Genomic DNA, 43,549 nt, shown 5'->3' with positions numbered 1-43,549 from the left:
GCGCACGAGGACGTTGCCGCGACCGGCGTCGACAAGGACCGTGCCGGCGAGCAAGACGCCCGTCTGAAAGAGCGCAGCGGCGAAACCGGAGAGCCACAACGTCTTCCGGAGGCGAGGTCGCATGCGCCGGATCCTATGCCCTCTCCACGTGGATCTTCTCGGCGGCGCGCAGGCCGAGGCTCGCACGACGGGAGCGGATTCCCGAGTCGAGCTCCACCTCGAGCGTGTCGGCCGCGGGGTCGACCGCGAGAAGGCGGAGTTTCTTGCCGGGCCGCAGCCCCAGCTTCTCGACGACGCGCAGGAAGTCGGGAGACTGATCGGCGATGCGCGCCACGCGATAGCGCGCGCCGATCCTGCCGGCGGCGAGCGTCGGGAGGTCGGAGGCGTCGGTGGGCAGGGCGAGGGCCGCCGAGGGGATCGGGTCGCCGTGCGGATCGACCGAGGGGTGACCGAGCATCTCGTCCATTCTCTCGATCAGGCGCTCGGAGACAGCGTGCTCCAGTCGCTCGGCCTCGGCATGGACCTCGCTCCAGTCGATGCCCATGACCCGAACCAGGAAGAGCTCGATGAGCCGGTGGCGCCGGACGACGTGAAGCGCGAGTCGCCGGCCCGCCGCCGTGAGTCGAACGCCGCCGTAGGCCTCGTAGTCGACGAGATCGCCGTCGGCGAGCGTCTTCAGCATCGAGGTCACGGTGCCCGGCGTCACCGCGAGAGCCTGCGCGATCCGCCCGGTGGACACACGCCCTCCTCCCCCCACGAGCTCTTCGAGCAGGATCTGCTTCAGGTAGTCCTCGACCGTCGACGTCGCCATCGCGGGGAGGCTATCCCGAAAGAGAGTGGGGGGAAGGAAATGCGGCACCAACTTGACTTCTTGTCATGTCGAGAGCATACTTTTGATATGTCCAAATTACAACTTCGGGCTTCGGCCTTCATGGTCGTCGCCCTGGTCGCGCAGGGTTGCGCGCCGCCGGAGGCCGGGCGTGACACCACTTCCGGTCCGCTGCGCGTCGTCGCGACCACAGGAATGATCGGCGATGCGGCGCGGCGGCTCGGCGGCGAGCACGTCGCCGTCACAGCGCTGATGGGCCCGGGAGTCGACCCGCACCTCTACAAGGCGAGCGAGGGCGACGTCCGCCTCCTCGCCGACGCCGACCTGATCCTCTACAACGGGCTCCATCTCGAGGGCAAGATGGGCGACGTGCTGGTGAAGATGGCGCGCACCCGGCCGGTGGTCGCGGTGAGCGAGGATCTGCCGCGCGACGAGCTGCGCGAGCCGCCGGAGATGGCCGGTCAGTACGACCCGCACGTCTGGTTCGACGTCGCTCTCTGGGCGAAGACGTTGGCGCCGATCGAGCGCGAGCTCGCCCGCCTCGCACCGGCCCATGCTGCGACCTTCGCCGCCAACCGACAGGCGTACGAGGCTGAGCTCGCGGAGCTCGACGCCTGGGTCAAAGAGCTCATTGCGACCATCCCGGTCGAGCAGCGCGTGCTCATCACCGCCCACGACGCCTTCGGCTACTTCGGCCGCCGGTACGGTATTCGGGTCGTCGGCCTGCAGGGGATCTCGACGCTCGCCGAGGCGGGCTTGAAGGACGTCGACCGAGTCGTCGACGAGATCGTCGCCAAGCGAATTCCGGCGATCTTCGTCGAATCGAGCGTGCCGCGACGGGCGATCGAGGCGGTCGAGTCGGCGGTGCGCTCGCGCGGCCACGAGGTCGTGATCGGTGGCCAGCTGTTCTCCGACGCGCTCGGCGCGGCCGACTCCCCGGCCGGGAACTACCCCGGCATGGTGCGCGCCAACGTCGAGACGATCGTGCGCTCGCTGGGGGGAACGTTGTGAGCTCCCTGGCCGCCGGCGCACAAGCCGCGCCGCCTCTGCCGGCGATCGAAGTTCACGATCTGACCGTCGCCTACCGCACGCAGCCGGTGCTCTGGGATGTCGATCTCGCCCTGCCCGAAGGCAAGCTGATCGCGGTCGTCGGCCCGAACGGCGCCGGGAAGTCGACTCTGCTCAAGAGCGTTCTCGGCCTGGTGAAGCCGGTTGCGGGATGGGTGCGCATCTTCGGCGAGCCGGCCGAGAGCCGGCGCTCCTGGGTGGGCTACGTGCCGCAGCGCGAGAGCGTCGACTGGGACTTTCCCACCAGCGCGCTCGACGTGGTCACGATGGGAACCTACGGCCGACTCGGCTGGTTCCGCCGCCCCGGAGCGAAAGACCGTGCCCGCGCGCTCGACTGCCTGCACAAGGTCGGCATCCGTGATCTCGCCGGGCGGCAGATCTCGCAGCTCTCCGGCGGCCAGCAGCAGCGCGTCTTCCTCGCCCGCGCGCTGGCGCAGGAGGCGCGCCTCTATCTCATGGACGAGCCGTTCGCCGGCGTCGATGCGACGACCGAGCGCGCCATCGTGTCGCTGCTCAAGGACCTGCGGGCCGCCGGACGAACGGTCGTCGCTGTGCACCACGATCTGCAGACGGTGCCCGAGTACTTCGACTGGGTGGTGCTGCTCAACCTTCGCCTCGTCGCCGCCGGTCCGGTCGAGACGACCTTCACACCGGAGAACCTCCACGGTACCTACGGTGGCCGGCTGACGCTCCTTCAGCAGGCCGCGACGGCCTACCTCGAGCAGCGCCCGCGCGCCGCGGCCGGAAGCGTCGAACGCCCCGGTCCGGGACGCTGAGGCGGCACGCATGTCGCTCTCCTTCTCCGCACAGAACGTCGTCGCCGGCTCCGTCCTCCTGGGGGCGATCGGCGGCACCCTCGGCGCCTTCGCGCTCCTCCGGCGGCAGAGCCTGCTCGGCGACGCGCTAGCTCACGCGGCGCTCCCCGGCGTCGGGCTCGCCTTCCTGCTCACGCTGTCGAAGAGCCCACTGGTACTCCTTGGCGGAGCGCTCGTGTCGGGCATCGTGGGCGCCCTCGCGGTGCTCGGGATCGCGCGCTACTCGCGCATCAAGGAGGATGCCGCGATCGGAATCGTCCTCTCGGTCTTCTTCGGCTTCGGAATCGTGCTGCTCACCCACATCCAGAAGCTCCCGGCCGGCAACCAGAGCGGCCTCGACAAGTTCCTGTTCGGGCAGGCCGCCGCGCTCATGCGCAAGGACATCGTCCTCATGGCGATCGTCGGCACCGTGGTGATCGCCACCATCGCCCTGTTCTGGAAAGAGCTCAAGCTGGTGACGTTCGACCGCGGCTTCGCCGGCTCGATCGGCCTGCCGACCGGGCCGCTCGAGATCGTGCTCACGGCGGCCCTGGTCGTGACGGTGGTCGTCGGCCTCCAGACCGTCGGCGTGGTGCTGATGATCGCGACGCTCGTGACGCCGGCCGCCGCCGCGCGGCAATGGACCGATCGTTTCGGGACGATGGTGGTGCTCTCGGCCGGCATCGGCGCGCTCGCGGCCGCGGCCGGTGCGCTCGCCAGCGCCAGCGTCGATGCGCTGCCCACCGGCCCGGCGATCGTCCTCGCTTCGAGCGCCCTGTTGCTCGTCTCGCTCTTCTTCGCGCCGCAGCGCGGCCTGCTGCGCGCCTTCGGGCGGGAGCGCAGCCTGCGCCGCCGCATCCGCGCCGAGAACCTGCTGAAGGACCTCTGGCTCGAAGCCGAGCGCGAGGGCAAGCCCGGCGCCCTCGTACCGGTGCCGATCCTGATGGGCAAGCGCGGCAGCCGCGCCGCCGAGCTCGCGCACACCGCGCGCGGCCTCGCCCGTCGCGGCTTCGTGGCCCGCGACGGCGGCGATCTCGACCTGACCGCCGCCGGGCGGATCGAGGCCGAGCGCGTGGTGCGGAAGCATCGCCTCTGGGAGACCTATCTCGCGGAGCGCCTGCGCCTCCCGGCCGACCACCTCCACCGCGACGCCGAGACCATGGAGCACGCCCTGTCGGACGAGACCCTCGAGGAGCTCGACGCCAAGCTCGGCTATCCGTCGCACGATCCCCACGGTCGGGCGATCCCGCGCACCCACGCCCCGGCTCGCGCGCTCGCCGGGAGCGGCCAATGAACCCGACGGTCGTCATCCTCCTCGTCGGTTCGCTCGTCGCGGCTTCGACGGCGATTCTGGGCTGCTTCCTCGTGCTGCGGAAGATGGCGCTCCTCGGCGACGCGATCAGCCACGCCGTGCTGCCCGGCATCGTCCTCGCCTTCCTGCTCACCGGCAGCCGGTCGCCGCTGCCGATGTTGATCGGCGCCGGCGCGCTCGGGCTGTTCACCGTTTTCGCCGTCGAGCTGCTCGCGCGCTCGCGCCGGCTCGCCGAGGATGCCTCGATCGGCGTCGTCTTCCCGGCGCTGTTCTCGGTCGGCGTGATCCTGATCAGCCGCTACGCCGGGCAGGTCGATCTCGATCTCGACTGCGTGCTCTACGGCGAGATCGCCTATGCCCCCTGGGATCTCTGGCTGGTGGGCGAGCGTTCGATGGGACCGCGCGCGCTGTGGATGAACGGCGCGCTTCTCGCTGCGATCGTCCTGTTCGTGGCGCTCCTGTGGAAAGAGCTCAAGCTCTCGACCTTCGACCCGGAGCTCGCCGCGACGCTCGGATTCTCCCCCGTCCTCCTGCACTACCTCCTCATGGGCGCGGTTTCGTTCACCGTCGTCGGAGCCTTCGAATCGGTGGGCGCGATTCTGGTCGTGGCGCTCCTCGTCGTGCCGCCTTCGACGGCGTATCTTCTGACCGATCGACTCGGCCGGATGATCGCGATCGCGGTCGCCTGCGGTGTCGCCTCGACCCTGGGCGGCTACGCCCTGGCGCGGTCGCTCGACGCCTCCATCGCCGGCTCGATGGCGACGGTGGCCGGTCTGCTGTTCGCGCTCGCCTTCTTCTTCTCTCCGGCTCACGGGCTCGTGCCGCGCGCCGTCCGCCGGCGGCGGCTCGCCGGCGAGCCGCCGCCGCTCGCGACCTGACGGAGGCTCCGCCGCCCTAGCTTTGGCTCGCGGCGAGCGCGTCGAGCTCGGCGCCCAGGAGGCGGCCGCGAAAGCCGCCCACGCGCTCGGCGAGCGAACCTCCTCCGCCAGCGCGCCAGGAGTCGATGGCGCGGTCGCGCTGACGCCGCGAGAGGAGGAGCTCGGGGGAGAGCCCGACCTCGCCGCTGCGTCGAGCGACGAGCGCGGAGATCGCATCCTCGAACGCTCGGCGGCGCTCACGTTCCGCAGCGGGGAGACGAGCCGGTTCCGCGGGCGCCGTGCCGGCGTGGGCCGCGATGTTGGCCTCCGCGATCGCCTCCACCCAGCGCCCGGCATGCTGCGCATGGCGACGCGCCTCGTAGCCCGGGAGCTTGGCGATCTCCTGTGGTGTGAGGGCTGTGGGTCCGCTGTGGCCGCCGCTCCCGTCGAGGCGGGCGAGCGCCAGCAACGTCTCGTCGCGCATCAGGAAGGAGCGCGCGAGGTCGAGCCGGTCGGCCTCGCGGTCGCGCCAGGCGGCGAGGGCACGCGCCACGGCGCGGCCGCGCGGCGGCAGGCGATCGAGCCCCTTCACCCGCCGCCAGGCATCGGCCGGCAGGGCGGCGTCCGCTTCGAGATCGGCGAGCGCCGCCGAATCCTCGAGCGCCCACTCCAGTCTCCCGAGGGCGAGCAGGCGGCGTTCGAGCTCGGCCGCGGCGGCGCCCAGGTGCAGGACGTCTTCCCCGGCGTAGCGCAGCTGCGCGGGCGACAGCGGCCGGCGCAGCCAGTCGGTCCGGGTCTCGTGCTTGGGCAGCTCGACCGCGAAGAGCTCGCGGATCAGCGCGGCGTAGGAGAGCGACGGGCCCAGGCCGGCGAAAGCCGCGGCGATCTGGGTGTCGAAGAGGGGTCGCGGCGCAGCGCCGGTCGCGCGCCGCAGGATCGGCACGTCGCCCGAGCCCGAGTGCAGGACCTTGCGCGTGTCGGGCGCCTCGAGGAGCGCCGCGAGCGGCTGTAGGTCGGCGATCCGGACAGCGTCGACCAGCGCGATCTCGCCGCCGGCGGCGATCTGGATCAAGCCGAGGCGGGGCCGAAAGGTGCGCTCGAAGACGAACTCGGTGTCGAGCGCGATGTCGCCAGCGCCTCCCGCGGTGCCGGCAGCGCGCCAACGCTCGACACCCGCGGCGAGCTCGTCGGCCCGGTCGATCCAGAGCGGTTCGGTCAAGTGCAGGGCTCGCGGCGGGGCGTTCGCATCGGCACAGCCTATCCGCGACCGGGCTTTCCCTCGCCCACGACCGCCTGCTTCGACTCTTCCACCACGACCCGGCCCCGGCTGGATGCGATTCGTCTGGGCGCCCGGGAAGGGGCGAGCGCTCCGGCGACGGGCCCAGGGGGTCGCTGGTACGCTCCCCGGAACGAGTCACGGCCACTGCCCGAACGGTGCATCCTCGGGGCTCGCGTCGGTCTTGCCTGAGGCTGCGTGATCGGCCTCGAAGGAGTCGTGGAATGTCGAACCCAAGGCGCACCCTCTCGGTGTTGGCGCTCGCCTCGGCGCTCGTGGCGGTGTCGGCAACCCCGGCGTTGTCGCGGGCCCGGGAGTTGGTGCCTGCTACGGTCGTCTCGCCGCCGGCGCCGCCGCACGCGCTGTTCGTCTGGGCGGGTGACAAGGAAAAGAAGGGCAACGATTTCCTGCTCGTGATCGACGCCGACCCGCGCTCGCCGCAATACGGGCGGATGCTCGCGGCGCTCGAAACCGATCAGCGCACGGTGCGGCCGCATCACACCGAGTACACCATGCCTGCGAGCGGCATGCTGTTCGTCAACGATCACGACGCCGGGCGCACCTTCATCCTGGACGTGCGCGATCCGCTGCATCCGGCGGTCGCCGGGTCCTTCGGCGACATGGCCGGCTTCGCGCATCCGCATTCGTACGTCCGGTTGCCCAACGGCCATGTGCTGGTCTCCTTCCAGCACGATGCGATGCCGTCGATGCCCGCCATGGCCTCCGGGCCGCAGGCGGCGCAGACGGCGACGAAGGCGCGGACGCCACCGTTCGCGAATGCCGCGATGGGGAAGAGTGGCGGCCTGGTCGAGATCGACGATTCCGGCCGGGTCGTGCGCTCGTCGGGCAACGCCGATCTCGCCTTTGCCGACAACCTCCTGATGCCTTACAGCCTGGTCGTCCTGCCGCAGATCGATCGCGTGGTGTCGACCAACTCCTCGATGCACGATCCCGATCTGTTCAGTGGTACGACCTACCAGGTCTGGCGGCTGTCCGATCTGCGGCTGCTGCGGACGGCGTACTTCGACCCCGGCGAGCGGCTCTATGCCCACATCAGCCCGGAGGAGCCTCGCGTCGGCCCCGACGGCTCGGTCTTCGTGCAGACGCTGGCCTGCGGCGTCGAGCGGATCACCGGCATCGAGACCGACGCGCCCACGGCCCGGCTGGTGCACACCTTTCCGGGCAACTTCTGCGGTGTGCCGACGATCGTCGGCCAGTACTTCGTTCAGAGCGTGCCGGAGGTGAACGGCTTCATCGTGCTCGACCTCGCCGATCCCGCGCGCCCGGTCGAAGTGTCGCGGCTCACGATCAGCGATGCCTTCCGCCCGCACTGGACGGGATGGGATCCGGTAACCGGCCGCATCGTGGTGACGCCGGGCGGGGGCGAAGACAATCGCATGTACCTGCTGCAGCTCGACCCGAAGACCGGCGCGCTCTCCGTGGACGAGGCCTTCCGCGATACCGACGGCAAGACCGGTTTCAGTTTCGCGAAACGGCAGTGGCCCCACGGCTGGGAAGGCACCGGTCTGCCGCACGGCGCGGTCTTCTCCCGCTAGTCGCGTCCCGTCTGCGCCGGTCGAGTGGAACCCGGCACTCAGGCCTTGCCGTCGTCGGCGGCGCCGTGACCCGGAGCTCGCCGCCCTCGCCGTGCGTGGTCGCCGCTACCGGGGTGACCGCGTCGTTGTGGAGTCGCAGGCAGGGAACGCCCGGCGAGCTGGAGGGCTGCGAGCGGAAGATGTGCGATCCACGTCGCGTCGTGCGATGCTCGAACGAAACCGCGGCGGCAGCCCGGCGTACTTCCTCTAGCTGCCGCATCGCGCCAGCGCTGAGGGAGACGCCATGAACCCATTGCCACGATCCGCTTCCGCCGTGGGCGCGTTCCTGCTGGTCGCGTCTGCGGCAGCGTTCGCTTCCGGCACGGCCAGAGGGGCGCTCGCCGCCACGGACGCGGTCGCGAGCCCGCCAGTCGCCGAGCGCCTCGCGATCCCGCGCGACGCGCAGGCGCTGATCGATCTTCATGTCGTTTGGCTCGGTGGGTGGGCGGCAGTCGATGGGCTGCAGGACTTCGCACTCTCGGGGACGCTCGCGGTCTCCGGACTCTCCGGGAGCCTCACGATGCGCTCCCGCCGCGCCGGACAGTCGCTGCTCGAGTACGACCTCGGAGTGATCGCGGGCGCCGAAGCGGTGATCGGTGAGGGCGGTGCGAGCGGTGGTGGCGCCGCCGGTGGGTGGGAGCGCAACGCCAGCGGTCAGATCGAGCCGCTCGCGGTGGACAAGGTCTCCCGGCTCCTGCGGGAGAACGACCGGGCGTTCCTGGCTCACCTGCGTGGGAAGGGCGTCGCCGTAAGTCTCGCCGGGCCGATCGAGAAGGAGGGGAGCGCCGGGACACTCCTGCGCTTCGACTACCCCGACGGCGACCGGTTCGAGCTCCTCGTCGATCCGCGGAGCGGCGAGTCCATCTGGTCGCGCACCGTCACCGACGGACGCGAGACGTGGACCCGGCTCGGCGATTTCCGCGTGCTCCAGGGTGTGCGCTTCGCCGCCCGGCAGGAGAGCTTCGCCGAGCACGCCGCCGAGAATCAGGTCGTCGAGTGGCGGGAGATGAGCGCCAACGTCGGCCTCGCCGCCAAACTGTTCGCACGGCCGGCCGCGGGTGAGCGCCTGGCGCGGATTACCGGCGGGGTCGCTGGCTCCCCTGGCTCCCCTGGCTCCCCTGGCTCCGATACCCCGGCGGTCACCGAGTGGATGCCGCTCGATCTCTTCAAAGAGCGCTGGATCTACCTCCGCGGGCGAGTCAACGGCCGCGAGACCGACCTGCTTCTCGACTCTGGCGCCGGCATGAGCGTGCTCGACCGGGCTTTCGCCCAGAGCGCCGGGCTCGAAGCTGCGGGCGCCGTGGCGGCGCGCGGTACCGGCGGCGTCACCGAGGCGGGAATGGTCGAAGGCGTCACGCTCGACCTCGGGGGGCTCCGGATGGGGCCGATGGCCGCGGCCGTGATCGATCTTTCCGAAATCGCGCAGAAGAGCGGCCGGACGATGCCGATGATCCTCGGCAAGGAGCTGTTCCACGCCGTCGTCGTCGACGTCGACTATCCGGGGAAGAGGATCCGATTTCACGATCCGGCGCGGTTTCGCTATGCCGGCCCCGGGCGCTCCACCGAGCTCCTTCCCGGCGAGGACGGGCACAAGAGTGTGCGTCTCCAGATGGAAGGCGGTGAGCCGGTCGTGGTCGGCCTCGACACCGGCCAGGGCGGCGCGCTCACGGTCTTCGGACATTATGCGGAAGAGCGCGGCTTCCTCGCCGGGCGTCCGCTCTCCGAGGCGAAGAGCGGCGGCGTCGGCGGCTTCCGGATCTCGAAGACGGGCACCCTCCGTTCCGTGACTCTCGCCGGCTTCGAGATCCCGAACGTGCCGGTCACGTTCCACACCGAGAACCTGAAAGGGGCGTTCGACACCCGGCGCCAGGCAGGCAATCTCGGCGCCGGCCTCCTCAACCGGTTCCGCGTGCTGTTCGACTACGAGAACGCCCGGCTCTGGCTCGAGCCCGGCCCGGCCTCCGTCTTCACCGAGCCCTTGCCGCGCGACCGCACCGGGCTGCAGTTCGAGATCGACGGCACCGAGCTCGTGGTCGTCTTCGTCGCGCCCGGCAGCCCGGCGCAGGAGACGGGGTGGGTCGAAGGCGAGCGCGTCCGGGCCCTCGACGGCGAGCCGGTGGGACCCGACTGGTGGCGCATCGTCGCCGGCTGGATGCACGCCGCCGACGGCACACTGGCGCGCCTCACGCTCGCCGACGGCCGCGAGCGCACCCTGCGCCTGCGCGCCTACTATTAGCCCGCTGCCGCGGCATTGCCGACCTCGGGGCTGGGCGAACCGGCCGCTCGCCGCCCGCCCGGGTTCGAACCCGCTGCTCAGGCCTTGCCGTCGCCGGCGATGGCGCGGTAGAGCACGGCGCCGAGAGCGCCGCCGACGATCGGCGCGACCCAGAACAGCCAGAGCTGACCGACGGCCCAGTCGGCGGCGAAGAACGCCACGCCCGTGCTGCGCGCCGGGTTCACCGACGTGCCCGTGACCGGGATGCTGATCAGGTGGATCAGGGTCAGCGCGAGGCCGATGGCGAGCGGCGCGAGACCAGCCGGCGCGCGCTTGTCGGTGGCCCCCATGATGATGAACAGGAAGAACATCGTCATCACCACCTCGGTGACGAGGGCCGCCGTCAGCGAGTAGCCACCCAGCGAGTGCTCGCCATAGCCGTTGGCGCCAAAGCCGGCCGTGGCGTCGAAGCCCGCCTTGCCGGAGGCGATCACGTAGAGCACCGCTCCGGCGGCGAGGCCCCCCAGCACCTGCGCAACGATGTACGGCAGGAGCTGCCCGGCCGGGAACCGGCCGCCTGCGTACAGGCCGATCGAAACGGCGGGATTCAGGTGACAGCCGGAGACGTGGCCGATCGCATAGGCCATGGTCACCACCGTCAGTCCGAATGCGAACGCTACGCCCAGCATTCCGATTCCGATGTCGGGAAACTTCGCAGCCAGGACAGCGCTGCCGCATCCACCCAGCACGAGCCAGAATGTTCCGAGGAATTCAGCTCCCAGTTTGTGCATCACCACTCCCTTGGTCATGAAATTGTCAACGTCTTGTCCGACCGGATGGCACGGGAGTATAGACCCGGCCGCGGACCTTCCGGCTGGGCCACCCGGCCGCGTGCGGTTATCTCGGCGGTCTCGTCGCGGCGCTGGTTGCTCGCGCGGCTACCGGCCCCGCGGTGAGCCGCTCGCGCTAAGAGTCCGCAGCCGCCGCCACCGGGGTGACGGCGTCGATGTCGGTCTCGCCGGTGCGGATGCGGACGACGCGTTCGACGGGCAGGACGAAGATCTTGCCGTCGCCGACCTCGCCGGTGCGCGCGGCGGTGAGGATGGCGTCGACGGTGACATCGACAAAGGAGTCCGAGACGCCGATCTCCAGGCGCACCTTCTCGACCAGCTCCATCTTCACCGTCGTGCCGCGGTAGGTCTCGACCGCCTCGGTCTCGCCGCCGTGCCCCTGCACGCGCGAGATCGAGAGGCCGGTGACTTCGGCGCGGAAGAGCGCCTCGAGGACGTCGGAGAGCCTCTCCGGGCGAACGATCGCGGTGACCAGTTTCATCGCATCAGGCTCCCGCCGCAGCACCGGCTGGGCGCGCCCCAGAAGTGAGATCGCTGGAGATCTCGCCGGCGGGAGTTGAGGGTGCCCGCCGCGGCGGGTCGAGCACCAGAATCGCCCCTTCGCCGCTGCCGTAGGCCTCTTCGCCGTGGAGCTCGACGTCCAGCCCGCGCCCCTGCAGCCGGCTGTCGGCGGAGAGCGGCAGGACGACCGCGAGGAGCCGCAGCAGCCCCCAGGTGGCGGCGCCCGAGTAGAGGAAGGTGGCGACGACCGCGATCGCCTGCTTGCCGACGAGCGCCGCGTTGCCTTCGAGGAGTCCCGCTGTTCCCCCCCAGGCGGCGCTCGCGAAGACGCCGGTCAGGAGCGCGCCGGTCAAGCCTCCGAGACCGTGCGCCGCGACCACGTCGAGCGAGTCGTCGAGGCGTGTGCGCGAGCGGTAGAGGATGCCGAAGTAGGAGGGGAAGGCGGCGAGCGCTCCGAGCACGAGCGCCGCGAGGGGCGAGACGAAGCCGGCCGCCGGAGTGATCGCGACCAGCCCCACCACCACGCCGGTGGCGGCGCCGACCGCGGTGACCCTCCGGGTCCGCAGGCGATCGAGCGTCATCCAGACCGCGAGCGTCGCGATGGGGGCGAGCAGCGTGTTGGTGAAGGCGACGACCGCCGAGGCGTTGGCGGCAAGGGCGCTCCCGGCGTTGAAGCCGAACCAGCCGAACCAGAGGAGGGCGGCGCCCAGCAGCACGAAGGGGACGTTGTGCGGCAGGAGCGCCTGGCGCCCGTAGTCGCGACGCGGGCCGAGGACCCGGGCCGCGACGAGGGCCGCGGCGCCGGCGTTGACGTGCACCACCGTGCCGCCGGCGAAGTCGAGCGCTCCGAGGGTTCCGAGCCAGCCGCCTCCCCAGACCCAATGGCAGATCGGGGCATAGACCACCAGAGTCCAGAGGACGGAGAAGGCGACGAACGCCCCGAAGCGCATGCGCTCGACCACCGCGCCGGAGACCAGCGCCACGGTGATGATCGCGAAGGTCCCTTGATAGGCGAAGAAGAGGAGATGGGGGATCGTCCCCCTGGCTTCGACGCCGATGCCGGCGAGCAGCGCGAAGTCGAAGCCGCCGAGAACGCTCGAACCCGGGGCGAAGGCGAGCGAGTAGCCGGCGAGTGCCCACGCCAACCCCGCCCCGGCGAGCGCCGCGAAGCTCATCATCATGGTGTTGAGCGCGTTCTTGGATCGCACCAGCCCGCCGTAGAAGAAGGCGAGCCCGGGGGTCATGAGCAGCACCAGGGCGGTCGCCACGAGCATCCAGGCGGTGTCGGCGGGGGCCATCGGGACAACTTCGGGAGTCATCGGTGAGCTCCTTGGGCAGAGAGGAATTATCCACGGTTTAGTGTACTTGTCAACACAATTACTCTAAAGCGCGCTCTTTTTAGACTAACCCAACAAGAAATTAACTTATGTATGCGCCTCGGTCCGCGAGGCCATCTCCTTCGGCGGGTCGGGTAGGCTCCCGTGCGGGAGGTGGGCCGATGACGCAGGGACCGCGCAAGACCGCGCACGACTACGACCAGGAGCTGCTGGCCCTCTTCGATGCCTACGTTCACGGCGACATCGATCGCCGGAAGTTCCTCGAGCGCGCCGCGAAGTTCGCCGTCGGCAGCGTCACCGCCGCGATGCTCCTCGACCAGCTCTCCCCCGATTTCGCGCACGGGCTGGTCCTGCCGCCCGACGACGCGCGCCTCGTGACCGAACGGGTCGAGATCGCTTCGCCCTCCGGGCACGGCCCCGTGCGCGCCTACTTCGTGCGTCCGGCCGCGGCGAAGGACAGACTCCCCGGGGTTCTGGTCATCCACGAGAATCGCGGCCTGAATCCCCATATCGAGGATGTCGCGCGGCGTCTCGCGCTCGCCGGTTTCGCGGCGTTGGCCCCCGACGCGCTGACCTCGCTCGGCGGCTATCCGGGGAACGAGGACGCCGCCCGTACCCTCTTCCAGAAGCTCGACCCGGAGAAGTCGCGCGCCGATTTCGTCGCCGCGTTCGAGTGGCTGCACAAGAGTGCATCGACGACCGGACGCACGGGCGCGGTCGGCTTCTGCTGGGGGGGCGGAATGGTCAACTGGCTGGCCACGCGGCGCGTCGACCTGCTGGCTGGCGTCGCGTTCTACGGCAGCTCGGCCGACCCAACGGAGGTCGCGAAGATCCGCGCGCCGCTGCTCATCCAGTCCGCCGAGGTCGATCCACGCATCAACGAGAGCTGGCCGGCGTTCGAGGCGGCCCTCCAGGCCGCCGGGGTGCGCTACGAGCGCCATCTCTATCCCGGCACCCAGCACGGCTTTCACAACGACACCACCCCGCGCTACGACGCGGCCGCGGCGAAGCTCGCCTGGGAGCGCACGATCGCCTTTTTCGAGCGTCATCTCGCCCCGGCGACCGCAGGATCTGCAGCGCCGCCGCCTCTGCCCGCTCCCTGAGCGAGCGCTCGGTCGGCCGGGAGGTGCCGAGCGCCCCGAACGCCTCGATCGCCTGTCGCCTCCCGCTGCAGATTTTCGATCCATCTCACTGTCGGGCCGGTCAGGGGCGCGAGCGCTCCCGGCGGGGGCACGGCTTGCAGGAGGGCGTCCGCAGCGGGCAACCCGCCCGGTGCCGGAGCGACCTCCGGAAGAGGTGAGATGCGACCCACTTCGGAGAGAGCTGCAGTACTGTGCTGTCTGGGATGGATTGCGATGCTGGGCGGCCTTCAGGCTGCCGGAGTCGGCCTTTCGCCCGTCCGCTCCCGGTTCCTCGAGAACCCGACGATCGGCAACACGGGTCCGCAGGAGGGCGACGGCTTCGCCCATGCCCTCGCCGCCGGCGACTTCAACGGCGACGGTCGCGACGACCTCGCCGTCGGGATTCCCTACGACTCGGGGCTCCTGGCCGCGCCGGTCTTTCAGAGCGGCGCTGTCATCGTCTACTTCGGTGACGCCGAGGGAACCTTCGCAACGGCCGCGCCGCGCCGGCTGGCTCAGTTCGGCGGTGGTCTCGAGTCGGTCGACCACCACGGGCTTGCCCTCTGCGCCGGCGACTTCGATGGCGACGGCTTCGACGACCTCGCGGTCGGCGCGCCGAGCGAAGCGATCGGAGCGCTGGACGACGCCGGGGCCGTGTTCGTCTATCCCGGGTCCGCGGCCGGCCCGTTCCACGACGACTTTCTGCTCTTCACGCAGGAGACGGTCGGCATCCCGGAGGGCGCCGAAGCGGGCGACCGGTTCGGATTCGCGATCACGAGCGGCGACTTCGACCACGACGGCTTCGACGACCTCGTGATCGGCGCGCCCGGCGAGACGCTGAACGGTCAGCAGGCTGCGGGGTGGGTGGTGGCGATTCCCGGCTCGGCCTCCGGACCGGAGGCCGCCGCCGCCTTCGGTTTGAGCCAGTTCGAGCTCCCCGGCGAGCCCGAGACCACCGACGGCTTCGGTCTCGCGCTCGCCGCCGGCGACTGGAACGGCGATGGCTTCGACGAGCTGGCGGTGGGCGCGCCGGGCGAAGACCTCGGGGCCGGCGTTCTGCACGTGCTGTTCGGCGGCGCCAGCGGCCTCACCCCGTCGGGCTCCGCGGTGCTCGACGACTTCCTGCTCGGTGGCTTCACGGAGCCCGGCGACCGGTTCGGCGCCGCAGTCGCATTCGGCAACCTGAACGGCGACGCGTTCGACGAGCTCCTCGTCGGGGTCCCGTCCGAAGACCTCCCGGTGCTGGGCGGCGGCACGCTCGCGGAAGCCGGTCAGATCGTCATCGCCTATGGCCATGCCGGAGTTCCCGCGATCGGCCTCGTCCAGCACCTGCGGGAGGACAATCTCCAGGGCGCGAGCGAGGCGAGTGACTTCTTCGGAGCGACCCTCGCGGCAGGGGACTTCGACGGCGACGCCTTCGACGAGCTCGTGATCGGCCATCCCGGCGAAAATGCGGTCTCCGGGGCGTTCACCGTGGTCGGCGGCTCGGGGGATGGAGTCGACATCTCCCGCCGGCGGCGCTTCGCCTCCGCCTTCGACGGAGTCCCTGGCAGCCCGCCGAACGGCTTCGCACTCTCCCTGGCCGCGGGCGACTTCGACGGCGACGGTTTCGTCGATCTCGGCGTCGGCGCTCCCTATGCGACCGTCGACGGTGTCGAATTTGCCGGATCGGCGGTGGTCCTCCCGGGCGCGCTGTTCGCCGACGGTTTCGAGTCCGAGGACTCGGGGTACTGGCAGGACTCGCGCTGAGGGCCGGCGCGCCGGCAGGGGCCGGGTTCGCCGTGGTTCCGCGGGTCGGTTAGCATCGGTCGCGGTGAGCCCGGAAAACGACTCGTCGCTGCGGCAGATCTTCGAGCGCGCCGAAGGCGGCGACGCAGCGGCGCGCGAGTCGCTCTTCACGCTGCTCTACGACGAGCTCCATCGCCTCGCCCATGCCAACGTCGCACGAGCGCGCGGCGCGATGACCTGGAACACGACGACGCTCGTGCACGAGGCCTATCTCGGCATTTCGCGTCGCGAGGGGCTGGCCTTCGTCGACGAGAACCGCTTCCTGGGCTACGCGGCGCGCGCCATGCGCGGGTTGGTGATCGACGAGATTCGGGCCCGCCGCACGCGCCGGCATGGTGGCGACGTCGCCTTCGTCCCGCTCGCCGAGGCGGCGATCGCCGCCGCCGGCTCGCCGGATGAGGTGGAGCGCCTGGGCGACGCACTTGCCGACCTGGCGAATCTCGAGCCGGCGCTCGCCGAGCTCGTCGACCTCTCCTTCTTCTGCGGTTTCACTCTCGCCGAGATCGCGGACCTGCGCGGCGTCTCCGAACGCACCGTGCAGCGCGACTGGGCGAAAGCGCGGCTGCTGCTCCACACCGCCCTCGAGCGCACCTGAGCGGGCGCGGGCGGCTGGCCCTGTCGTGTTTCCGGGCGCGCCCTCGATCCAACTCCGAGACGGTCGCCCGCCCGGGTCGCCATGGCCCGAGGCGCAGCGCAGCCGAGAAGGAGCCACGACGATGCATCGAAACTTCCGAGGCCAGCCCTCGTCGCGGGGCCCGCGAACGCACGGCGCGCGGCATCGAGGGGTCCGCACGGCCGGCCGCTGCCTTGTCCTGGGCGCTACGTTGCTCGCCGTCGAACTCTCCGGCCAAGACCTGAACGTCGGCCTCTCGCCGGTGCGTTCTCACCGACTGGCGAACGTGACGATCGGCGATCTGGGTCCGCAGACGAACGACCGATTCGCGCAGGCACTCGCTGCGGGAGATCTCGACGGCGACGGTTTCGACGACCTGGCGGTCGGAATCCCGCAGGATGACGGTCCCTTGGCGGCGCCGGTGGCCAACAGCGGCGGCGTGTCGGTCTACTTCGGGGCCGGCGACACCGGAATCGCAGGAGCGCCGCCGCGTCGGATCGCCCAGTCGGGCTCCGGATACGAGGTCAACGATCGGCACGGCCACGCGCTGGCGATCTGTGACTTCGACGGCGACGGGTTCGCCGACCTCGCCGTCGGCGCGCCCGGCGAGGGCCTCGGAGCGATCGACGCGGCGGGCGCCGTCTTCGTCTACCCGGGTGACGCCGGTGGGCCCGTGGTGGGGGCCTTTGCGCTGTTCACGCAGGCCACCGTCGGCATCGCCGATACCGCGGAGGCGGGCGACGCCTTCGGCGCTGCGCTCGCCTGCGGCGACTTCGACAACGACGGCTTCGCCGACCTGGCGATCGGCGCGCCGTCCGAGGACGTCGGGGCCGCCGTGAACGCCGGCTGGGTGGCCGTCCTTCGTGGGTCGGCCGCTGGTCTCTCGGCGACGGGAACTCACACCTTCACCCAGGGCGGACCGGACGTCGCTGACGATCCGGAGCCGAACGACCAGTTCGGAGCGAGCCTCGCGGCCGGTGACTTCGACGGCGACGGGTTCGCCGACCTTGCGATCGGGGTGCCGGGCGAGGAGCTCTCCGCGGGAGCGGTCCACGTGCTCTTCGGCGCGTTGGCCGGCCTCACCGGATTCGAATCGCTGGATTTCACCGACGCGACTCTCGGCGGACTGACGGAGGCGGGAGACAACTTCGGGCTCACGCTGGCGTTCGGCGATCTCGACGGCGATGGGTTCCACGATCTGGTGGTGGGCATTCCGCTCGAGACGTTCGCTTCGAGCGGTGGCCCGATCGTCGAGACCGGGCAGGTCGCGGTCGTCCGTGGATCGGTCACGCCCCCCGGACCGGTCTCCTACTGGGCCGAGAACAACATCCACTTTCCGGGGGCGAGCGAGGGGAACGACCGGTTCGGACTGGCGCTCGCGGTGGCCGACTTCAACGGCGACGGCCGCGCAGACTTCGCCGCCGGCCACTCCGGAGAGGCGATCGGTTTCGCGCAGGACGGCGCCGTTACGGTGATGGTCGGCACCGCCGACGGACCCGCGCCCACGGCGGGCCGTCGACTCTTCGCCGCCGGGGCTGACGGCTTCCCGGGACCGCCGCCGCCGGGTTCGCCGGGGCGGGAGCTCGGCCGCGCGCTGGCCGCCGGGGATTTCGACGGCGACGGTTACGCCGACCTGGCGATCGGCGCTCCGCACGAGACGATCGAGGGCGTTACCGGAGCGGGTACGGTGACCGTACTTCCCGGCGCCCAGTTCGCCGACGGCTTCGAGCACGAGGTGCCCCTCGCCCCCTGGGCGATCGATCCGTAGGCGCGGCGCTAGCCCGGCGCGGTGAGCGCTGCATGGAGCGCCAGCGCCCGCCGCGTCTCCGGGGCGTCGTCCCCCATCGAGGCTCGCAAGTGATCGAGGGCCCGTGCGATCGCCGCGCGGGCCCGGACCGGATCTCCGGAACCGGCCGCCGCCCGGGCCAGCTCGAGCTCGGCGAGACCGACGCCGCGCGAGTGCGAGAAGTCTCCCAGCCGCTCACGAGCCGCGGCCAGGGCCGGTTCGGCCTGGGCTTGCGCCTCCTCGAATCGACCGAGATCGTTGAAAGCGCGCGCCAGCAGCAGCCGCGTCGGCGGGATCTCGCGCGGCCGTTTCGCTGCCTCGAAGGTCGCGAGCGCGCGGGCCGCGAGCTCGACCGCTCGCGCCGGACTCCCGCGCTCGACCTCGGCCGCGGCGCCGTACCACTCTCGCCAGCCAGTGAACCAGGCGGGAAGTGCGGGGCTCGCAGCGGTGAGCCGATCGAGCTCCGCGAAGCGCTCGTCGGCTGCCCCCGGCATTCCGGCTTCCGCGTACAACCGGCCGGCATAGACGAGCGCCCAGAACGAGATTGCCGCTCCCTCCGAGCTGCGGGCCCGCTCGACGGCCTCGTCGATGGCGGCGAGCGCTTCGGCGTGGCGCCCGGCCAGAGAGAGCGCACTTCCCAGGACCCAGAGCTGATTCGGAGACGGCCCCGTCCCGGGGTCGACCTCGCGCGCCAGGGCCACGCCGCGCTCCGACTCGAGAAGCGCGCGACGGATCTGACCCGCGCTCTGCAGAGCGACGGCCCAGTTGTGGTGGAGGGTGGCCGCGGTTCGGGTCCGTTCTCGCCGCTGCGACCGGAAGAGCTCGAAGAGTTGCTCGTAGGTTCGGCTCGCCGCGTCGTAGCGGCCGAGCTCCGTCTGGATGAGCGCGAGCGCATTCAAGGCGTTGGCGCCCCGGCCCGGCGGCCCGGGGCGTGCGCGCTCGAGGGCGAGCGCAGCCTCTGCGGCCGCGACCGCCCGGTCGAGCTCGCCGAGCCGGCGCGCGACGATCGCCTCGGCGAGCCGGCAACGGGCAAGCTCTGCCGCCGGCTCGCTGGCGCCTTGGAGCTCCCGCAGGGACTCCTCGAGCAGCTGCCGGGAAAGGTCCATGTCGCGGTCCACCAGCGAGACGGCGAGCTCGCACCCGGCGACCGCGCGCAGGCGCGGGTCGCTCGTCTCCCGGGAGCGCTCGTAGGCGCGTTCGAGAGTTCGGCGCCAGCTCGCGAACTCCGAAGTCTCGTAATAGCGCTCGGAGAGGACGAGGAGCATGTGCGCCTGCAGGTCGGGCGCTCCGGCAAAGCGCCCCTCGATCATCTCTTCGCCGCGGCGCAGCACCTCGCTCTTGCGGATGGGCTCGGCTCCAGGGGTCGCCTCGGAGAGGAGAAAGGCGGAGAGGTCGTTGGTGATCTCGGCCCGATAGAGCTCCTCGAGCGCGCGATCCCGCTGGTGTTCGGAGCGGCGCGCCTGCCGCACGGCGATGGCGGTCGAGGCCACGAGCGACGCAGTCACGACCACGGCGGCGGCGACCTCGAGACGGTGGCGCGCGACGAGCTTGCGCACCCGATAGCCGAAGCTGTCGCGGCGCGCCCGCACCGGCTGGTCGTGAAGGTGGCGCCGCAGGTCGTCGGCGAAAGCCGCGACGGTGAGGTAGCGCGCCGCCGGGTCTCTCTTGAGGGCCTTGGTGACGATGGTGTCGAGGTCGCCCGCCAGGGTGCGAGCCAGCTGTTCGCGGGTGGGTGCGCGCAGCGTGAAGCGGTCGGCTTCGCCGCCTCGATTCCCGGCGCGGCGGATGCGCTCGCTCATCCGCGGCGGATCGGCTGTCGTGATCGCGCGAACGAGCTCCGCTGTCGAGGCCCGTGCCCGAGTCGTCGGATGCTCGCCGGTCAGCAACTCGTAGAGCAATACGCCGAGGGCGTAGACGTCGACGGCGGTGGTGATCGGCCCCCCCTCGAGCTGCTCGGGGGCCGCATACTGCGGCGTGAGCGCGCGCGCCGCCGTCTGCGTGCGGAGGCTGGCCTCGCCGGAGGCGGCGTCGAGCAGCGTTGCGATGCCGAAGTCGAGCAGCTTCACCCGTCCGTCACGGTCGACCAGAATGTTCGACGGCTTGAGGTCGCGATGCACCACGAGGCTCGAGTGGGCGGAAGCCACCGCCTCGGCGACCTGCAGGAAGAGGACCAGGCGCGCGCCGACGTCGAGCCGGCGCGCGTCGGCGTAGCGGTCGATGGGTTCGCCGTCGACCAACTCGAGGACGAGGTACGGCTGCCCGGCCTCCGACACGCCGGCGTCGTAAAGCCGCGCGATTCCGGGGTGGGTCAGGCGGGAGAGGATCGTTCCCTCACGGCGGAAGCGCTCGGCCCCCTCGCCCTCGATCAGGGACGGATGGAGGAGCTTCACCGCGACCTCACCTTCGAAGCGGCCATCGGCCCGCGTTGCGCGCCAGACGCTGCCCATACCCCCGGCGCCGATGCGCTCGATCAGTTGGTAGGAGCCGAGGTTCTGACCGGCGAGCGATCGCGCCGGCGTGCGTGCCGCAGACGCGAGGAAGCCGGAGGCGGCCGCCCGCTCGTGGACTGCCAGCGCCTCTTCCAGGGCGGCCGCGAGGTCGGGCTCCGAGTCGAGCAACGTCGCGACCAGCGCCGAGCGCTCCTGCGAGGAGAGCTCGAGGGCACGGTCGAGCAGCGGCGAGAGCCGCCGCCAGAGCGCGTCGTCGAGAAGGCCCATACGAAGGGTGGATCGTAATCCAAACCCGAAACCCGCCGCGGCCCCCCCTCCCCCGAAGGGGCGCCTGCGGTCCATCACCTTCGTCGGACCCGCCCGGAGCGCTCGCGACAGTCTCCACTGGCGGCTCGCCCACCCCGATCTCGATACATCTCGATGAGCCGGCGGATCCGACCTCCGGCCGCGTCGGTTCGCGCCGTGCGCGCGTCGTTCACGCTTCGATCCAGGAGGAGAGAGTCATGACCCGAGTCTTCGCCCTCGTCTATGGCGCAGTGAGCTATCTGATCTTCCTCGGCACCTTTCTCTATGCCATCGGCTTCGTCGGCGACGTCCTGGTGCCGAAGTCGGTGAACGACGGAGCGGCCGGACCCCTCGGCCGGGCGCTCGCGATCGACGCCCTCCTGCTCGCGGTGTTCGCGCTCCAGCACAGCGTCATGGCGCGGCCGGGATTCAAGCGCCGGTGGACGCGGCTGGTGCCGAAGTCGATCGAGCGCAGCACCTACGTGCTGCTCGCGAGCCTCGCCCTCATCCTGCTCTTCTGGCAGTGGGAGCCGATCCCGGGGACGATCTGGAGCGTCGAGAGCGCCGCCGGGCAGGCCGTTCTCTGGGCCATCTTCGTCCTCGGCTGGGCGATGGTCCTCGTCGGCACCTTCCTGATTCAGCACTTCGATCTCTTCGGACTGCGACAGGTCTACCTCCACCTGCGGCAGCGCCCCTACACCGAGGTCGGTTTCCGCACCCCGTTCCTCTACCGAATGGTCCGGCATCCGATCATGCTGGGATTCCTCCTCGCCTTCTGGGCCACGCCGCGGATGACGGCCGGACACCTTCTGTTCAGTGTCGCGACGACGCTCTACATCCTCGTCGGCATCCGCTTCGAGGAGCGCGACACGCTCGCGGCACACGGTCGCGCCTACGCCGACTACCGCGAGCGTGTGCCGATGCTGCTGCCGTTCGGGAAGGGGCCCGGCCGCGGCGCGCGCGCGCGCCGGATCGCCGAGAGCGAGCCGGGATGACCGGGCGCATCCCGAGGCGCCGTGGCGGGAGATCCGTCACGGCGCTGCGCGACACAGTCCCGATCGCAGCGCTCGCGCTTCTGCTCGTTACCGCTCTCGCGTTCGCCGACGCCGAGAGTGTCGGGCTCTCCACCGTTGGGGCGATCTACCTTCCCGATCCGGCGATCGGCGCCACGGGCGTCCAGGCAGACGACGCCTTCGGACACGCCTTCGCGACCGGAGACTTCGACGGCGACGGCCGCGAGGATCTCGCGGTCGGCGTGCCCGGAGATTCCGGGCCGATCGGCGCGCCGGTGCCGGGCAGCGGTAGCGTCATCGTCTTCTTCGGCCACGCGACGGGGCTTCTCGCCGGGTCGACTCCGCGCCTCCTGTCCCAGACCGGCAGCGGCTTCGAGCCGTTCGATTCCCACGGCTACGCCCTCGCCGCCTGCGATTTCGACGGTGACGGCTTCGACGACCTCGCGGTCGGTGCTCCGGGCGAGTCGGTCGGCGCGACGTCGGCCGCGGGCGCCGTCTTCACCTACAGCGGTCGGCCCGGTGGGCCGGTCACGAGCGGCGCCGGCCTCTACACCCAGGACACGATCGGTATCCCGGATGGCGCCGAGGTCGAGGATCGCTTCGGCGGGGCGCTCGCCTGTGGCGACTTCGACGCCGACGGCTTCGCCGACCTGGCGATCGGCGCCCCCGGCGAGGCCCTGAACGGCGCAGCGAAGGCGGGCTGGGCGGTGGCGATCCCCGGTTCGGCCACGGGGCTTGCCCCCGCCGCGTCGCAGGCCTTCGACCAGCTCGGAACCGGCCTGCCGGGCGAGCCCGACGGTTTCGATCAGTTCGCCTACGCTCTGGCGGCGGGAGATCTCGACGGCGATGGCTTCGACGATCTCGCGATCGGCGTCCCCGGCGAGGCCATCGCGGCCGGAATCGCGCACGTCGTTTTCGGTGGGCCCGCCGGACTCGTCGCGGCGGGTTCGATGCTCCTTACCGATGGGGCGCTGGGAGGCGACCCCGATCTCGCCGATCGCTTCGCGCTCGCTCTAGCCTTCGGCGACTTCGATGACGACGGCTTCGACGACCTGGTCATCGGCATCCCCTTCGACACGTTCGATGCTCCGACCGGCGTCGTCGATGCGGCGGGCCAGGTGGTCGTCGTCTACGGCGGGCCGACGATCCCGACCCCGGGCCACGTCTCCCACTTCGCCGAGGACATGATTCTCGACCCTCCAGCGAGCGAGACCGGCGACCGCTTCGGCCAAGCGTTGGCGACCGGCGATTTCGACGGCGACGGCTTCGACGACCTCGCGATTGGGCATCCGGGAGAGAACCCGTCGGCCGTGCCGGAGCACTTCGACCACGGTGCCACGACCGTGATCGCCGGCAACGCCGGGGGGCTCGGCGGCGGCGTCCGGCGCTTCGCCCCGGTCGCAGAGGGGCTGCCCGGCCAGCCGCCGCAGACTTCGCGCGGCGGCTTCGGTTCGGCTCTCGTCGCCGGCGACTTCGACGGCGACGGTTTCGACGACCTCGCCAGCGGGCTGCCTCTCGAGGTCGTCTCCGGAATCGACGCCGCAGGCGCGGCGATCGTCCTGCCGGGCGCTGCCTTCGCCGACGGCTTCGAGTCCGCCAACGCGGACTACTGGACCCCCGCGCCGTGAACCGCGACCGCGGGACGACCGCCGCCTCACGACGCTCCCGCCCCCCGCCAACACCTGAGCGGACGGAGCCGATAACATCCCGGGCATGTCCCAGCGTACGGGGCTTCGCCGCAGGTCTTTCGCGTACCCTGAGCCTCGAGAGCGCGACTCCTCCCGGCATCGCACCGCCCGCGGCCGGCTCGAACCCATCTGCAAACCCATCCCTATCGGAGACCACCATGGACCTGGGAGCTTTTTCGATCAGCCTGGCAGTCAAGGACCTCGAGGCTTCGCGGAAGTTCTACGAGCAGCTCGGCTTCGTGAAGTTCCACGGCGATGCCGCGCAGAACTGGTTGATCCTGAAGAACGGCGACCATGTCATCGGGCTCTTCCAGGGGATGTTCGAGAAGAACATCCTGACCTTCAATCCGGGCTGGGACCAGAACGCGCAGCCGCTGGCGGCGTTCACCGACGTCCGCGAGCTGCAGCGCCGGCTGAAGGCGGCCGGGGTGCCGCTCGTGCAGGAGGCGGACGAGACGACCAGCGGCCCGGCGAGCTTCGTCGTCGCCGACCCCGACGGCAACCCGATCCTGGTCGATCAGCACCGCTGAGCGAACTCTCCTCGCAGGCGAGTGCGAACCCGGCGTGGCCTCGAGCCGTAGCCTGAGCCGGGTGCGGCGAGCCGGGCGCCGGGCGCCCCGCGGAGTGCCGGGAGGGCAGGCTCTGCCGAAGGGTCTCTGCCCCGGCGGCCGGCACAGAAGGGGTCGCGGACGTGCAGTCGGGCTCGTGACCGTTCAGGGCGCCACTTCGGACCAGAAGAGGAGGCTGCCGTCCCAGTCGAGGCTGTCGGCGAAGAGCGCCCCTCGCAGCACCACCGCGGCGCCGACTTCGGTGCCGACGCTCGCGACATCGTGAAATGGGACTCCCACGACGAGGTCGTCGTGAAGGTTGCCGTCGAAGTCGCCCGTCGCGAGAGACCAGCCGAAGTTGTCCCAATCGGCCCACGGGATCGGCATGCCGGCATAGCCGGCGCCGAAGAGGCGAAAGGTGCGGCCAGGCCCCCGAGGGTTCGCGCCACTCCCGGTGAGAATCGTGAAGGCGCCGAGGTTGCTGCCGCCGGGGACCACGTCCTCGCCGATATGCCCGACCGCGAGGTCATCGACGCCGTCGCGATCGAAGTCGCCGCTGGCGAGGCTCCAGCCGAATTGATCGCTGGCGGCGTTCGCGCCCGCGCCGTAGAACGTCGTCTGCGTCAGCCAGCGGGTGGCGGCGACGTCGAACCAGGAGCCGTTGATGGCGATCACGCTGCCGAAGAGGGTGGTGACCTGCCCTGCGGCCGCTGCCCCACTCACCGACTTGAACGGCGCGCCGACCGCCAGATCGTCGGCCAGATCGCCGTCGAAGTCGCCGGTCGCGAGCGTGCGTCCGAACTGCCCCGGGCCAGCGGTTCCGCCGAGCTCCCCTTCGCCGAACCAGTGCGCGCTGCCGGCGAGCAGACTCCACTCGCTGCCGAAGAGCACGAGGACTTTGCCCTGTCCATCCTCTCCCGGAACCCCGATGGCGAGATCGTCGTAGTTGGCGCAGGCCGGCGAGCAGATGCCGTCGCGGTTGAAGTTGCCCACGGCGAGGGAGAAGCCGAAGAGATCGTTCGCTTCGAAAATGTCGGGGATCTCGTCCATGTACTGCGAGAAGCGGTACCACTGCGTGGAGATGAGATCCGGGCCGTGCTGGACGTAGACAACTCCGCCGGGGACGGTCGTGCCGTCGATCGCCCAGTTCGCCTGCGGCGCTCCGACCGCGAGGTCGTCGAGGAAGTCGCCGTTGAAGTCGCCGACCGCGAGGCTCTGACCGAAGTGCTGTTGCGCTCCGCCGTAGCCGCGCGAATCCAGCGTCTCGGGGCTGATCTCCTCGAGCCCGGTGGCGCTGCCGCGGTGAATCCTGACCATCCCGTAGTTTGCGGTGTCTTGATTGCCGGTGGTGAAGTCGAAGCCTGGCGCCCCTACCGCGAGGTCGTCGAAGCCGTCGCCATCGAAGTCGCCGGCGGCGAGCGCAGCGCCGAAGCGGGCGTTCTCCTGCGGGATCGCAATCCGCAGGACGTTCCAGACCACTGATTGCAGTCCTTCTCCGGGAGTGCCATACCAGACGACGACGAGTCCGCTGTTGGCGGTCGCGCCGTGCAGGCCGTTGTCGTTGGGGATGCCCACCGCGAGGTCGTCGGCGCCATCACCGTTGAAGTCGCCGGTGGCGAGCACGTCGGCGAAGGAGTCGCCGGCTTCGGCCGTCCACTGGGCGATCGAGGGGTTGGCGAGGAGGCGGCTCTGCACGGTCGAGAGCCCGACCGAGGCCGCGGCGTTGGCGCGCCCGGCGCTCCAGAGGCAGGCGAGCAGGGCCAGCATCCCGGCCAGGGCGAAACGGGATGCGGGACGTTGGGGAGATTTGCGCATATCCCACTACGCGCAGGAGGGCGGGCTGGAGGATCATCGGCGGCACCGACCCCGGCCAGGCCGGAGCCCGGCAGTCCGGTGAGACCCGGACGGACCGAAATGGGCACGCCCCGAAGGGAGTCCGGGCGTCGCCCTGCGGCGCAGCGGCCCTTCGGCTGGCCCCCTGCCCGGGGGTACGACGTTCTTCGATGGGAGGGCCCGCGATGGCCCCGGAGGAGACCGTCATGCGCCGATTCGTTCCGCTCGTCCTGCTCGCCCTGCTCGCGATGTTCTCCGCGCCGTCGGCGGCGCCGGGCGCGAACTACCGCCTGTCGGAGGGACACCCGGCGAGCGACGTCTGGAACCTCGCTCCGGACTCGGTCTCGCACGACGGCCGCTGGATCTTCTACGTCCACGACGCCGAAGTCGATCAGGCGCACGAGCTCTGGCGAGTTGCGACCGCGGGCGGGACTCCCGAGCGGATCTCGGGGCTGCTGCCGGCCAATGCTGCGGTCGAGGATCATGCGGTGACTCCCGACGGCGCGCGGATCCTGTTCCGCTCGCCCCAGGACGAGCTCGGCCAGGTCGAGCTCTTTTCGGCGGAGGTCGGTGGCGCTCCGGGGAGCTTCGTGCAGGTCAATGCCCCCCTTCCGACCGGCCTGTCGGTCCAAGGACCGCTGGCCTTCTCGCCCGACTCCCTGCGCCTCGTCTACCAGACCAACGCGAGCCCGCCGAGCGACACGGTCGCCTCGGAGCTCTGGATCGCGGACGTCGACGGCGGCGAGCGCAACCTGCTCGTGTCGCTGCCGCTCGAGGGGCACTTCGGCTTCGATCCCGGCGGACGGGCGACGCATGATTTCTCGCGCTTGATCTACCGCGCCGACGCTGCGGTCGACGGTCGGCTCGACCTCTGGTCGGTTCCCGTCGCGGGCGGTGCACCGACCAAGCTCAACGGGGCGTTGGTCGCCGGCGGCGACGTTCAGGGCTTCGTACCGTCGCCGATCGACGATGCGGTCGCCTACCTCGCCGACCAGCAGGTCGAAGGGCGCATCGAGCTCTATATCGTGCCCGCCGCCGGGGGAAACGTCGTCAAGCTGAGTCACGCCCTGAGCGGCAACTGGGACATTCTGGAGCCGCGTTTCTTGCCGGACGGCACGCGGATCCTCTACAGCGAGTTCGACGTCGACACGCGACAGATCTGGTCGGTACGGCCCGACGCTACGGACCGGGTCGCGCTCGTCGGCCCGATGGTGAGCGATGGAGCCGTGAAGCGCTATGCCTTCGATTCCGACCGCCTGGTCTTCCTCGCGGACAAGGAGGTCTGGAACCGCTTCGAGCTCTACTCCGTTCCGATCGCGGGCGGCACGCCGGTGAAGCTCCATCCGCCACTCGTCGCTGGCGGGGACGTCGCCATCGATTGGGAGGTGGCGCCGCGGATCACCTCCGACGGCACGCGGGTCGTCTACGTCGCCGACCAGGCGACGGCAGGCTACGAGAACCTCTATGTCGTTCCGATCGGCGGCGGCCCATCGGTCCCGGTGGGCGGCGCCGGCTCGCTGGGCGGCAGCCGCATCCTCGACTTCGAGATCTCGCCGGACGGCGAGTGGGTCGCCATGGTGCAGGAGCTGGAGTCGTTCGTCCCCGGCGGCGGAATCTCGACCCGCCTCCGCATGGCGCGCTTCGACCGTCCCGGCTGGACGACCGTCGACTCCTGCACCGGGGAGTGCGAAGTCGCGATCGATCCGGTCTTCTCGCCGTCGGCGCCCTACCGGGTTTTCTATATCGCCGATCAGGAGGTCGACAACAAAAGGGAGCTCTACGCCGGCGACGCCTGCCTGCTCTGCGACGGCTTCGACGCCGGCAGCACGCTGCGCTGGAGCTCGGCCCTCCCTTGAGCCGAGCCCCGAGACCGGGCCGGTCCGTGGCGCAGCGGCGGGCTCCTCACCGCGGGGCCTCCCTCCGGGCCGGCCGGCCTCCGACGGCGCGCTCGGCCAGCTTTCCGGCCAGGGCGGAGACGGCGGTCAAGGCGATTCCCCAGGCGATGTCGATCGGGACGATCCACGCCGGCCAGTCCCTGAGGACGGCCCAGTTCGTCAGTTCGTAGGTCGTGTAGGCCACGAAGCCGAGCCCGGCGCCGCGCCGGGCGGCGGCCGAAGGGGCCCCGGTGCCGAAGACCGCCCAGGCCGCGATCACCGAAACGTAGAAGAGGTAGAAGAGGAGGGCCGCAGGCCACCAGGCCTCGGGCCGCATCAGATGGCCGAGCGCGGACGCGTAGAGACCCCGGGCGACGATCCCCAGCCACGCCAGGTCGAGGACGAGCATCGTCGCCGCCGTCGCCAGGATCGCCGCCGCCGCGGCCGGAACGGACAGTTCGACGGTTCGGATCTTCACGCGAGTCACCCTAACCCAGAATCGGGGCGCAGGCGCGACGCGGCCGTCGCGGGCGACCTCACGGGCCGCGGTTTCGGCTAGCATGCCGCCGCATGGGCCAGGAATCGTCCGCCTCGGTGCAAGTGGTCTTCCAGCGCGCCGAGCGCGGCGACGCCTCCGCGCGCGAGGAGCTCTTTGCGCTGCTCTATGACGAGCTTCACCGTCTCGCTCACACTCACGTCGCGCGCGCCCGCGGCGCGATGACCTGGAACACGACGACGCTCCTGCACGAGGCCTACCTCGGCTTCGCGCACCGGGAGGGGCTGCAGTTTCCGGACGAGAGCCGATTCCTGGGCTACGCTGCGCGCGCCATGCGCGGGCTCGTCATCGATGCGATCCGCTCGCGGTACACGGAGAAGCGCGGCATCGACCAGACGTTCGTTCCGGTCGCGGAGGCGATGCTGGCGTCGGTGGGCTCGCCCGAAGAGGTCGAACAGCTGAACGACGCCCTCGCGGATCTCGCGCGGCTCGAGCCGGCGCTCGCCGAGCTCGTCGACCTCGCCTTCTTCTGCGGTTTCACCTTCGCGGAAGTGGCGGCAATGCGCGGCGTCACCGAGCGGACCGTGCAGCGCGACTGGGCGAAGGCGCGCCTGCTCCTGCACGGCGCCCTCGACAGAACCTAGCCCGCGGGCGAAGGGGATCCGCCTGCGAACGCCGCTGCCTGGCGCTCGGCGCGGAGCGTCTCGGGCGCGTCGGTGCCGACGGCATCCCGCAGGTTGTCGACGGCGCGCTCGAATCCGGCCCGCGCGGCGGTGAGGTCTCCGGCGAGAGCGGCGGCCCGCGCGGCTTCGAGCTCGGCGAGGCCGAGCTCGCGCGAATGGGCGAAGCCGCCGAGGCCAGCCCGTGCCATCTCGAGGGCGCGCGCGGCGTCGGCTCGGGCCGCGGCTCCATTCCCGAGGTCGTTCTCGGCGCGCGCCGCGATCAGCAGCGCCTGCAGCAGATCGCGAGCCGGCTGCTTCTCGCGCTCGAGGAGCTCGAACGCGCGCCGGGCGAGGGCGAGTGCGGCGCCGGCGTCGCGGTCCACCATCGCCCGGGCGCGGTAGAGCTCGCGCATGCCGGCGAGCCCGGCGGGCGGGGAAGGGATCGCCGCGAAAGCGCGGTCCATCTCGGCGAGCGCGAGGTCGGCGTCGTCGAACCGTCCCGCCTGGGCCTGGACGCGAGCGGCGATGCAGTGGATCCAGAACGGGACCTGCGATCCCGTCGTTCGGGAGAGGTTGCGGATCGCCTCGGTGGCGGCGGCGATCGCCTCTTCGTGTCGCCCGGCGTACGACAGCAGGCTCGCGCGGGACGAGAGCTTGTACGGCGAGACCGGCCCGCCGCCGAGCTCCCGGGTGATGGCGACAAGCGTGTCGGACTCGGCGAGCGCGCGCTTTACCTGGCCGGCATTGACGAGGGCGAGCGTCCAGTTGTGACGGGCGGTCGCGGCGAACCGCGTGCGGGTTCGCCGCTCCGCGGCGAGGACGGAAAGCAGTCTCTCGAACGTCGCGTTGGCCGCCTCGAATCGGCCCAGCTGTCCCTGGGCGAGCCCGAGGGTGTTGAGCGCTTCGGCGCCGCGGCCGGAAGGGCCCGGACGCGAGGCCTCGTAGCGCAGCGACTCCTCGGCGGCGGCGACCGCGCGCTCGAACTGGCCGCCCCAGCTGGCGACGATCGCCTCGTCGAGCCGGCAACGGGCGAGCTCGGCGGCGGCGGCGGCAGGGTCCTGGGCGGCGAGCGCGACGTTGGCCTGGGCGAGAAGTGCCTGCGCCCGCTCGGGCTCCTCGTCGGTTACCGCCATCGCGAGCTCGCAAGCCGCCACGGCGCGCAACCGCGGGTCGGAAGTCCGGCTGGCAAGCTCGTAGGCGCGTGTCAGCACCTTCCGCCAGGGCGGGTAGTCGGAGATCTCGTAGTACCGGCTCGAGAGCAGAACGAGCATGTGGGCCTGAAGCGCTGGATTGTCGGCGAAGCGCCCCTCGATCATCGCCTCGGCCCGCGCCAGGAGATCCGTCTTCGAAATGGGGAGTCCTTCGGGGTTGGCCTCGGAGATCAGGAAGCCGGAAAGATCGTTGGTGATTTCAGCCCGGCGCAGCTCCTCGAGCGCGCGGTCGCGCTCGGCGGCCGAGGCCCGCGCCTGCCGCCAGCTGATCCCCGTGGCTGCGAGGAGGGCGACGACGACCAGGCCCGCCGCGCCGACCTCGACGCGGTGGCGCGCGACGAGCTTGCGCACGCGGTAGCCGAGGCTGTCGGGTCGCGCCCGCACCGGAAGATTGCGCAGATGACGCCGCAGGTCGTCGGCGAGCTCCGTGACGGTGGGGTAGCGCTCGGCGACCGCTCGCTTGAGCGCCTTGGCGACGATCGTGTCGAGGTCGCCCGCGAGCGCGCGCGCGAGCCGATCCGGCGTCGTCGATCGTGCCTCGAAACGCGAAGGCTCGGCATCGCCCTCGTCTTCAGCGTGGGCGTTTGCGGCGCGGGGCTCCGTGGGGCTCCGTCGCACACGCTCGCTCATCCGTATCGTCGCGCCGGTGGTGATGGCGCGCACGAGGTCGGCTGGCGAAGTGTCGGCGCGAGCCACCGGATGTTCGCCAGTCAGGAGCTCATAGAGCAGCACGCCGAGCGCGTAGACATCGGTGGCGGTGGTGATCGCGCCACCTTCGAGCTGTTCCGGCGCGGCGTACTCCGGGGTGAGCGCACGCCCGGTCGTGACGGTGCGGCCGACCGCCAGGCCGGAAACCTGATCGACGAGAGTCGCGATTCCGAAGTCGAGCAGTTTGGCCTGTCCGGCCCGATCGACGAGGATGTTCGAGGGCTTGAGATCGCGGTGCACGACGAGGTTCGAGTGGGCGTAGGCGACCGCGTCGGCGATCTGGAGAAACAGCTCCAGCCGGGCGCGCACCGGCAGCCGATGCGCGTCGGCGAAGCGGTCGATCCGGAGGCCTTCGACGAGCTCGAGGACGAGGAACGGCTGTCCGGCCGCCGACAGGCCGGCGTCGTAGAGACGCGCGATGCCGGCGTGGGAGAGTCGCGACAGGATCGAACCCTCGCTGCGGAAGCGTTCGGATCCGCGCTCCTCGACGAGCGACGGGTGGAGGAGCTTCACCGCGACGTCGCCTTCGAAACGGCCGTCGTTGCGTCGCGCCCGCCAGACCGTGCCCATGCCGCCGGCGCCGATGCGCTCGACGAGCTCGTAGGCGCCGAAGGTCCGGCCCTCGAGCGAAACCGGCGTCGCCCCCGCCGGCAGATCCAGGAACCCCGTGCGCAGGGCGTGATCGTGCTCCGCGAGCTGCCGTTCGAGCGCCTCGGCGAGCGCGGGGTCGCGCTCTCGCAGCGACCCTACGAACTGGTCGCGCGGCTCCCCCTCGAGCTCGAGCGCCTGATCGAGAAGGGGCGACAGCCGACTCCAAAACGACTCGTCGACGAAGGCCACGGTCTGGGAATCGTAGTCGAAGCGCGGATCCCGACGCGGTGACCTAGCTCCGAGGCATTTCGCTCCCTCCTGTCGCCTTCTCCCTCTCGTTCTCGATCCATGCAGAAGCCGCACCTTTTCCAGGCCGGCGGAATCGGCGTACCGGGCTCGGTGCCAGCGAGGGAGGATCGATGCGAACGAACCATCAGAATGTCCGATCCGAGGGGTTGTCTGTCATGGTCGCTTCGGTGGTGATGACTGCGATGCTCGCCACCGGGGCAGGAGCGCAGGTCTCCGGATCCCTGTCGCCGGTCCGCGCGCAGAAGATTGGCAATCAGACGATCGGCGCCTTCCCGGTGCAGGAGAACGATCACTTCGGGGCGACCTTCGCCGTGGGCGACTTCAACGGCGACGGCCGCGACGATCTCGCGACTGGAGTTCCGGACGACGACGGCCCGACGACGGCTCCCGTGACCGATGGCGGCGCGTTTATCGTCAGCCAGTACTTTTCAACCATCGGCCTCGACCCGGTGAAGCTGGTGCGCCAGTCGGCCGGGCTCGACGCGCCGGAGGCGGGAGACAGGTTTGGTGGGGGGGACTTCAACGAAGTCTACCCCCGCGCCAAGCAGCTCGCCTCGTGCGATTTCAACAGTGACGGCTTCGAGGATCTCGCGGTGGGGATCCCCGAAGAGGACTTTGGCGCCACAGGTTCGGCCGGCGCGGTCCAGGTCCACTACGGCCGCGCCGGCAGTTTTCCGGGATTCGGCTCCGAGTTCTTCACCCAGAACACTTCGGGAATTCCAGGAGATGTCGAGGCATCCGACAGCTTCGGCGAAGCACTCGCGTGCGGCGACTTCGACGGCGACGGCTTCGACGACCTCGTCATTGGCGTTGCATTCGAAGACTTTGGCAGCTTCAGTCACAATGCCGGCATGATCGAGATCCTGCCCGGCTGGTCTGGCGGGCTCGCCTCGGATTTCGCGTACTCGATCGACCAGGACACCTCCGGAGTCGACGGCGGGAGCGAAGACCAAGACCAGTTCGGCTACAGCCTCGCGGTGGGGAACTTCGACGGCGACGCCTATGCCGACATCGCGATCGGTGTGGTCGGGGAGGACGAGGTCGGCGCGGTGCAGATCCTCTTCGGCAGCGCCACCGGCCTGAACGGCGCGCGCGATCTGTTCTTTTACGACGATGACCTCGGTGGGACGAGGGAAACCTACGACGACTTCGGAGAGGTGCTCGTTGCCGGCGACTTCGACGGCGACGGGTACGACGACCTCGCGATCGGCGTCCCGAAGGAGGAGGCCGGCACATCCGGCAACGACGTCAACTCCGGCGAGGTGAAAGTCGCCTTCGGCGCCGCCGGCGGTTTCGATCTGGCCCGTGCGCGGCGATTCACGCAGAGCACGCTCCCTTCGGCGGGTGAGACCTCGCAGGAAGGCGACCATTTCGGCGCGTCGCTCGCCGCCGGCGACTTCAACCGCGACGGTTGCGACGACCTCGCGATCGGCGCGCCGGAAGAGGGGATCGCCACCGCCGACGGGAAGGACGGCCATGTAACGCTGCTGATGGCGAACTGTACCGGCGGTTTCGCGTCAGGGACGGCTCGCGGGATCATCGCCGGCTCGCAGGGCTTCCCCGGCAACGTCAACGAGCACCACAAGAACTTTGGCTGGACGGTCGCCGCCGGCGACTTCGACGGCGACGGCCACGACGACCTCGCGATCGGCGCGCCGTTCGAGACCGCGGACGGCCTCGGCGATGCAGGCGCCCAGACGATCCTCTACGGCTCGCTCTTTTCCGACGGCTTCGGGACCCAGAACCTCGACGCCTGGAGCAGTCACCTACCCTGAGGTCGGTTCTCGTGTTTCCCGCCGCGCGCCGTCGCGCCATCGCGCGAGGCGCGCCTTGTGCGACCAGACCTCCTCGCACTCCGGCGAGAGCAAGGAGGCAGGGCTCCGCCCGGGCCGACCTACCTCGAGCTGTCTTGAAGAGGCAGGTCCGCGGTCTGCCAGCGACAGGTGGATCGTGCCTCGAAATCGTCGGCGAAGACGCGTTCGACCCCACCCATGAAGGCCCGGTCCCAGTGCACCACGTGCGTGGTGGGACCTGTCGACATCGCTAGCCACTCGGCGCGAATCGACTGCGCGCCCACCGGGATCACGAGACTGTGACGCGCGAGCGCCCAGGAGTCCGAAGGCGGCGAGGGCGAGCCCGTCGTCACGGATGCGCCCTCGCCGCTGCAGTCCACCGTCTCGTAGACGAACGGAGCTGCGGTGACCGCCGCGAGCGTCGAGCGATAGGAGATCTCGAAGAAGACCGTCGCTCCCGGCTCCACGGGCATGCAACCGGAACTTCCCGCTCCCGAGAGACTGAACTGAAGCATCGCGATGAATGCCGACACCGATCGATAGCTGCCGGATGTCGGCGCATTGTCGACCGCGCACCCGTCCAGATCTTCGACGCTCCACTCGCCCAGTACCCCGATCGGAAGCGCCCAGCCCGAGGCGTCGTCGTCGAGCTCGGGGTTCGGGACGGCGCTCTCTGCGCGGACCCCGGCCGAGGGTGCGAGCGCCAGGATGGTCCAGAGAGCTATTGCCGCGGCGCCACGCGAGACACCTGCAGGAGAAATCGTGTCCATGACCACTACGCGTGACGGGCGCTCGACCCGGATCACGCGCCACCACGGTATTCGCGATCCTGAACCCACCCCGCCACCACGCTCTTGCGACGGCCGCTTTCTCTCCGACCTACTGCACGACCCATGGCCCGCCGACCGCGATCTCACTCTGATTGCCGGCGTGGTCCTGGGCGCAGACGAAGACGTACCATGTTCCGGCAAAGACGGCCGAGATGGCCCCTGCCCCACCGTAAACGACAGGGATCGTGTCGTTGCAGCTGCCGGGATCCGCAGAAGTGCTGAAGCGGTGGCGATATCCCGCCAGGCCGGAGCCGCCGGTGTCCACCGAGCCGACCCAGGAGACGTGGAGCGGCGAGGCTGCCGGACCGCCGTCGTGTGAGGGCGAAGAGATCGGTCCGGGTGTCGTCGGCGGCGAGATGTCCGCTCCGAGGCTCGCAGACCAGCGGCACACCCTTCCCACTTCGAAGCCGTCGGTGAAGATGCGCTCCGCCGCGCCGAGATAGGCCCGATCCCAGCGGGTGAGGAAGGCACTCCCGGCCTCGTCGACCGCCGCCCAGAGAACTCTCATCGAGTGGGCTCCGCTGGGCACCGTGAGCGAGGCGGAGCGGCGTGCCCAGGCGGCGCTGGCCGGAAAGACGACTTCGCTCTGGAGTGGGGAAGGGGTGCCCGCGCAGTCGTCTCCTTCGTAGTAGGCGGGGAAGGGCGCCCACGGGTGAGGCGAGATCGCAGCCATCTCCGTCCAGACGGTCTCGCCCGGCGAGACATTCAGACAGAGGTCCGGCTGCAAGCCGGAGTACGACGCGACGTCGGGCACAACCGAGCCCGTCTCGGCGCTTCCCGAGAAGGGCGCGGCGGCGCCGCATCCGTCGACATCGTCGTCCGCGATCCACTCTGCCTTCGACAGACCGGACCAGCTCGCCACCGAGCCGTCGAACTCGGGATTGACGAGCAGGTTCTGTCCCACTGCGGGAGGCGTTAGCCACCCGGAGAGGGCTCCGAGCAGGCAGGCGATCGCAGGCCTCGGCAGGCTTCGCATTCTCGGGGTCGGGGTGGAGGCGAAGGGGTAGCTCATGTCCACTTCGCGGAATCCGTGCGAGCCGCGGATCATCTCGCACCCCGCCGCACCCCGCCGCACGGTGCCGTATTCTCCCGCCGGCGGGAAAGGTCCCGTTCCGGGCTCTCCGCGGGAGGATGGCGATGGACCTCGCTTCGATGAAGATCGTGGTGGTCGGGGCTGCTTCGGGCGGCGCGGCGGCGGCGCTCCTGCTGGCGCGCGCCGGGGCCCGGGTGACGGTCCTCGAGCGGGTGGAGTCGCCGCGCGCCGTCGGAGCCGGCATCGGTCTCGCCGACAATGGGCTCGCCGTGCTCGAGTCGCTCGGGTTCGGCGCTGCCCTCGCGGCCGTCGCTCGCCCGGTCGGCGCGCCGCGCATCGTCGACGGCGCCGGCCGCACGATCTTCGCGCCGCCCGGGCCGCCACCCCGCGTCTCGATGGTGCGGCGCGCCGACCTGCAGAGCCTGCTGCTCGATGCCGTGGGCGCCGAGACTCGGATCGAGCTGCTCTGCGGTGCCGAGGTCGTCCGCGCGGCACCGGACGGGCGGGTGGGCTTTCGCGCCGCGGGTCGCGAGCAGGAGCTCGCCGCCGACCTCGTGATCGGCGCGGACGGCGTCGGCTCCCGCGTCCGCGACGGGGGCCGTTTCGGCGCGCGCCTTGCCGCCCCCGGAATTCCCTACCTGCGCGCCGTGGTCTCTTCCGCCCCCGCGTTGGGGGAGGAGGCGTGGACCGCGGCCGGTCTCTTCGGGAGCTTCGCGGTCGCGGACGGCGTCTACATTTACGCTTCCGCCGGCTCGCGACGCACGCGCCAGGCCATCGCGGCGCGCGATCTCGGAGCGCTCGCCGCCGCCTGGGCGGCGGCCTATCCCCCGTCGGCCCCTCTGCTCGCCGGTGTCGAACGCTTCGAGGATCTCTTGATTCATCCGGTGCAGCGGGTCGACTGCGCGCCCTGGCACGACGGCCGGCTCGTGCTGGTGGGCGACGCCGCGCATGCGATGGCACCGAACCTCGGCCAGGGTGCGAACAGCGCGCTGGTCGATGCCGCCGTGCTGCTCGACGAGCTGCGCCGCAGAGAGACCCTGACGGCGGGACTGGCTGCCTACGAGGCGCGCCGTCGCCCCGCAGTCCGCCGGGTGGCGACGGCTGCGGCCCGCCTCGGAGCCCTCGCCGAGTGGACGCACCCGCTCGCACGCCGCGTGCGCGATCGCGCCCTGATGCCGCTCGCCTCCCGTCTCGCGCGCCCGGGCGACCTCGCCCGCCTGCTCCAGGAGCCTCGCGAGACGCTGCTGGCGATTCCGGTAGGCTAGACCGTCGAAGCTCCTGGATCTCTATCGACGTCGTGGGGGTGCTCTCGCGAGCCGGCTGATGACCTCGAAACGACCCGCCGCTGCCGTCGCCGGCAACCGGTGGTCAACAACGCCGCACTGGTACTTGTGGGAAGGGGGCTTCCTCCTGACCGGTCGGGGTGTGGGGATCGTGCCGCCGCACACCCACCACGCGATCCAGCTCGTGGTCGCCCTCGAGGGGAGCTTCGCCATCCGCGGCGCACACGGCGACTGGCGGCGGGCCCAGGGCGCGATCGTGCGACCGGACGCCGTCCACTCCTACGACCCCGGCGGAGCGCTCAACGCGATGCTGTTCGTCGACCCGGAATCGACCGAAGGCCTCGGTCTGGTCGCGCCGTTGCGCAACGACATCACCCTCGTACCGGAGGAACGGCTGGCCGACTGCGCCGCGGAGCTCCGGCGGTTCCTCGAGCAGCCGTTCGAGAGCCTGCGCATTCCCGACCTGGTGAGGAAGTGCGTGCACGCCTTCTGCACCGGCGCGCCCCCCAGTCGCCGTCTCGACCCGCGCGTGACGCGCGTGCTCGCGGCCATACGCGCGTCGGACGACCTCCGGATGTCGGTCGACGCCGCAGCGGCGATGGCCTTCCTCTCGCCCAGCCGTTTCGCGCATCTGTGGAAGCAGCAGGTGGGGTTGCCGTTCCGTCGCTACCTGCTGTGGCGCAAGCTGACGCGCGCCATGCTGATGATCGGCCGCGGTCGCACGACCGCCACCGCGGCCCACGAGGCCGATTTCGCCGATGCCGCGCACTTGACGCACACCTTCCATCGGATGGTGGGCATCGCCCCGTCGGTCCTGATGAGCGGCGAGTTCTTCGAGATCGCGTCACCCTTCGAAGCCTGAGCCGCGCCCGGGCGAGACGACGATGCCGCGCAGCGGTGCCGTTCCTCCGACGCGAGGGAGGTTCCGGCACCGGTGCGCGGCACACCCCGCCATCGCTTACGACTTCGCGCAGCTGCAGGTCGAGCCGCAGTTGCAGGTGTCGCCGCAGCGGCAGCCGGCGCGGCGATCGGAGTGGGCGGCCTGGCAGCCGCAGGTGCAGGTCTTGCCGGCGCAGGTACCGCAGGTGCAGGTCTTCGTGGCGCTCTTCATGGTCGGCTCCTCGTAGGTGGCGTTGACGTCGTTGTCAACGAGGAGAACGATCGCATCCCGGCCCCCCGCGGAGATTGAACGGAGCCGCTGGGTTCGTTGTACGAACTGGCTAACCTGCGCCGGGGACGGGAAGCCGGGGTTCCGGCACCAGGGCGCCCCAGGCTGCGGTGTTGCCGCTCTCGAAACCGTCGGCGAAGAGCGCTTCGGCCGGCAGAAACGCCGAGGAGCCGTTGCGGAGATAGTTGCCGCGGCCGGTCGGCCAGGGGAGGCAGTTCTCCGCCGAACCGGGCACCGTGAAGACGAGGAGCTGCCGCACATGGTCGACGCCGTCCTTGAGGCTGACCACGATCTCGAGCGTCCCGGCGCCGCCGCCGTCGACGTCGGCCACCGTCGGCACCGGCATCGCGCCGCGATCGGGGAGCGGAATCTGGTGCTGCAGCGCGCCGTCCGGGCCGAGCACGAACAGCTTCCCCTTGCCGATGTCGCTCGAGTAGGAGTTGAAGATCACCTCGGGCCGGCCGTCACCCGAAAGATCCGCGAGCGCCACGCCGCCGGTGAAGACCGCGGCATCATTCGTGTACGCGTAGCTCCAGGCGATCGAACGATCGCGGCGCACGGCGTAGATCCTGCCGTCGAATCCGGCGAAGACGATCTCGAGGCCCGAGCTCGGCGGATCGAGGTCGGCGATCGAAACCTGGTTGGTGATGCCGACGATGTTGCCGCCCAAATCCCACAACCCGCCGAGATAGGTGGACAGATGGAGCGGTGTCTCCCAGCCCGGGCGACGCGCGCCGTCCTCCCCGAGAAGCCACAGGCCGACGCCGCGCAGGCGGTCGGTCTGCGCGGCGTTCTGCACGGAGCCCAGGACGACGAGCTCGTTCGCGCCGTCGCCGTCGAGATCGGCGATCGCCGGGGCGCTGTTGGTGAAGTGCGCCTGGTTGTCGACGGGCGGATTGCTCGGCCAGCCCTGCTGCGCGAGCGCCAGGTCGTGCAGGAAGCGGATGCCGGCGACCTTGTCGTCGGCCGGGTAAACGGCCGCGGCGTCGTGCATCCAGCCGTCCTGGTCGTGAATCGAGAGGTAGGCGTTGTCGTGCGGCGCCGCGATGTCGCCGACGCCGTCGCCGTCGAGATCGCCGAGCGCCAGGTTCTGGTCGAAGCCGCCGGTGATGTTGCAGTCGGCGACACAGCCCGAGGCGCCGCTGGTGTTCGGCGGAAAGCCGGTGACCACGGCGCCGTTCAGCTCGTACGCCATCAGCAGGTCGCGCTGGCCTCCGGCTTCGAGCCGCGAGGTCGTCGCCACCACGAGCTCGAGCGCCGCGTCGCCGTCGATCTCGCCGGCGGCGAGCGAACGCAGCTCGTCCCGCCAGGTGACCGGAAACGGAGCGATCGGATTCCCGGCGGCGCTCCAGAGGTGGAGCGTCGCGCGCGAGGCCGCCGCGACCTCGAGCCCGGGGCTCGCCGGCACGAGCTCGCCGACCACCGGTGAGCTCCAGATCCTGCCCGCCGGCGCCGTCTCTTCGAAGACGATCGCCCCCGCAGCGCTCCAGCCGAGGAGCTTCTGGTCCCGCGCCGCGAGAATCTCCCGCGAGCCGTCGCCGGAGAGGTCCGCGACCGCGGGGGAGCCGAGCCAGGCCTCGTGCCAGCGATCGAACAGGGTGACGAGGAGCGTCGGTGGCGCGCTCGACGTCGAGCCGCCGCCCGCCACGGGCGCGCAGACCGGCGTCAACGAGTCGGGGGCCGTCTGGCCGCCGAGCGCCGGCGCCAGCAGCGCCGGAATCAGGCAGAACAGGAAGTACCGCATCTCGCGGGCGCGCATCGCACCTCCGGCTCGCGATCCTAGCGCCTCGGCGCCCGGCTCTGCGTGAAGCGTGCCCCTGCGACGGAAGACCGGGAGGGAACCGTGAGGCTCGGGTTACGGTTCCGTAACGACTCGGCCCGCCGTTGCGGGGCAATCTTCGCCCTTGCACAAGGAGAACCCGATGACGACCCTCCGCCGGCGCCTTGCCCTCGTCGCTCCCCTGCTGCTCGCCCTCGTGCCCCTGCCACCGCTCGCAGGGCAACTCGGCCCGGTGTCCACGCAGTTCTGGAGCGCCGGCTCGCCCGACCTCGTCACCTCGCCGCAGGCGCTCGCGCTCCTCGGCTCCGCTCTGGCCGCGGGGGACTTCGACTGCGACGGCTTCGACGACCTCGCGGTCGGCATCCCCGACGACGACGACAACAACGGCGCGCTCGCCGATACCGGATTCGTCCTGGTGGTGTACGGCTCCGCTTCCGGGCTCGTCGCGGCGGACCATCAGGTCTGGGACCAGCAGAGCCTCGCGCAGGAGGTCGAAGAGGCCGACGACCGCTTCGGCGCCGCGCTCGCCGCCGGCGACTTCGACGACGACGGCTGCGACGACCTCGCGATCGGCTCGCCGGACGAGGACATCGGCACCGAGACCGACGCCGGCGGCCTGCAGATCGTCTACGGCAGTTCGCTCGGGCTGGTGACGGACGGCAACGCCTTCTTTCGGCAGGGGACGGGCGGCGTGAGCGGCGCGCCGGAGGCGGCGGACCGCTTCGCGGCGAGCCTCGCGATCGGCGACTTCGACGACGACGGATTCGACGATCTGGCGATCGGCGTCGCCGGCGAGAGCATCGGAGCTGTCACCGAGGCCGGAGCCGTACACATCCTGTTCGGTTCCGCCGCCGGGCTCTCCGGCCCCAGTGAGCTGTTGCTCTATCGCGGCAGCGAACTGCCGGGCACGCCGCGGGAGGGCGAACGCCTCGGCGCGGCGCTCGCTGCGGGGCAGTTCGGAGGCAGCCTCCCAGGCCAGGACCTCGCGATCGGCGCGCCGGGCTCGAACGGCTTCGACAATGATGTCGAAGCGGAGGGCCTCGTCTTCGTCTATCGGGACGTCGGCGCCGGCCTGGTGGTCGGCCAGTTCACGCAGTCTTCGCCCGGTGTGCCCGGAAACTCGGAACCGTTCGACTTCTTCGGTCTGACGCTCGCCGCCGGGGACTTCGACGGCGACGGCTTCGACGAGATCGCCGTCGGTTCGCCGGGCGAGAATCTCGAGGGAGAAGCGGTGGCGAACGCCGGCGCCGTGACCGTGCTCGACATCGACGCCGGGCTGCACTTCCTGCTCCTGCAAAGCGATTTCCCGTTCGAGGAGCCGAGCGAAGCCGACGAGTTCGGGTCGGTGCTCGTGGCTGGGGACTTCGACGCCGACGGCGCAGATGACCTCGCGCTCGGCGTGCCGTTCGAGGACCTGGGACCGGTCACCACGACCGGCATCGTCCACGTCATTCACGGCGCCGCGGGAGTCGGGCTCTCGCTCGCGACCGCCAGCAACTGGCTGCAGACGATCGATCCGTCCGAAGTCGGCGACGGCTTCGGTTTCGCGCTCGCCGCCGGGCGTTTCGCCGGCCACTCCGGCCAGGACCTCGCGATCGGAGCGCCGGGAGAGACGGTGTCGAGCGAGGTCGCCGCTGGCGCCTGGAACGTCGTCTACTCGGAGGCGCTCTTCCGCGACGGCTTCGAGACCCAGGCGCACTGCAACTGGTCGTCGAGCGTCGGCGCACCGACCTGCTGACAACGTCCGCCGGCCCGACGGGCCGCCGGCCGTTCCGGGCCCGACGAATCCGCAGCCGGCCCTGGAAGTGGAGCGATGGCGGCGAGCCCGCAACGGCCTTTTCGGCCGCTACGGACCGAGCGCCGCTCGTCCGTCAGATCGACAGCCCGGGGTCGCCCTCGAGCACCGTGGTCTCGAGCCGGGGGCGCTCGCCGCTCTTCCACAGCGCGGCGGTGTGCACGACCCGATAGCGGAGCGGCCCGCCGTCCGGTCTTTCGCTGCGCGTGATCGGCCGCGGAATGCAGACGAACTCGGTGCGCATCTCGCTGGCCGACAACTGGACCTTGCCGTAGCCATGCCCTCCGAGATCCACGAACTCCAAGTGCGGCGCGAGATCCGGGTTGGAGAGCGCGCGAGCGCGGGCGAGGTCGAAGCTCTTCGCGTACTCGAGACACGCGCGGACGCCGTGCCGGAGCAGCATGTTGTGGGTCCAGTCCGGCGGCCCCGCCGCCCCCGCCGCCCCCTCCGGGCGGTCGGCGAGAAACAGCGGGCGGAGCACAGCGTCCTTCGGGAGATTGTGCTCCTGCGCTTCCATGGCGCCCGGGCTGATGAGCGAGGCGCCGACGAAGCTCAGGCCGACGGGGTCGAATTTGCCGGGTGGAAGCTCGGCGGCCGCATAGCCGGCCCAGAAGCTGTGGAGGTCGCCCGAGACGATGGCGAAGCCCGACACCTTGGAATCGCGCACGAGCTGGTAGATCTCGGCGCGCTCCAGGAACGCGGTGCCGTAGTCACCGGCGCTCATGGCCGCGTACCCGCCGTCCGCAGGCCAGGCCTCCTTGGTGAGACCCGGGGGGAGGTTCTGCGGGTCGGCGCGCTGGTCGAGCGTGCCCTGCGAGTTGGCCCAGGTCTTCCACGCCGCCGTCGAGCTCCGGAGCTGCTCTTTGAACCACGCCTTCTGCTCCGCCCCGAGGATCGTCTGCGGCGGCGCGCTGCGTCGCGGGTTGGGGACATGCGCGTCGTTGAAGCGGATCTCCGCCGGGGGATGGCCGCCGTTCGCGGCGCGCCCGCCGTCCAGAACCCGCATCAGAGCCTCGGGGAACATGGCGATGAACTCCTCGCCGCCGAGATTCCCCAGCGACGGATCGCTGAAGCAGTTCGCGCTGCGGTAGCTGTGCTGGTCGGTGACGATCAGATCCAGGTTCCGGCCATAGCGCAGCGTCCGGTAGGCCTTGAGGCTGTGGATCGCCGTCAGGTTGTTCGGCTCCATCCCCAGACCGTTGCCGTCGAACTCCGTGATGGGAACACCGTCCTTCACGGCGGGCGGACCGAACTCGTCGAGCGACCCGCTGGGCGGCGCGACGCGCGCGGGGAGGTATTCGAACCAGGCCTGATTCGCTGCGATCTTGATGCTCGGGGCGGGCTGCTCGAACCTCCCTGCCTTGAGGGTGCTCTGCCAACCCTGCCAGGAGAACTCGTGGTTGTCCCAGATGCAGACGAACGGCCAGCGCGCGCGGGCGTCCTGGAGGTCGGGATCGGCGAGATAGCCCTTGTAGATGACCCGGTAGCCTTCGAGGGTCAGCGGGATGTGGAAGTTGCCGACCTTGTGGCCTTCGGGGATGCGCGCGACCTCATAGATCGTGCGGTCGTAGCGGGTCTTCACTTCGTCGGGATACTGGACGACCTCGTAGATGAAGTCGCCCAGGTGCAGCACGAAGCCGAGCTGGGAGGCTTCGGCAGCGCGTTCGTCTTCGTAGATCATCCGGCGATAGCCGTTGAGCTTGCCCTCGTTGATGTCCTGACAGCTCACGAAGGCGAAGTTCACCGTGCGGGGATCTTCGGCCAACGGCGCGGTGATCGTGCGGCCGACCCGGCTGCCGTTGCCTTCGCTGTCGGTGAACCGATACCAGTAGGTGCGCGCCGGCTCGAGCCCGCCGACGAGCACGCGCGCCGTCCAGTCCGCGGCGAGGGAGACCGGGGCCTCGGCGTGCGCCACGACGCGGCGAAAGGCCTCGTCCTCGGCGACCTCGACGGTGAGGAGCTCGCGCGTGCCCTGGGCATACGGACGCCTCGTCCACAGGATGACGCTCCCCGGGTCGGGATCGCCCGAGGCGACCCCTTGCGGATAGAGATCGCGTCGCTCCTGCCAGCGGACCCGCGAGCTGCAGGCCGTACCGGCCCACGCGAACGAAGCTCCGATGGCGGCTGCTGCCTTGAGAAAGGACCGGCGGCTGATGCTCATCGTCTCACTCCGTTCGGGCTGCGGTCGATACGGCTAGTACGCGCCGGCAACGGTTAGGTTGCGGGCGACGTACTCGGCCAGGCTGGGGCCTGAGG

Annotated in this window: 33 protein-coding genes; 20 read left to right on the top strand and 13 right to left on the bottom strand. The window is 70.7% G+C overall.

Annotated elements, in window-relative coordinates; all coding sequences use genetic code 11:
• Positions 1-133: 133 nt before the first annotated feature.
• Complete coding sequence (locus tag KBI44_13265) at positions 134-811, bottom strand: metal-dependent transcriptional regulator (protein MBP9145450.1); 678 nt, start codon at positions 809-811, stop codon at positions 134-136.
• An 87-nt stretch (positions 812-898) separates the two neighbouring features.
• Between KBI44_13265 and KBI44_13260 the strand changes: the two genes are divergently transcribed.
• Genes KBI44_13260 through KBI44_13245 form a run of 4 tightly spaced genes read left to right on the top strand, consistent with a single transcriptional unit; the run spans position 899 to position 4,881 of the window.
• The gene (locus KBI44_13260; GenBank protein ID MBP9145449.1) at positions 899-1,840 is read left to right on the top strand and encodes a zinc ABC transporter substrate-binding protein; all 942 of its coding nucleotides are present in this window, start codon (positions 899-901) and stop codon (positions 1,838-1,840) included.
• 35 nt (positions 1,841-1,875) lie between these two features.
• Complete coding sequence (locus KBI44_13255; protein ID MBP9145448.1) at positions 1,876-2,673, top strand: metal ABC transporter ATP-binding protein; 798 nt, start codon at positions 1,876-1,878, stop codon at positions 2,671-2,673.
• A gap of 10 nt (positions 2,674-2,683) precedes the next feature.
• Complete coding sequence (locus KBI44_13250) at positions 2,684-3,985, top strand: metal ABC transporter permease (GenBank protein MBP9145447.1); 1,302 nt, start codon at positions 2,684-2,686, stop codon at positions 3,983-3,985.
• A complete protein-coding gene (locus tag KBI44_13245) occupies positions 3,982-4,881 on the top strand; it encodes a metal ABC transporter permease (protein MBP9145446.1) in 900 nt (299 codons plus the stop codon). Before KBI44_13250 ends, KBI44_13245 begins: the two co-directional genes overlap by 4 nt.
• A 16-nt stretch (positions 4,882-4,897) precedes the next feature.
• Here KBI44_13245 and KBI44_13240 read toward each other — a convergent pair whose 3' ends face one another.
• Complete coding sequence (locus KBI44_13240) at positions 4,898-6,079, bottom strand: HRDC domain-containing protein (GenBank protein MBP9145445.1); 1,182 nt, start codon at positions 6,077-6,079, stop codon at positions 4,898-4,900.
• A gap of 281 nt (positions 6,080-6,360) precedes the next feature.
• Here KBI44_13240 and KBI44_13235 point away from each other — a divergent pair, with 281 nt between their 5' ends.
• Both KBI44_13235 and KBI44_13230 read left to right on the top strand, forming a co-directional pair.
• Entirely contained in the window at positions 6,361-7,692 is a 1,332-nt protein-coding gene (locus tag KBI44_13235; GenBank protein MBP9145444.1) for a hypothetical protein, read from the top strand.
• Positions 7,693-7,975: 283 nt separating this feature from the next.
• Positions 7,976-9,967, top strand: coding sequence for an aspartyl protease family protein (locus KBI44_13230; protein MBP9145443.1), 1,992 nt, complete (start codon positions 7,976-7,978; stop codon positions 9,965-9,967).
• A 77-nt stretch (positions 9,968-10,044) separates the two neighbouring features.
• Here the strand turns inward: KBI44_13230 and aqpZ are convergent, their stop codons facing one another.
• The 3 genes from aqpZ to KBI44_13215 all read right to left on the bottom strand — a co-directional run bounded on the left by aqpZ (position 10,045) and on the right by KBI44_13215 (position 12,596).
• Positions 10,045-10,737: an aquaporin Z gene (gene aqpZ, locus KBI44_13225; protein MBP9145442.1), complete on the bottom strand. Its 693-nt coding sequence runs from the start codon at positions 10,735-10,737 to the stop codon at positions 10,045-10,047.
• A gap of 175 nt (positions 10,738-10,912) precedes the next feature.
• Positions 10,913-11,278 (bottom strand): P-II family nitrogen regulator, encoded by a 366-nt coding sequence (locus KBI44_13220; protein MBP9145441.1) that lies wholly within the window; start codon positions 11,276-11,278, stop codon positions 10,913-10,915.
• A gap of 4 nt (positions 11,279-11,282) precedes the next feature.
• Positions 11,283-12,596, bottom strand: a complete 1,314-nt coding sequence (locus tag KBI44_13215) for an ammonium transporter (protein MBP9145440.1) — start codon at positions 12,594-12,596, stop codon at positions 11,283-11,285.
• A gap of 200 nt (positions 12,597-12,796) precedes the next feature.
• Between KBI44_13215 and KBI44_13210 the strand changes: the two genes are divergently transcribed.
• From KBI44_13210 to KBI44_13195, 4 genes are all read left to right on the top strand, one after another.
• Entirely contained in the window at positions 12,797-13,738 is a 942-nt protein-coding gene (locus tag KBI44_13210; protein ID MBP9145439.1) for a dienelactone hydrolase family protein, read from the top strand.
• A 252-nt stretch (positions 13,739-13,990) separates the two neighbouring features.
• Positions 13,991-15,505, top strand: a complete 1,515-nt coding sequence (locus KBI44_13205) for an FG-GAP repeat protein (protein MBP9145438.1) — start codon at positions 13,991-13,993, stop codon at positions 15,503-15,505.
• Between the two features lie 64 nt (positions 15,506-15,569).
• Positions 15,570-16,139 carry a sigma-70 family RNA polymerase sigma factor gene (locus KBI44_13200; GenBank protein MBP9145437.1) on the top strand — a complete coding sequence of 190 codons (570 nt, stop codon included), beginning with the start codon at positions 15,570-15,572 and terminating at the stop codon, positions 16,137-16,139.
• Positions 16,140-16,368: 229 nt separating this feature from the next.
• The gene (locus KBI44_13195; protein ID MBP9145436.1) at positions 16,369-17,925 is read left to right on the top strand and encodes an FG-GAP repeat protein; all 1,557 of its coding nucleotides are present in this window, start codon (positions 16,369-16,371) and stop codon (positions 17,923-17,925) included.
• An 8-nt stretch (positions 17,926-17,933) separates the two neighbouring features.
• On the opposite strand, the gene KBI44_13190 is transcribed toward KBI44_13195, so the two are convergent.
• Entirely contained in the window at positions 17,934-20,660 is a 2,727-nt protein-coding gene (locus KBI44_13190; protein ID MBP9145435.1) for a protein kinase, read from the bottom strand.
• A gap of 236 nt (positions 20,661-20,896) precedes the next feature.
• Here KBI44_13190 and KBI44_13185 point away from each other — a divergent pair, with 236 nt between their 5' ends.
• The 3 genes from KBI44_13185 to KBI44_13175 all read left to right on the top strand — a co-directional run bounded on the left by KBI44_13185 (position 20,897) and on the right by KBI44_13175 (position 23,909).
• Complete coding sequence (locus KBI44_13185; protein MBP9145434.1) at positions 20,897-21,673, top strand: isoprenylcysteine carboxylmethyltransferase family protein; 777 nt, start codon at positions 20,897-20,899, stop codon at positions 21,671-21,673.
• The gene (locus KBI44_13180) at positions 21,670-23,319 is read left to right on the top strand and encodes an FG-GAP repeat protein (protein MBP9145433.1); all 1,650 of its coding nucleotides are present in this window, start codon (positions 21,670-21,672) and stop codon (positions 23,317-23,319) included. Before KBI44_13185 ends, KBI44_13180 begins: the two co-directional genes overlap by 4 nt.
• A 218-nt stretch (positions 23,320-23,537) precedes the next feature.
• Positions 23,538-23,909 (top strand): VOC family protein, encoded by a 372-nt coding sequence (locus tag KBI44_13175; GenBank protein MBP9145432.1) that lies wholly within the window; start codon positions 23,538-23,540, stop codon positions 23,907-23,909.
• 183 nt (positions 23,910-24,092) lie between these two features.
• Here the strand turns inward: KBI44_13175 and KBI44_13170 are convergent, their stop codons facing one another.
• Positions 24,093-25,742 carry an FG-GAP repeat protein gene (locus KBI44_13170; protein ID MBP9145431.1) on the bottom strand — a complete coding sequence of 550 codons (1,650 nt, stop codon included), beginning with the start codon at positions 25,740-25,742 and terminating at the stop codon, positions 24,093-24,095.
• Between the two features lie 224 nt (positions 25,743-25,966).
• On the opposite strand from KBI44_13170, the gene KBI44_13165 reads away from it, so the two are divergent.
• Positions 25,967-27,616, top strand: coding sequence for a hypothetical protein (locus KBI44_13165; protein MBP9145430.1), 1,650 nt, complete (start codon positions 25,967-25,969; stop codon positions 27,614-27,616).
• A gap of 46 nt (positions 27,617-27,662) precedes the next feature.
• Here KBI44_13165 and KBI44_13160 read toward each other — a convergent pair whose 3' ends face one another.
• The gene (locus KBI44_13160) at positions 27,663-28,196 is read right to left on the bottom strand and encodes a DUF2177 family protein (GenBank protein ID MBP9145429.1); all 534 of its coding nucleotides are present in this window, start codon (positions 28,194-28,196) and stop codon (positions 27,663-27,665) included.
• A gap of 8 nt (positions 28,197-28,204) precedes the next feature.
• Here KBI44_13160 and KBI44_13155 point away from each other — a divergent pair, with 8 nt between their 5' ends.
• A complete protein-coding gene (locus KBI44_13155) occupies positions 28,205-28,774 on the top strand; it encodes a sigma-70 family RNA polymerase sigma factor (GenBank protein MBP9145428.1) in 570 nt (189 codons plus the stop codon).
• On the opposite strand, the gene KBI44_13150 is transcribed toward KBI44_13155, so the two are convergent.
• Positions 28,771-31,551 carry a serine/threonine protein kinase gene (locus tag KBI44_13150; protein ID MBP9145427.1) on the bottom strand — a complete coding sequence of 927 codons (2,781 nt, stop codon included), beginning with the start codon at positions 31,549-31,551 and terminating at the stop codon, positions 28,771-28,773. The two genes, KBI44_13155 and KBI44_13150, sit on opposite strands and share 4 nt — an antisense overlap.
• Positions 31,552-31,721: 170 nt before the next feature.
• On the opposite strand from KBI44_13150, the gene KBI44_13145 reads away from it, so the two are divergent.
• Positions 31,722-33,386 (top strand): FG-GAP repeat protein, encoded by a 1,665-nt coding sequence (locus KBI44_13145; GenBank protein MBP9145426.1) that lies wholly within the window; start codon positions 31,722-31,724, stop codon positions 33,384-33,386.
• Positions 33,387-33,505: 119 nt separating this feature from the next.
• Here KBI44_13145 and KBI44_13140 read toward each other — a convergent pair whose 3' ends face one another.
• Positions 33,506-34,174 (bottom strand): hypothetical protein, encoded by a 669-nt coding sequence (locus tag KBI44_13140; protein ID MBP9145425.1) that lies wholly within the window; start codon positions 34,172-34,174, stop codon positions 33,506-33,508.
• A gap of 109 nt (positions 34,175-34,283) precedes the next feature.
• The gene (locus KBI44_13135; GenBank protein ID MBP9145424.1) at positions 34,284-35,246 is read right to left on the bottom strand and encodes a hypothetical protein; all 963 of its coding nucleotides are present in this window, start codon (positions 35,244-35,246) and stop codon (positions 34,284-34,286) included.
• Between the two features lie 125 nt (positions 35,247-35,371).
• Between KBI44_13135 and KBI44_13130 the strand changes: the two genes are divergently transcribed.
• From KBI44_13130 to KBI44_13120, 3 genes are read left to right on the top strand one after another with little or no spacing between them, the layout of a single operon-like run.
• Positions 35,372-36,532, top strand: a complete 1,161-nt coding sequence (locus KBI44_13130) for an FAD-dependent monooxygenase (protein MBP9145423.1) — start codon at positions 35,372-35,374, stop codon at positions 36,530-36,532.
• Between the two features lie 58 nt (positions 36,533-36,590).
• Positions 36,591-37,412, top strand: coding sequence for a helix-turn-helix transcriptional regulator (locus KBI44_13125; GenBank protein MBP9145422.1), 822 nt, complete (start codon positions 36,591-36,593; stop codon positions 37,410-37,412).
• A gap of 22 nt (positions 37,413-37,434) precedes the next feature.
• On the top strand, positions 37,435-37,677 hold the full coding sequence (locus KBI44_13120) for a hypothetical protein (protein ID MBP9145421.1): 243 nt from the start codon (positions 37,435-37,437) through the stop codon (positions 37,675-37,677).
• A 93-nt stretch (positions 37,678-37,770) separates the two neighbouring features.
• Here KBI44_13120 and KBI44_13115 read toward each other — a convergent pair whose 3' ends face one another.
• A complete protein-coding gene (locus KBI44_13115) occupies positions 37,771-39,477 on the bottom strand; it encodes a VCBS repeat-containing protein (GenBank protein ID MBP9145420.1) in 1,707 nt (568 codons plus the stop codon).
• Positions 39,478-39,640: 163 nt separating this feature from the next.
• On the opposite strand from KBI44_13115, the gene KBI44_13110 reads away from it, so the two are divergent.
• Positions 39,641-41,236, top strand: coding sequence for an FG-GAP repeat protein (locus tag KBI44_13110; GenBank protein MBP9145419.1), 1,596 nt, complete (start codon positions 39,641-39,643; stop codon positions 41,234-41,236).
• A gap of 133 nt (positions 41,237-41,369) precedes the next feature.
• On the opposite strand, the gene KBI44_13105 is transcribed toward KBI44_13110, so the two are convergent.
• Positions 41,370-43,454: an alkaline phosphatase D family protein gene (locus KBI44_13105; GenBank protein MBP9145418.1), complete on the bottom strand. Its 2,085-nt coding sequence runs from the start codon at positions 43,452-43,454 to the stop codon at positions 41,370-41,372.
• Between the last annotated feature and the right edge of the window lie 95 nt (positions 43,455-43,549).

The organism is Thermoanaerobaculia bacterium (genome assembly GCA_018057705.1).
In the GTDB taxonomy this organism is placed as follows: Bacteria; Acidobacteriota; Thermoanaerobaculia; order Multivoradales; family JAGPDF01; genus JAGPDF01.
The sequence above is the reverse complement of the archived record's forward strand: the minus strand, read 5'-3'. Positions and strand labels throughout refer to the sequence as shown.

Excerpts from the sequence above, each read along its gene's own strand:
- KBI44_13265 (MBP9145450.1), bottom strand. The coding sequence starts at position 811 with ATGGCGACGTCGACGGTCGAGGACTACCTGAAGCAGATCCTGCTCGAA.
- KBI44_13260 (MBP9145449.1), top strand. The coding sequence starts at position 899 with ATGTCCAAATTACAACTTCGGGCTTCGGCCTTCATGGTCGTCGCCCTG.
- KBI44_13250 (MBP9145447.1), top strand. The coding sequence starts at position 2,684 with ATGTCGCTCTCCTTCTCCGCACAGAACGTCGTCGCCGGCTCCGTCCTC.
- KBI44_13245 (MBP9145446.1), top strand. The coding sequence starts at position 3,982 with ATGAACCCGACGGTCGTCATCCTCCTCGTCGGTTCGCTCGTCGCGGCT.
- KBI44_13235 (MBP9145444.1), top strand. The coding sequence starts at position 6,361 with ATGTCGAACCCAAGGCGCACCCTCTCGGTGTTGGCGCTCGCCTCGGCG.
- KBI44_13230 (MBP9145443.1), top strand. The coding sequence starts at position 7,976 with ATGAACCCATTGCCACGATCCGCTTCCGCCGTGGGCGCGTTCCTGCTG.
- aqpZ (MBP9145442.1), bottom strand. The coding sequence starts at position 10,737 with ATGCACAAACTGGGAGCTGAATTCCTCGGAACATTCTGGCTCGTGCTG.
- KBI44_13220 (MBP9145441.1), bottom strand. The coding sequence starts at position 11,278 with ATGAAACTGGTCACCGCGATCGTTCGCCCGGAGAGGCTCTCCGACGTC.
- KBI44_13215 (MBP9145440.1), bottom strand. The coding sequence starts at position 12,596 with ATGGCCCCCGCCGACACCGCCTGGATGCTCGTGGCGACCGCCCTGGTG.
- KBI44_13210 (MBP9145439.1), top strand. The coding sequence starts at position 12,797 with ATGACGCAGGGACCGCGCAAGACCGCGCACGACTACGACCAGGAGCTG.
- KBI44_13205 (MBP9145438.1), top strand. The coding sequence starts at position 13,991 with ATGCTGGGCGGCCTTCAGGCTGCCGGAGTCGGCCTTTCGCCCGTCCGC.
- KBI44_13190 (MBP9145435.1), bottom strand. The coding sequence starts at position 20,660 with ATGGGCCTTCTCGACGACGCGCTCTGGCGGCGGCTCTCGCCGCTGCTC.
- KBI44_13185 (MBP9145434.1), top strand. The coding sequence starts at position 20,897 with ATGACCCGAGTCTTCGCCCTCGTCTATGGCGCAGTGAGCTATCTGATC.
- KBI44_13180 (MBP9145433.1), top strand. The coding sequence starts at position 21,670 with ATGACCGGGCGCATCCCGAGGCGCCGTGGCGGGAGATCCGTCACGGCG.
- KBI44_13175 (MBP9145432.1), top strand. The coding sequence starts at position 23,538 with ATGGACCTGGGAGCTTTTTCGATCAGCCTGGCAGTCAAGGACCTCGAG.
- KBI44_13170 (MBP9145431.1), bottom strand. The coding sequence starts at position 25,742 with ATGCGCAAATCTCCCCAACGTCCCGCATCCCGTTTCGCCCTGGCCGGG.
- KBI44_13165 (MBP9145430.1), top strand. The coding sequence starts at position 25,967 with ATGCGCCGATTCGTTCCGCTCGTCCTGCTCGCCCTGCTCGCGATGTTC.
- KBI44_13160 (MBP9145429.1), bottom strand. The coding sequence starts at position 28,196 with ATGCTAGCCGAAACCGCGGCCCGTGAGGTCGCCCGCGACGGCCGCGTC.
- KBI44_13155 (MBP9145428.1), top strand. The coding sequence starts at position 28,205 with ATGGGCCAGGAATCGTCCGCCTCGGTGCAAGTGGTCTTCCAGCGCGCC.
- KBI44_13145 (MBP9145426.1), top strand. The coding sequence starts at position 31,722 with ATGCGAACGAACCATCAGAATGTCCGATCCGAGGGGTTGTCTGTCATG.
- KBI44_13140 (MBP9145425.1), bottom strand. The coding sequence starts at position 34,174 with ATGGACACGATTTCTCCTGCAGGTGTCTCGCGTGGCGCCGCGGCAATA.
- KBI44_13135 (MBP9145424.1), bottom strand. The coding sequence starts at position 35,246 with ATGAGCTACCCCTTCGCCTCCACCCCGACCCCGAGAATGCGAAGCCTG.
- KBI44_13130 (MBP9145423.1), top strand. The coding sequence starts at position 35,372 with ATGGACCTCGCTTCGATGAAGATCGTGGTGGTCGGGGCTGCTTCGGGC.
- KBI44_13125 (MBP9145422.1), top strand. The coding sequence starts at position 36,591 with ATGACCTCGAAACGACCCGCCGCTGCCGTCGCCGGCAACCGGTGGTCA.
- KBI44_13120 (MBP9145421.1), top strand. The coding sequence starts at position 37,435 with ATGCCGCGCAGCGGTGCCGTTCCTCCGACGCGAGGGAGGTTCCGGCAC.
- KBI44_13115 (MBP9145420.1), bottom strand. The coding sequence starts at position 39,477 with ATGCGCGCCCGCGAGATGCGGTACTTCCTGTTCTGCCTGATTCCGGCG.
- KBI44_13110 (MBP9145419.1), top strand. The coding sequence starts at position 39,641 with ATGACGACCCTCCGCCGGCGCCTTGCCCTCGTCGCTCCCCTGCTGCTC.
- KBI44_13105 (MBP9145418.1), bottom strand. The coding sequence starts at position 43,454 with ATGAGCATCAGCCGCCGGTCCTTTCTCAAGGCAGCAGCCGCCATCGGA.